49 protein-coding genes and 1 pseudogene (2 of these 50 running past the window's edge) are annotated in these 57671 nt (G+C 69.1%); 24 read left to right on the forward strand and 26 right to left on the reverse strand.

Features of this window, described 5'->3' with window-relative positions; translation table 11 throughout:
- Window positions 1–250, forward strand: the end of a protein-coding gene (locus ACQP2E_RS26980; RefSeq protein ID WP_433825746.1) for a DUF4360 domain-containing protein. 365 nt of this gene lie to the left of the window's left edge; the window shows 250 of its 615 coding nt (coding positions 366–615); its start codon lies off the left edge, out of view; it ends in the stop codon at window positions 248–250.
- A 155-nt stretch (window positions 251–405) separates the two neighbouring features.
- Here the strand turns inward: ACQP2E_RS26980 and ACQP2E_RS26985 are convergent.
- Both ACQP2E_RS26985 and ACQP2E_RS26990 read right to left on the reverse strand, forming a co-directional pair.
- Window positions 406–1038 (reverse strand): annotated as a pseudogene (locus tag ACQP2E_RS26985) (response regulator); the annotation flags it as partial.
- 167 nt (window positions 1039–1205) lie between these two features.
- Window positions 1206–2048, reverse strand: a complete 843-nt coding sequence (locus ACQP2E_RS26990) for a sensor histidine kinase (protein ID WP_433825747.1) — start codon at window positions 2046–2048, stop codon at window positions 1206–1208.
- 98 nt (window positions 2049–2146) lie between these two features.
- Between ACQP2E_RS26990 and ACQP2E_RS26995 the strand changes: the two genes are divergently transcribed.
- From ACQP2E_RS26995 to ACQP2E_RS27005, 3 genes are read left to right on the forward strand one after another with little or no spacing between them, the layout of a single operon-like run.
- Complete coding sequence (locus tag ACQP2E_RS26995) at window positions 2147–2842, forward strand: ABC transporter ATP-binding protein (protein WP_433825748.1); 696 nt, start codon at window positions 2147–2149, stop codon at window positions 2840–2842.
- Between the two features lie 25 nt (window positions 2843–2867).
- The gene (locus tag ACQP2E_RS27000; protein ID WP_433825749.1) at window positions 2868–3620 is read left to right on the forward strand and encodes a hypothetical protein; all 753 of its coding nucleotides are present in this window, start codon (window positions 2868–2870) and stop codon (window positions 3618–3620) included.
- Entirely contained in the window at window positions 3617–4330 is a 714-nt protein-coding gene (locus ACQP2E_RS27005; RefSeq protein WP_433825750.1) for a hypothetical protein, read from the forward strand. The genes ACQP2E_RS27000 and ACQP2E_RS27005 overlap by 4 nt, the downstream gene beginning before the upstream one ends.
- 51 nt (window positions 4331–4381) lie before the next feature.
- Here the strand turns inward: ACQP2E_RS27005 and ACQP2E_RS27010 are convergent, their stop codons facing one another.
- Window positions 4382–5161 carry an ACT domain-containing protein gene (locus tag ACQP2E_RS27010; protein WP_433825751.1) on the reverse strand — a complete coding sequence of 260 codons (780 nt, stop codon included), beginning with the start codon at window positions 5159–5161 and terminating at the stop codon, window positions 4382–4384.
- A gap of 281 nt (window positions 5162–5442) precedes the next feature.
- Here ACQP2E_RS27010 and ACQP2E_RS27015 point away from each other — a divergent pair, with 281 nt between their 5' ends.
- Together ACQP2E_RS27015 and ACQP2E_RS27020 are read left to right on the forward strand one after the other, a co-directional pair.
- Entirely contained in the window at window positions 5443–6345 is a 903-nt protein-coding gene (locus tag ACQP2E_RS27015; RefSeq protein ID WP_433825752.1) for a CDP-alcohol phosphatidyltransferase family protein, read from the forward strand.
- 253 nt (window positions 6346–6598) lie between these two features.
- Window positions 6599–8785: a carbohydrate-binding module family 20 domain-containing protein gene (locus tag ACQP2E_RS27020; RefSeq protein ID WP_433825753.1), complete on the forward strand. Its 2187-nt coding sequence runs from the start codon at window positions 6599–6601 to the stop codon at window positions 8783–8785.
- 42 nt (window positions 8786–8827) lie between these two features.
- Here ACQP2E_RS27020 and ACQP2E_RS27025 read toward each other — a convergent pair whose 3' ends face one another.
- From ACQP2E_RS27025 to ACQP2E_RS27045, 5 genes are all read right to left on the reverse strand, one after another.
- Window positions 8828–9586 (reverse strand): hypothetical protein, encoded by a 759-nt coding sequence (locus ACQP2E_RS27025; protein ID WP_433825754.1) that lies wholly within the window; start codon window positions 9584–9586, stop codon window positions 8828–8830.
- A complete protein-coding gene (locus ACQP2E_RS27030; protein WP_433825755.1) occupies window positions 9583–10041 on the reverse strand; it encodes a hypothetical protein in 459 nt (152 codons plus the stop codon). The genes ACQP2E_RS27025 and ACQP2E_RS27030 overlap by 4 nt, the downstream gene beginning before the upstream one ends.
- Window positions 10042–10860: 819 nt before the next feature.
- Window positions 10861–12567, reverse strand: a complete 1707-nt coding sequence (locus ACQP2E_RS27035; RefSeq protein ID WP_433834066.1) for a glycerol-3-phosphate dehydrogenase/oxidase — start codon at window positions 12565–12567, stop codon at window positions 10861–10863.
- Window positions 12564–14069, reverse strand: coding sequence for a glycerol kinase GlpK (glpK, locus tag ACQP2E_RS27040; RefSeq protein WP_433825756.1), 1506 nt, complete (start codon window positions 14067–14069; stop codon window positions 12564–12566). The genes ACQP2E_RS27035 and glpK (ACQP2E_RS27040) overlap by 4 nt, the downstream gene beginning before the upstream one ends.
- Entirely contained in the window at window positions 14062–14901 is an 840-nt protein-coding gene (locus ACQP2E_RS27045; RefSeq protein ID WP_433825757.1) for an MIP/aquaporin family protein, read from the reverse strand. Before ACQP2E_RS27045 ends, glpK (ACQP2E_RS27040) begins: the two co-directional genes overlap by 8 nt.
- Window positions 14902–15025: 124 nt before the next feature.
- Between ACQP2E_RS27045 and ACQP2E_RS27050 the strand changes: the two genes are divergently transcribed.
- Both ACQP2E_RS27050 and glpK (ACQP2E_RS27055) read left to right on the forward strand, forming a co-directional pair.
- Entirely contained in the window at window positions 15026–15784 is a 759-nt protein-coding gene (locus ACQP2E_RS27050; RefSeq protein ID WP_433825758.1) for an IclR family transcriptional regulator, read from the forward strand.
- On the forward strand, window positions 15781–17286 hold the full coding sequence (gene glpK / locus ACQP2E_RS27055) for a glycerol kinase GlpK (protein WP_433825759.1): 1506 nt from the start codon (window positions 15781–15783) through the stop codon (window positions 17284–17286). Before ACQP2E_RS27050 ends, glpK (ACQP2E_RS27055) begins: the two co-directional genes overlap by 4 nt.
- On the opposite strand, the gene ACQP2E_RS27060 is transcribed toward glpK (ACQP2E_RS27055), so the two are convergent.
- A complete protein-coding gene (locus tag ACQP2E_RS27060; RefSeq protein ID WP_433825760.1) occupies window positions 17283–17513 on the reverse strand; it encodes a zinc-ribbon domain-containing protein in 231 nt (76 codons plus the stop codon). The two genes, glpK (ACQP2E_RS27055) and ACQP2E_RS27060, sit on opposite strands and share 4 nt — an antisense overlap.
- Window positions 17514–17593: 80 nt before the next feature.
- Here ACQP2E_RS27060 and ACQP2E_RS27065 point away from each other — a divergent pair, with 80 nt between their 5' ends.
- The 3 genes from ACQP2E_RS27065 to ACQP2E_RS27075 all read left to right on the forward strand — a co-directional run bounded on the left by ACQP2E_RS27065 (window position 17594) and on the right by ACQP2E_RS27075 (window position 21922).
- Complete coding sequence (locus tag ACQP2E_RS27065) at window positions 17594–19612, forward strand: hypothetical protein (protein WP_433825761.1); 2019 nt, start codon at window positions 17594–17596, stop codon at window positions 19610–19612.
- An 808-nt stretch (window positions 19613–20420) separates the two neighbouring features.
- A complete protein-coding gene (locus tag ACQP2E_RS27070; protein ID WP_433825762.1) occupies window positions 20421–21317 on the forward strand; it encodes an N-acetyltransferase family protein in 897 nt (298 codons plus the stop codon).
- Window positions 21318–21412: 95 nt separating this feature from the next.
- On the forward strand, window positions 21413–21922 hold the full coding sequence (locus ACQP2E_RS27075) for a pyruvoyl-dependent arginine decarboxylase (protein ID WP_111647441.1): 510 nt from the start codon (window positions 21413–21415) through the stop codon (window positions 21920–21922).
- A gap of 390 nt (window positions 21923–22312) precedes the next feature.
- Here the strand turns inward: ACQP2E_RS27075 and ACQP2E_RS27080 are convergent, their stop codons facing one another.
- Complete coding sequence (locus ACQP2E_RS27080; protein ID WP_433825763.1) at window positions 22313–25033, reverse strand: S8 family serine peptidase; 2721 nt, start codon at window positions 25031–25033, stop codon at window positions 22313–22315.
- Window positions 25034–25294: 261 nt separating this feature from the next.
- On the reverse strand, window positions 25295–26311 hold the full coding sequence (locus ACQP2E_RS27085) for a lipid II:glycine glycyltransferase FemX (RefSeq protein WP_433825764.1): 1017 nt from the start codon (window positions 26309–26311) through the stop codon (window positions 25295–25297).
- Between the two features lie 235 nt (window positions 26312–26546).
- On the opposite strand from ACQP2E_RS27085, the gene ACQP2E_RS27090 reads away from it, so the two are divergent.
- From ACQP2E_RS27090 to ACQP2E_RS27135, 10 genes are read left to right on the forward strand one after another with little or no spacing between them, the layout of a single operon-like run.
- Window positions 26547–27317, forward strand: coding sequence for a polysaccharide deacetylase family protein (locus ACQP2E_RS27090; RefSeq protein ID WP_433825765.1), 771 nt, complete (start codon window positions 26547–26549; stop codon window positions 27315–27317).
- Window positions 27310–28434, forward strand: coding sequence for a DegT/DnrJ/EryC1/StrS family aminotransferase (locus ACQP2E_RS27095; RefSeq protein ID WP_433825766.1), 1125 nt, complete (start codon window positions 27310–27312; stop codon window positions 28432–28434). Before ACQP2E_RS27090 ends, ACQP2E_RS27095 begins: the two co-directional genes overlap by 8 nt.
- 2 nt (window positions 28435–28436) lie before the next feature.
- Window positions 28437–29672 (forward strand): glycosyltransferase family 4 protein, encoded by a 1236-nt coding sequence (locus ACQP2E_RS27100; RefSeq protein WP_433825767.1) that lies wholly within the window; start codon window positions 28437–28439, stop codon window positions 29670–29672.
- A gap of 19 nt (window positions 29673–29691) precedes the next feature.
- Window positions 29692–31242 carry a polysaccharide biosynthesis tyrosine autokinase gene (locus ACQP2E_RS27105; RefSeq protein ID WP_433825768.1) on the forward strand — a complete coding sequence of 517 codons (1551 nt, stop codon included), beginning with the start codon at window positions 29692–29694 and terminating at the stop codon, window positions 31240–31242.
- Window positions 31235–32506 (forward strand): lipopolysaccharide biosynthesis protein, encoded by a 1272-nt coding sequence (locus ACQP2E_RS27110; RefSeq protein ID WP_433825769.1) that lies wholly within the window; start codon window positions 31235–31237, stop codon window positions 32504–32506. The genes ACQP2E_RS27105 and ACQP2E_RS27110 overlap by 8 nt, the downstream gene beginning before the upstream one ends.
- The gene (locus tag ACQP2E_RS27115; RefSeq protein WP_433825770.1) at window positions 32503–33729 is read left to right on the forward strand and encodes an O-antigen ligase family protein; all 1227 of its coding nucleotides are present in this window, start codon (window positions 32503–32505) and stop codon (window positions 33727–33729) included. Before ACQP2E_RS27110 ends, ACQP2E_RS27115 begins: the two co-directional genes overlap by 4 nt.
- Window positions 33726–34874: a hypothetical protein gene (locus tag ACQP2E_RS27120; protein WP_433825771.1), complete on the forward strand. Its 1149-nt coding sequence runs from the start codon at window positions 33726–33728 to the stop codon at window positions 34872–34874. Before ACQP2E_RS27115 ends, ACQP2E_RS27120 begins: the two co-directional genes overlap by 4 nt.
- A gap of 18 nt (window positions 34875–34892) precedes the next feature.
- Window positions 34893–35915 carry a GNAT family N-acetyltransferase gene (locus ACQP2E_RS27125; RefSeq protein ID WP_433825772.1) on the forward strand — a complete coding sequence of 341 codons (1023 nt, stop codon included), beginning with the start codon at window positions 34893–34895 and terminating at the stop codon, window positions 35913–35915.
- 10 nt (window positions 35916–35925) lie between these two features.
- Window positions 35926–37155 carry an FAD-dependent monooxygenase gene (locus ACQP2E_RS27130; RefSeq protein WP_433825773.1) on the forward strand — a complete coding sequence of 410 codons (1230 nt, stop codon included), beginning with the start codon at window positions 35926–35928 and terminating at the stop codon, window positions 37153–37155.
- 27 nt (window positions 37156–37182) lie between these two features.
- Window positions 37183–38196: a GNAT family N-acetyltransferase gene (locus ACQP2E_RS27135; protein ID WP_433825774.1), complete on the forward strand. Its 1014-nt coding sequence runs from the start codon at window positions 37183–37185 to the stop codon at window positions 38194–38196.
- On the opposite strand, the gene ACQP2E_RS27140 is transcribed toward ACQP2E_RS27135, so the two are convergent.
- A complete protein-coding gene (locus ACQP2E_RS27140) occupies window positions 38153–38533 on the reverse strand; it encodes a MerR family transcriptional regulator (protein ID WP_433825775.1) in 381 nt (126 codons plus the stop codon). The two genes, ACQP2E_RS27135 and ACQP2E_RS27140, sit on opposite strands and share 44 nt — an antisense overlap.
- 61 nt (window positions 38534–38594) lie before the next feature.
- Here ACQP2E_RS27140 and ACQP2E_RS27145 point away from each other — a divergent pair, with 61 nt between their 5' ends.
- On the forward strand, window positions 38595–39617 hold the full coding sequence (locus ACQP2E_RS27145) for a 12-oxophytodienoate reductase (RefSeq protein WP_433825776.1): 1023 nt from the start codon (window positions 38595–38597) through the stop codon (window positions 39615–39617).
- Between the two features lie 765 nt (window positions 39618–40382).
- Window positions 40383–41174 (forward strand): intradiol ring-cleavage dioxygenase, encoded by a 792-nt coding sequence (locus tag ACQP2E_RS27150; protein ID WP_433825777.1) that lies wholly within the window; start codon window positions 40383–40385, stop codon window positions 41172–41174.
- Window positions 41175–41271: 97 nt separating this feature from the next.
- Here ACQP2E_RS27150 and fdhA read toward each other — a convergent pair whose 3' ends face one another.
- From fdhA to ACQP2E_RS27205, 11 genes are all read right to left on the reverse strand, one after another.
- Window positions 41272–42510 (reverse strand): formaldehyde dehydrogenase, glutathione-independent, encoded by a 1239-nt coding sequence (gene fdhA / locus ACQP2E_RS27155; protein WP_433825778.1) that lies wholly within the window; start codon window positions 42508–42510, stop codon window positions 41272–41274.
- A gap of 167 nt (window positions 42511–42677) precedes the next feature.
- Entirely contained in the window at window positions 42678–43082 is a 405-nt protein-coding gene (locus ACQP2E_RS27160) for a hypothetical protein (protein WP_433825779.1), read from the reverse strand.
- The gene (locus ACQP2E_RS27165; protein WP_433825780.1) at window positions 43079–44425 is read right to left on the reverse strand and encodes an esterase/lipase family protein; all 1347 of its coding nucleotides are present in this window, start codon (window positions 44423–44425) and stop codon (window positions 43079–43081) included. The genes ACQP2E_RS27160 and ACQP2E_RS27165 overlap by 4 nt, the downstream gene beginning before the upstream one ends.
- Window positions 44426–44456: 31 nt before the next feature.
- Entirely contained in the window at window positions 44457–45179 is a 723-nt protein-coding gene (locus ACQP2E_RS27170) for a hypothetical protein (protein ID WP_433825781.1), read from the reverse strand.
- A gap of 142 nt (window positions 45180–45321) precedes the next feature.
- Complete coding sequence (locus ACQP2E_RS27175; protein ID WP_433825782.1) at window positions 45322–45789, reverse strand: hypothetical protein; 468 nt, start codon at window positions 45787–45789, stop codon at window positions 45322–45324.
- A gap of 1015 nt (window positions 45790–46804) precedes the next feature.
- Window positions 46805–47224, reverse strand: coding sequence for a hypothetical protein (locus tag ACQP2E_RS27180; RefSeq protein ID WP_433825783.1), 420 nt, complete (start codon window positions 47222–47224; stop codon window positions 46805–46807).
- Window positions 47225–47361: 137 nt separating this feature from the next.
- On the reverse strand, window positions 47362–48576 hold the full coding sequence (locus ACQP2E_RS27185; RefSeq protein ID WP_433825784.1) for a hypothetical protein: 1215 nt from the start codon (window positions 48574–48576) through the stop codon (window positions 47362–47364).
- A gap of 103 nt (window positions 48577–48679) precedes the next feature.
- Complete coding sequence (locus tag ACQP2E_RS27190; RefSeq protein ID WP_433825785.1) at window positions 48680–49735, reverse strand: hypothetical protein; 1056 nt, start codon at window positions 49733–49735, stop codon at window positions 48680–48682.
- On the reverse strand, window positions 49725–50429 hold the full coding sequence (locus tag ACQP2E_RS27195) for a sugar transferase (RefSeq protein ID WP_433825786.1): 705 nt from the start codon (window positions 50427–50429) through the stop codon (window positions 49725–49727). Before ACQP2E_RS27195 ends, ACQP2E_RS27190 begins: the two co-directional genes overlap by 11 nt.
- A 25-nt stretch (window positions 50430–50454) precedes the next feature.
- The gene (locus ACQP2E_RS27200) at window positions 50455–51711 is read right to left on the reverse strand and encodes a nucleotide sugar dehydrogenase (RefSeq protein ID WP_433825787.1); all 1257 of its coding nucleotides are present in this window, start codon (window positions 51709–51711) and stop codon (window positions 50455–50457) included.
- A gap of 95 nt (window positions 51712–51806) precedes the next feature.
- Window positions 51807–53807, reverse strand: a complete 2001-nt coding sequence (locus tag ACQP2E_RS27205; RefSeq protein ID WP_433825788.1) for an SDR family NAD(P)-dependent oxidoreductase — start codon at window positions 53805–53807, stop codon at window positions 51807–51809.
- A gap of 454 nt (window positions 53808–54261) precedes the next feature.
- Here ACQP2E_RS27205 and ACQP2E_RS27210 point away from each other — a divergent pair, with 454 nt between their 5' ends.
- Complete coding sequence (locus tag ACQP2E_RS27210) at window positions 54262–55506, forward strand: glycosyltransferase (protein ID WP_433825789.1); 1245 nt, start codon at window positions 54262–54264, stop codon at window positions 55504–55506.
- On the opposite strand, the gene ACQP2E_RS27215 is transcribed toward ACQP2E_RS27210, so the two are convergent.
- The 3 genes from ACQP2E_RS27215 to ACQP2E_RS27225 form a co-directional block, all read right to left on the reverse strand.
- On the reverse strand, window positions 55430–55999 hold the full coding sequence (locus tag ACQP2E_RS27215) for a VanZ family protein (protein ID WP_433825790.1): 570 nt from the start codon (window positions 55997–55999) through the stop codon (window positions 55430–55432). The genes ACQP2E_RS27210 and ACQP2E_RS27215 overlap by 77 nt on opposite strands.
- A 43-nt stretch (window positions 56000–56042) precedes the next feature.
- Window positions 56043–56648, reverse strand: a complete 606-nt coding sequence (locus tag ACQP2E_RS27220; protein WP_111647981.1) for a response regulator transcription factor — start codon at window positions 56646–56648, stop codon at window positions 56043–56045.
- Between the two features lie 696 nt (window positions 56649–57344).
- Window positions 57345–57671, reverse strand: the final stretch of a protein-coding gene (locus ACQP2E_RS27225; RefSeq protein WP_433825791.1) for a M14 family zinc carboxypeptidase. 1743 nt of this gene lie beyond the right edge of the window; only the last 327 of its 2070 coding nucleotides appear in the window; the start codon falls outside the window, past its right edge; it ends in the stop codon at window positions 57345–57347.

Consider the following 57671-nt stretch of genomic DNA (forward strand, 5'->3'; position numbering starts at 1 on the left):
CGAGCAGCACACCACGAAGATCAAGCACGATTTCGTGGGTTACTTCGAGGACGAGTGGCAGCGCACCGACCAGGTCGAGATGAGCTCGCTGTCGTTCCTGGACTGCGGCGAGAAGCGGTACCTGAACGTCAATACCGAGCTCAAGGTCAACGCCGCCAACGCGGACAAGAAAGTCACGAACTGGATCACGATGGACTCGACGGACGGCTCTCTGGAGACGATCTATCACGTGGCCTGGATGAAGTGCTGACCTCCTCTGGCCTGGGTTTCGGCCCGGTCTCCGGCTCGACCGGCGTGCGGGCGCGTTTCGGCCCGGTCTCCGGCTCGGCCGGCGTGCGGGCGCGTTTCGGCCCGGTCTTCGCCTCGGCCGGCGTGCGGGCGCGTTTCGGCCCGGTCTTCGCCTCGGCCGGCGTGCGGGCGCGTTTCGGCCCGGTCGGAGCGGGGGCGGACCAGGCCGGCGTTGAAGGCGGCGATGACGAGCTGCGCCCGGTCGCGTGCCCGCAGCTTGGCCAGCAGGTGCGAGATGTGTGATTTCACCGTCTTGATTGAGATGTCCAGGGCGTCCGCCACATCGTCGTTCGACAGCCCTGACCCGATCAGCGCGAGCACATCCACCTCGCGGCGGGTGAGGTGGCGCAGCGACCCGGCACCCCGCTCCGGGCGGGGCGCCGCGACGTAGTGCGCCACCAGCCGCGTGAGGATCGACGGCGCGAAGAGCGACTCACCGCGACGGGTCCGGCGCACCGCGTCGGCAAGCTCCTCCGGGCGGGCATCCTTGAGCAGGAAGCCGGATGCTCCCGCGCGCAGAGCCTCGTAGACGTACTCATCCAGCTCGAACATGCTCAGCACCAGCACCCGGCAGGTGCTCAGCACGGGGTCGGCACAGATGCGCCGGGTGGCCTCGAGCCCGTCGAGGCGGGGCATCCGCACGTCCATCAGCACCACGTCGGGCCGGGTCGCCCGCGCTTGGACCAGCGCCTCAACCCCGTCGCCGGCCTGGCCGACAACGGTCAGATCCGGCTCGTTTTCGATGATCACCGCAAGACTCCGCCGCAACAGGTCCTGATCGTCGACGAGGAGAACCCTCGTCACGGGCGCGGGCACCGGGCCGGTCGTGACGCCGGGATCGGCGCCGGTCTGGAACCCGGCGGCCTCGGCCCTGGGCTCGATTTCGGCACCGGCGCGTGGCCCGGGGTTGGCGCGGGTCATGAGTCTGGGATCCGGGCGGTCAGCTGGAAGCCGGCGCCGGCCGGCTCTGCGGTGAGGGTGCCGCCCAGGCTGCCGATGCGCTCCCGCAGACCGGCCAGCCCGTGCCCGGCGCCGGGCATCGCGTGCCAGCCACCCGCGCCGGGGCCCTCGTCGGCGACGACCACCACGACGAACGGGCCGTCCCGGCACAACCGGACGTCGACTCCGGTCGGGCCGGCATGGCGGGCTGCGTTGCTCAACGCCTCGCGTACCGTCCGGCAGACCGCGACCTGAACGCCCTGAGTGACCTCACCGAGTGGCTCGCTGGAGAGCTGCGGCCGCAGGCCGGCGGCCTCCGCGGCATGGACGATCTCCGGAAGTGTGCCGAGACCCTCCAGCGGAGCGCGCGGACCGGCCTGCGACGGCTCCCGCAGAACCGTCAGCATCCGGCGCAGCTCGGCCGTCGCGTGCCGGCTCGCCTCCTCGATGTCGATGAGCGCCTCCTGGACCTCCGGCGATTTGGGCACGTGACGGGTGGCGGCCGCGCGCACGGTGATCAGGCCGAGCCCGTGCGAGACGAGATCGTGCAGGTCACGGGCGATCCGCAGACGCTCGGCGAGAACCTCCTCGGAGGCCGCCCACTCGGTGAGCCGTCGCTCGTAGGCCGCCCGGTCGGTGCGTCGCCGCCGGATGCCCCAGAGCAGGGCGGCGACCGCGATGCCGCCGATGAGCGACGGGATCACGATGGTGACCGGGCCGGATGTGCCGACAGTGCACAGCGCGAGGATCAGCGCCGTGGCGACGGCGCCGATGATCGGCACGGTCCCGGACCGCCAGGCCGGGCGAGGTTGGGCGAACACCCCGCCGACTGTAGCTCTCAGACCCTGGTCTGAGACCGCGCCGAAAACCGGGATCCTGGTCCGATGTGCTCGGTCGCCGACCCGGCTTGACTAGGGCAATGATCGCCATCGACCATCTGAGCCGCCCGGGCCGGTTGCACGACGTCTCCTTCGAGGCAAGACCCGGCCGGGTCACCGGTTTCCTGGGGCCGAACGGCGGCGGCAAGACCTCCACCCTGCGCCTCCTGCTCGGGTTGGACAGAGCCCGCGGTGGCACCGCCCTGGTCGCCGGCCGAAGATACGCCGACTGGCCGCGCCCGCTGACCGTCGTCGGCGCGCTGCTCGACGGCAGCGGCGCCCACCGCGCCCGGTCCGCCCGCGCCCACCTGCGCTGGATGGCCGCGAGCAACGGCCTGCCACGATCCCGGGTCGGCGAGGTCCTCGACCTGGTGGGCCTGTCGGCCGAGGCGGGCAAGCGGGCCGGCCGGTTCTCGCTCGGCATGAGCCGGCGCCTCGGCCTGGCAGCGGCGCTGCTCGGCGATCCACAGGTGCTGATCCTGGACGAGCCGGTGAACGGTCTCGACCCCGCCGGCATCCGCTGGATGCGGGATTTCCTGCGGTCGAGCGCCGGCGAGGGCCGCACCGTTCTTCTCTCCAGCCACCTGATGGGCGAGCTGGCCGGCGTCGCCGACGACGTGGTGATCATCGATCGCGGCCGGGTCGTCGCCCGCGGCACGGTCGGCGAGGTCACCGCGGGCCACCCGACCTTGGAGGACGCGTTCCTCGCCCTCACCGCAGGAGGCACCACATGGTGAGCCTCATCCACGGCGGAGGTGCCACATGGTGAGCCTGATCCACGCCGAGCTGCGGAAACTTCTTGGCCTGCCGACTGCCTGGATCGGCCTCGTGCTGGGCCTGGTCGCGGCACCCGCGCTCGCCGTGCTGAACGCTCCTGCGGCCCGGCGCGCGGTCGCCGACGGCCTGGTCAGCGACCCGTCCGACCTGGGTTTCCAGGACCTCGGCATCGGGCTCCTCGGCGCGATGATCCTCGGTGTCGTCGCGGTCAGCAGCGAGTTCACCCCGACCGGCGACGACATTCCCGGCGCACGGCAGCTCACCGCGACCCTGCTAGCCGCGCCGCGCCGCACCCGCCTGCTCGCCGCCAAGGCCGCCGCCCTCAGCCTGGTGGTCGCGGCCCAGGGCCTGGGCACGGCGGTCGCGACACTGGTTCTGACCGAGCAGATGCACGGCACCCTTGTCCCGGCGCCGCAGCCGGCCCGGGTGCTGGCGGCAGTCCTTTACTGGACCCTGCTGGGCCTGCTGGCCTGGGCGATCACCCTGCTGGCCCGCAACGGGATGATCACCCTGACCGTGCTGATCGTGAACAGCAGCGTGGTGTCACTGTCCTACCTGCTGACCAAGGTGACCCCGTGGGCTGCCTACCTGCCCGACATCGTCGGAGCCCACATGTTCCTGCGCGGCATTGACGTCCCGGTGCGGATTCCCCCGGTGACCGCGGGCCTGGTGATGACAGCCTGGGTGGCCGCCCTGATCGCCATCGCCACGCTCACCTTCCACCGGCGCGACGCATGACTGCCAAGAGTCGTCTGTCTGCCGCCGGACGCATGCTGCTGGCGGAGATCGGCAAGTTGCTGACCCTGCCGTCGCTGCGGACGACTTTCCTGCTGACCTGCGCGGCGACACTCCTGCTGAGGCTCGTCGACCTGCCCGGCTCGATCCTGGTGCACACGCAGGCCGGCTTCCTGATCTTCGGCGTGCTGGCGGCCGCCCACGAGCACGACCGCGGCAGCCAGATCCACAGCACCCTGCTCGCCATGCCACGCCGTCTACCACTCGCCGCCGTGAAAGCGCTGGCCCTGACCCTGGTGACCGCACCGCTGGCCTTCCTGGTCGCGATCACCGCCGTCGAACCGACCAGCACCGCCACCGCCACCGCCACCGCAGGTGCCACTGTCACTACCACCAGCACCAGCACCAGCACCAGCACCAGCACCAGCACCAGCGAAGGCCACGGCGGCGGTCACGCCGCGGTCCTCGCTGCCGGCTACCTGGTGCTGGCGACGCTGGCAGCCTCCGGCGCCGGGACGCTGCTGCGCAACGACGTGGGCGCTGCAGGCCTGACCCTCACGGCATATCTGCTGGTCACGCCGCTGATTCGCGCACGCCTACCCACCGCCGGGACCTGGCTGCCCGAAGCCCCAAACCCAAGCCTCGCCGCAGCCATCTGGGCGCTGACAGCCCTCAGCGCCGCGGCAGCGACTTTCCACTACCGCGACGCATGAGAGCACCTCATCGGCAAGCTGCCGCCAGCACAGCGGCAAACCCCCGCCGCCTCAGCGGCGCGTCGCCGCCATGTGGGAGCACAAATCAACCAGGGCCTGCGCCCGAGAGATCTCAGTGGGAGTGAGCACAGGTGACGACCGAACCAGATAAAGCGGCACCCCGCCCGGCCCTCGCAACGCGGCCGCGTGCGGATCCGCGTACCCCGCGTCCACCGCCAGCTCAGCGCCCAGCAAACGCCGGACAGCCTCACCAGCGGTGACATTCCCCGCCGCTACCTCCGCAGCGATGCTCAGTGCCCGAGTCGCCGGGTCCACCAGATCGTGCACATCAGCCCGGCTCACCTCGGTCTCCTCGCCCCCGCCGGCCGCCACCGTCGCGACGACGTCCTGGGCGCTGATCTCGCGGGGCACCGCGACCAGCAGTTCATCCACCGCACCCCGCTCACCCGGGTGGATCTGAACAGCGAGGATGTTGATGCCCCGGGCGGCGAGCCTGCTGCTGAGGCCGGCGAGCGTTCCCGGCCGGTCGGGCAGCGTGGTACGCAAACGCATGAGTTCCCGGTCCTTCGCCGGGATCGCAAGCAGGTCGTGCAGGGATGCGTGTCGCTGCGGCGCCGTCTGAGGGCGCCGGTGTCCCGCCCGCCAGCGGCGGCGCAGCAGGGCGCCGGCGAGAAGGATGGCTGCGCTCGCCATCAGCATCATCTCGCCGTGAGCGTGTTCGCCGACCAGCGTGACGAACAGGTGCACCGTGCCGACCGCGAAGAAAACCGCGGCCACCTCGATCAGTTCGGTGGCCCAGTGGGACACCCGGAATCGGTCGAACGGCTTCATGACAGGGATCTTCAACGCCCGACATGTCCTCGCTGATGACTCACTGTATCCAGGATGAAAACACTCCGCTGTTATGTGAAATTGGGATTAATGCCTCTCACCGGCACCACTCGGCCACCGTGCCGCCGATTGTCCGATCTCGGACTGGATACCCACAGCGATCTCATAGATCATGTCTCCCGAGTGCGGGGGTCTCGATATGTCAATGCATCGCTTGATTAGTGTCCAGACTGCCGCCTCCGCCTGTTCACATACCTGCGGACCTACGGTGGAGACACGGCATGGCACAACGACCGACGCTTGCGGTGATACGCGAGCGCACTTACAAACGCAGGGATGCCTGGTGGACCGTCTGGCTGGTTGACCCACTCGCTTCCCGGCTGGTCTGGCTCGTGGCGCCGTGGCGCTGGGTCACCCCGAACCGGCTGACGATCGGCGCGTTCTTCGTCGGCCTCGGTTCGGCGTACTGCTTCTGGCAGCAGGACTACACGTGGCTGGTGGCCGGTGCGATTCTGTACCACCTGAGCTTCGTGCTGGACTGCATGGACGGCAAGATCGCCCGGCTGAACGGCACCGGTTCGCTCTTCGGGACGTGGCTCGACTACGTCTTCGACCGGCTCCGGGTGCTGGCCTGCGCGATCGGCCTCTTCGGCGGGCAGTACCTGCGTACCGAAGAAGTGATCTACCCGCTGCTGGCGACGCTTGTCATCTTCATGGACATGTTCCGGTACCTGAACGCCCTTCAGATGAGCCGGGTCAAGCTCTCGATGAAGGATCGCCTGCTGGAAGCGGCTCAGGCGGCCGGCACGAAGAAGCCGGAGTTCGTCGAGGAGACCGACGAGGAGACGCCCGCATACCCGGACGCCGACCCCACCCAGTCCGCGGTCGACGTGCACGGCGACTTCCGTACCAAATTCAGCCTCTTCGTGCGGATCCGCAACCTGCTGCTGCGTCAGCGGATCCGGGCGCACGTGTTCAGCGGCATCGAGTTCATGATGTTCGTATTCATCGTCGGCCCGATGATCGGGCAGATCGTGGCGACCACCATCGCGTCGTCGGCGCTGCTGCTCGCGTTCGAGGCGCTGCTCGTCTTCAAGCTCTGGACCACGACGAAGACGTACAACCGGCGCCTGAAGAAACTCCAGGCCAAGGCCACGACAGATCAGGCGCCAGCCCTGGTCTGAGCAATAAGAAGAGCCGAGAAGAGCCGAGAAAAGCCGAAGAGAGCCGAGAAGACCCCGGAGAAGACTCGGGCAAGATCGACGAAGTGCCCCGGCGGACATCCCGCCGGGGCACTTTTCTGTCCGCAGAGGACTCTTTACCAGCGCGACACACCTTGGTAACTTGCTGAAACAACCTGCAAGAACTTTCACCACAGACCAGTGTCCTGAAAGAACTTGCGATCCCCGGTTACCGGCCCCAGTAGAAGGCGCCACCATGAGAAGCACGCTCATCGCCGGATCCCTCGCCACCCTCACCGCAGCCGCCGGCATCCTGACCGCCGTATCGCTGCCGACCACGGCCTCCGCCGCCGTGTCCCTCAACGACAGCGACGTCACCGCGAACCTCTGGGAGTGGAACTTCAACTCCGTCGCGGCGGCCTGCACCAATCACCTCGGCCCGGCCGGCTTCGGCGCGGTCCAGGTGGCGCCCCCGCAGGACTCGGTCAGCCTCTCGTCCTCCAGCGATGGCGCGCACCCGTGGTGGGAGGTCTACCAGCCGACGTCGTACGACGTGGCGGGCCGCCTCGGCAACCAGGCCGCCTTCACCGCGATGACCACGGCCTGCCACAACGCCGGCGTACGCGTATACGTCGACGCCGTGATCAACCACATGGCCGGCGCGAACAACACGCAGACCACGACGTACGGCGGCTCGACGTTCACCCCGACCGGATACAGCTACCCGTCGGTGCCGTACGCGTACGGCGACTTCCACCACCCGGGCGACGGTTACTGCAACGACGAAGACGGCGTCATCGACAACTGGAACGACATCAACGAGATCCAGAACTGCGAGCTCCTGTCGCTGTCGGACCTCAAGACCCAGGATTCGAGCGTACGCACGAAGATCGCCGGCTACCTCAACAAACTGATCGGTTTCGGCGTCGACGGTTTCCGGGTGGACGCCGCCAAGCACGTCTCGATCGACGACTTCAGCGCCATCCGCGCCCTGCTGAACCCGACCGTGGCCGAGGGCAAGGCCCCGTACATCGCCCAGGAGATCTTCCCCGGCGGGGTGGCACCGTCGTCCTTCACCGGCAACGGCGACGTGCTCGGCTTCTCCTACGCCTACGGCCTGAAGAGCCAGTTCACCAACGGGACGCTGAACAACCTGTCCGGCATCGGTTCGTGGAGCCTGGACGCGTCGAGCGACCTGACCGCCGCCATGGTCACCAACCATGACCTGGAGCGGGACGGTTCGACCCTGCGCTACCAGGACGGCACGACCTACACCCTGGCGAACTATTTCCTGCTCGCGTACCCGTACGGTCAGCCGTTCGTCTACGACGGTTTCGCCTTCTCCACGTCGGCCACCGGCGCGTCCCCGCCCTCGAACTCCAGCGGTTTCGTCACCGACACCAACTGCTCGAACAGCGCCTGGCAGTGCCTCACCCAGACCACCGGCATCAAGGGCATGGTCGGCTGGCGCAACGCCACCAAGTCGGCCACCACGGTCTCCAACTGGACCAACACGGCCAGCAACGTGATCGGTTTCAGTCGCGGCAGCCTCGGCTGGTTCGGCGTGAACCGATCGAGCAGCGCCTCCACCGCGACGTACACGACAGGCCTCGCGAACGGCGTCTACTGCGACCGCATCACCGGCGGCGTGACCAGCGCGGGCGCCTGCGCCGGCACCTCGGTCACCGTCTCCGGCGGCACCGCGTCGGTCACCCTCCCGGCCAACGGCGCGGTCGCGATCGACGTCAACGCCAAGTCCGGCACCACGTCCTCGCCGACTCCGTCGGCCTCGTCCTCGGTCTCCCCCAGCGCCAGCGCCAGCGTCTCCCCGAGCCCTTCCACCAGCGTGGGTACGGTCGCCGCGACGTTCAACGTCTACGCCACCACGACCACCGGTACCGACCTCTACGTGGTGGGCTCGAATGCCGCGCTCGGCAGCTGGAACACCGCGAACGCGGTGAAGCTGTCGGCCACCGGTTACCCGATCTGGACCTCGACGGTCACGGTCCCGTCCGTCTCGTCCTTCGTGTACAAGTACATCAGGAAGGACGCCGCCGGCACGGTGACCTGGGAGAGCAGCGCCAACCGCGCGGTCACCACAGGCACGACAGCGGTCACGTACACCAACAGCTGGAACGTAGCGACCGCGAACGCCACCACTGTCACCTTCAACGAGACGGCAACGACAAGTACCGGCCAGAACGTCTACGTCCTGGGCTCGATCGACACCCTCGGCGCCTGGAACACGGCCAACGCCATCCCGCTCTCGGCAGCCGGATACCCCACCTGGACCAGGCCGGTCGCGGTCCCGCAGAGCACCGCCTTCCAGTACAAGTACATCAAGAAGGACGCCGCCGGCACCGTGACCTGGGAGTCCGGCACCAACCGCTCGTACACCACCGGCACCGCAACGACGTACACCCTGAACGACACCTGGAAGTGACCTGAACCGGTCGTCCCTCCCACATGGGGAGGGGCGACCGCCTCAGATCGAGGTGTTCCACGCCGACACTCGCAGCGCCCCGCCGCCGTTGGCGATCTCGGTCACCACCAGAGCCACGATCTTCTGCGAGATGCCCTCCTCCGCGGCACGCACGAGAGAAGTGATCAGGCAATAGGTCTCGCCCTTGGCGATCAACCGGATCTTGCCGGGTGGGATCGGATTCCGCCGGATCGCGGTCCGGCACGCTTGTGGAGTAGGTTCCGCCGACCGTGCCACGCCACCGTCCACACCGCTCGGGAGCAGTAGCGCCGCGTCCGCGGACCCACAGGCGGTTCCGATCATCAGGTCCAGCGTGGCCGTCGGTTCCTCCTCGATCCGGGGTCCGTCGAGATCGAGGTAGCTGTTGGCACACGACGCCAACAGCAGGACCCGATCGGTGTAGACGGCACGCCCGGCCCCCTCGACGACCGATCGGGATGTGGTGGGTCCCGGGGTCACGGCTACCGGCTCGGGCTTGACGCCCGGCATCGATGTGACATAGGTACCCACCACCCCGAGCAGCACCGCGAGCCCGGCGATCAGCGGCAGGGGGATCGGCACCCGCCATGATCTGCGGCGCTTCGCCGGGGCCGCGTCGAGTTGCCCGAGGTCCACCAGGGGTCCGGCACCGGGCTCGATTGCGGGTCGCCGCTCGGTCGCCGCGATCGGAAGCCGCCGCAGCGTCACCGAGGCCGCCATCAGGGCGCCTACTGCCGCCAGCGCGATCAGCACCGAGACGGCGGCGAGGACAACGGAGATCATCGGCGCATCCGGGAAAGGCCGACGCAGCACATCCCGGTGATGATCGCGGCGGCGAAAAGCACCAGCGATCCGTTCGCGACGGCGGTTTCGTTGACCTTCTGGCCGCCGGCCTTCAGCGTCGCGGTGCTCGCGAACCACACCGATGCGATGCAGACGAGGATGTAGGCGGCACCGGACAGGAAGATCTGGAACCGGCGCAGCGCCTCGATCGCCTCACCCGAGAGTTCTCCCGCGCCGGAGGCCGCGACGCCGGCCGAGACCAGCAACAGCTCGCCCTGGCCCAGCAGCTGGCCGATGCCGATCTCCCGGCTGCTGGTGACCGCGAGCAGCAGGTTCAGCAACAACGGCAGCGTGGCGAAGGCCACGCCGAACATCAGCCAGCGGATCACCTTCTCCGAGGCCAGCGGTGCGAGCAGGTCCCTCATGCCGGACGCCGCCGGAGGCGCGCTGTCCACATCGATCACCTCAAGGCCGAACGGAGCAACACCAAGGAACGCCGCAAACAGAGCAAAAGCGCCAGCCGCCGAGATTACCCAAAACCTCTTGATCAGGGCATTGGCGCTTCCGGCGGCCTTCAATGCCGGAAAGACCGACCCGGATCGAGGTGACTTGTTTCGCGGCATGTGGAAACGGTGTTGGTGTTGGCAAGATCAAACGCTTACCGGTGCGGATCGAGGGCTGAAACAATTTAGGCATGCAGGGGCAGATGGGTTTGTTCAGCAGGTCCGAATTGATGATTAGGCGCGATCGCACACGGCGGCGCAACTATTCGTCCGAGGTTGAGGAATTCCGCCGCCGGCACGAGCAGGACCGGAAATGGGGCCTGCAGCGCCGCCACGCCGAAAAGCTTCGCCGCCTCCACAAAGCGACCACCGAAAGCCAGGAGCCGACGCCCGGCGAACCCACGGCGACACCCGCTCAACCCGCGGCGACACCCGCCCAGCCTGCGGCGACACCCGCCCAGCCTGCGGCGACACCCGCTCAACCCGCGGCGACACCCGTCGCAACCACGGGAGCGCCCACCTACCCAACTGCGGCAGCAGAGTTCAGAAACGACCAAGAGGAACGCCTGCCGCGAGCCCTGTCGGCCGCCTTTCCGGAAACCGCATTCAGGAAATTACGCCGGTCGCCCCATCGCCTCGATTTTTGCGCGCACTCGCGAGGTCGTCGAGTTAACTTTAGAGAGTTACCGAAAACTGATATAAGTCCACCAACTACCAGTGACAAGCGAACAGCGGCGGCTCACGCGGAGCCGCCGCCGTCACCTTTGTGGGTCAGGAGCCCAGGCGCACCGGGACCACGTCCGGGGCGCCCAGGCGGGCCGCGTCGGCTGTCTCGTCGTCCTGTTGTTCTTGGGAGGCTAGTTCGGCCTCGACTCTCAGCCGGTAATTCTCCACCTCTCGCTCACGTTGTTCGGGTGTCCACCCCAGCACCCGTCCCATCAGCTCGGCCGCGTCCGGGGCTGCCACCACGCCGCGGTCGAAGGTTTCGATGGAGATCCGGGTTCGGCGGGCCAGGACGTCCACCAGGTGGCGGGCGCCTTCGGCTGCTGCCGCATAGACGAACTCGGCTCTCAGATAGTCGTCGGCGCCCTCGATCGGGCGGGCCAGGTCCGGGTCGTCGCGGATCAGGTCGAGCAGTTCGGCGGTGAGGGTGCCGTACCGGCCCAGCAGGTGCTCGACCCGGGCTACGTGCAGGCCGGATTCGGTGGCGAGGATGCCTCGGCGGTTCCAGAGGGCGGCGTAACCTTCGGCGCCGAGCAGGGGAACGTTGTCGGTGACGCAGCGCGGCACCGTGCGGGCCAGGCCGTGCACCGCGGCGTCGACGGCGTCGCGGGCCATCACCCGATATGTCGTGTATTTTCCGCCGCCGACCACCACGAGCCCCGGGACCGGGCTGCCCACCGAGTGTTCTCGGGACAGTTTGGAGGTGGATTCGGACTCCCCGGAGAGCAGCGGGCGCAGGCCGGCGTAAACGCCCTGCACGTCGGCGCGTTCCAGCGGGGTGGACAGCACTTTGTTGACCTCGGCCAGCAGGTAATCGATGTCCTTGCTGGAGGCGGCCGGGTGCGCCTTGTCGAGGTTCCAGTCGGTGTCGGTGGTGCCGACGATCCAGTGCCGGCCCCAGGGGATCACGAAGAGGACACTGGTTCGGGTACGCAGAATCAGCCCTGTCGACGACTGGATCCGATCCCGGGGAACGACGAGGTGGATGCCCTTGGAGGCGCGGACGTGGAATTGTCCACGTTCGCCGACGAGCGACTGTGTGTCATCGGTCCAGACGCCGGTCGCGTTGATCACCTGCTGGGCACGGATCTCGAATGTCCGATCGTGCTCGAGGTCGTGTACGCGTACCCCAGTGACTCTCTCACCCTCGCGCAGGAAGCCGACCACCTCCGTACGCGAAGCGACGTGGGCGCCGTAGGCGGCCGCGGTGCGAGCCAGGAACATGGTGTGCCGGGCGTCGTCGAGCTGTGCGTCGGAATATTGCAACGCGCCGACCAGCGAGTCGCTGCGCAGAGCCGGACAGGCACGCAGCGCGCCGCGCCGGGTCAGGTGGCGGTGCCGGGGCATCGCGTGTGACCAGGCCATCGTGTCGTACAGGGTGACGCCGGCCCCGGCGTAGAGGCGTTCCCAGCCGCGGTGTTTGAGCGGGTACAGGAAACGGACCGGACGGGCCAGGTGCGGTGCGAGGCGCTGGAGGATGAGCCCACGTTCGCGCAGTGCTTCGCGGACCAGCCCGAAGTCCAGCATCTCCAGGTATCGCAGCCCGCCGTGGATCAGTTTGCTGGACCGGCTGGAGGTGCCGGAGGCGAAGTCGCGCGCCTCGACGAGGCCCACGGTCAATCCCCGTGTGACCGCGTCGAGCGCGCAACCCGCCCCCACCACTCCCCCACCGATCACCAGGACGTCGACCTCGGTCGTGGCGAGCGCGGTCAGGGCGGCGTCCCGGTAAGCAGGAGAAAGGTTCGTCATGATCAGTCCACATCCACCCAGTCGAGGGTTCGCTGCACCGCCTTCTTCCACTTCCCGTAGCCCTCTTCGCGCTGGTCCTGCGACCAGCTGGGCTGCCAGCGCTGCGATTCGTTCCAGTTCTCGCGCAGCTCGTCGGTGTTCTTCCAGAACCCGACAGCGAGGCCTGCGGCGTACGCGGCACCGAGGGCGGTTGTCTCGGCCACCACCGGACGGCTGACCGGCACGCCGAGCACGTCGGCCTGGATCTGCATGCAGAGGTTGTTGACCGTGATCCCGCCGTCGACCTTGAGAACATCCAGGGTGACGCCGGAGTCCTGAGCCATCGCGTCGACCACGTCCCGGGTCTGGTAACAGATGGATTCCAGGGTGGCCCGGGCGATGTGCCCGCTGGTGTTGAAGCGGGACAGCCCGACGATGGCGCCGCGGGCGTCGGAACGCCAGTACGGTGCGAACAGCCCGGAGAACGCGGGTACGAAGTAGACCCCGCCGTTGTCCTGCACCGACCGGGCCAGCGACTCGCTCTCCTCGGCCGAGTTGATGATGTGCAGCTGGTCGCGCAGCCACTGCACGGCCGAGCCGGTGACAGCGATCGAGCCTTCCAGGGCGTACACCGGTGCGGCGTCGCCGAACTTGTAGCACACCGTGGTGAGCAGCCCGTTCTCCGAGCGCACCAGGTTCGTCCCGGTGTTCAGGAGCATGAAGTTGCCGGTGCCGTACGTGTTCTTGGCTTCGCCGGGTGCGAAACAGACCTGGCCGACCGTGGCGGCCTGCTGGTCGCCGAGGTCGCCGGTGAGCGGCACGTCGCCGCCGAGCGGACCGTCGATGTGCGCGACGCCGTACCCGGCGGGGTCGGACGACGGCCTGATCTCCGGGAGCATCGACCGCGGGATGTTGAAGAACGACAGCAGCTCGTCGTCCCAGTCCAGGGTTTCCAAGTTCATCAACATGGTTCGGCTGGCGTTTGTCACATCCGTCACATGATTTCCACGGGTGATGTTCCACAGCAGCCAGCTGTCGGTGTTGCCGAAGAGCGCGTCGCCGCGTTCGGCCGCCTCCCGGACCCCGTCGACGTTCTCCAGAATCCACTGGATCTTGCCGCCGGAGAAGTAGGTGGCCGGCGGCAGACCCGCCTTGCGGCGGATGATGTCACCGCGTCCGTCCCGGTCGAGGGCGGAGGCGATCCGGTCGGTACGCGTGTCCTGCCACACGATCGCGTTGTAGTACGGCCGGCCGGTCCGCCGGTCCCACACGACGGTGGTCTCCCGCTGGTTGGTGATGCCGACCGCGGCCAGGTCACGCGCCGAGAGGTTGGCCTTCTGCATGGCGGTACGAACGACCGCGACGGTCCGTTCCCAGATCTCGATCGGGTTGTGCTCGACCCAGCCGGCCTGCGGCAGGATCTGCTCGTGTTCGAGCTGGTGGCGGGCCACCTCGTTACCGCCATGGTCGAAGATCATGAACCGGGTGCTGGTGGTGCCTTGGTCCACGGCACCGACGAAGTCAGCCACGGCGTGCCTCCACGCTCTCGTCACTAGGGGTCGGAACCTCGCCCGGCTCCTGGGGCGCGTCCGACGGCAGGAATCGTCCGATCAAAGTCTGGTAGAGCCCGGCGCCGATCACACCACCAATGATCGGGGCGACGATCGGAATCCAGAAGTAGAGATAGCCTGTCTGATCCCGGAAAGCGCCGCCGTACCCGGTCAGGAAGCTGGCGAGTCGCGGCCCGAAGTCACGAGCCGGGTTGATCGCGTAACCGGCGTTGGTACCCCAGGCCATGCCGATCGCCACCACGAGCAGGCCGACGACGACCGGGCCGAGGTTGGCGGCCGGCGCGGTGTTGGCCATGTCGGTGAGCGCGAGAATGACGAAGAGCAGGATCGCGGTACCGATGATCTGGTCCCGGAACGCCCCCCACTCGCCGACCGGCAGCGAGCCGTTGCCGGGCAGGGTGGAGAAGACACCCTGCGTCTTGATGGTCAGATTGGGGTCTGCGGCGTGCAGGACCTCGGTGTAGTTCCAGCGCACCAGCAGCGCGGCGACGAACGCGCCGAGCGTCTGAGCGAGTGCGTACGGGGCCACTTTCCGCCAGGAGAAGCCCTTGAAGACGGCGAGCGCGATGGTGACGGCCGGGTTGAGGTGTGCCCCGCTGATCCGCGCCGCGACGTAGACGCCGAGGGTGACACCCAGGCCCCAGGCCCAGGCGATGCTGTCGTGGTCCCCGATGCCGGCGGCGGCGACCTGCGCCACCACGCCGACACCGAACAAAATGAGGATCATCGTGCCGGCGAACTCGGCTGCCATCTCGCCGACAAGTCCAGGAGTTCTGTCTCGTAGTGCCATGCTCCCTCCCTCTGTCGATGAACTGGACGCTAGGAACATGGGCGATACGGGGCAATGAACACCGGTCGGCATTGTCGAACATCAATAACAGCGCGTCGTCACACGGTGGCATAGAGTCCGAAACATGCCCGGAACGGTGCAGTCGATCGAACGAGCGGCCGCGATCCTGCGGACGCTCGCCGGTGGGCCGGGCCGGTTGGGGCTCAGCGAGATCGCCCGCACGCTGGACCTCGCGAAAGGCACCACCCACGGCATCCTGCGCACGTTGCAACTGGTCGGCTTCGTCGAACAGGACCGCAACTCCGGCCAATATCAGCTCGGCGGGGCCCTGCTCCACCTCGGCACCAGCTACCTCGACATCAACGAGCTGCGCTCCCGCTCGATCAACTGGGCCGACCCGCTCGCGGCCCGCAGCGGCGAGTCGGTGCGGATCGGCACCGTCCTGGAAGGTCAGGTGCTCGTGGTGCACCACGTCTTCCGGCCCGACGACACCTTCCAGACGCTCGACGTCGGCACACTGCTGCCGCTGCACGCCACCGCACTCGGCAAGGTGCTGCTCGCCTATCGGGCCGGCGGGGCAGGCGTACCCCTGGAGATCGAAAGGTTCACTCGCAAGACCATCACTGATCCCAAACCGCTCGCGGCCGCCCTGGAGGGCGTCCGTGAGGCAGGCTTCGCCATGGAGATCGAGGAGTTGACGCTCGGCCAGGCGGCCATCGCGGCTCCGATCCGGGGGTACGGAGGACTCGTGGTCGGCGCCATCGGGATATCCGGCCCGGTCGAACGGCTCTGCGACAGCCACTACCGCCCGCACCCGCACCTGATCACCAATGTCCGGGACGCGGCCCGCGCCGTGTCACGAGACCTGGGAGCAACCCGATGACCGAGCGATTCGTGGTCTCGATCGACCAGGGCACCACCTCGACACGCTGCATCGTCTTCGACCGGCGTGGGCAGCTCGTCTCGCTGGCCCAGCAGGAACACAAGCAGTTCTTCCCCCGGCCCGGCTGGGTGGAACACGACGCCATGGAGATCTGGCGCAATGTGGAACGGCTCGCGCCCAGGGTGCTGCGCCGGGCCGGGATCGGGCTCGATCAGGTGGCCGCGCTCGGCATCGCCAACCAGCGGGAGACGACAGTGCTCTGGGACGCGAGCACCGGTGTCCCGATCGGGCGGGCGATCATCTGGCAGGACACGCGTACCGACGCCCTGGTCCACGAGTTGTCGGCGCGGCCCGGGGCCAAGGAGGTGGAGGAACGGTCCGGGTTGCCGCTTGCCACGTACTTCTCCGGGCCGCGCCTCATGTGGATCCTGGACCACACGCCGGGCCTGCGCGAACGCGCGGAACGCGGCGAGGTGCTCTGCGGAACCATGGAGACCTGGCTGATCTGGAACCTCACCGGCGGCGTCGACGGGGGACGGCACGTCACCGACGTGACGAACGCGAGCCGGACCATGCTGCTCGACGTGCGGACCCTGCGCTGGTCACCGGAGTCGCTCGACTTCTTCGGCATCCCGGCGGCCATGCTGCCCGAGGTACGCCCGTCGGTCGGTGTCTTCGGCACCGCCGAGGCGGCGTTCCCCGGGGTACGGATCGGCGCGGCCCTCGGTGATCAGCAGGCGGCGCTGTTCGGGCAGACCTGCTTCACACCGGGTGAGGCCAAGTGCACGTACGGCACCGGCAGCTTCCTGCTGCTCAACACCGGCACCGAGCTGGTACCGGCGCAGAACGGGCTGCTCAGCACGGTCGCGTACCAGATCTCCGGCGAGCCGGCGGCGTACGCCCTGGAAGGCTCGATAGCGATCACCGGCTCGCTGGTGCAGTGGTTCCGCGACCAGCTGGAGCTGATCTCCAGCGCCCCGGAGATCGAGACCCTGGCGCGGACCGTCGCCGACAACGGCGGCTGTTACATCGTCCCGGCCTTCTCCGGCCTGTACGCGCCGTACTGGCGCAGCGAGGCCCGCGGCGTGATCGTGGGCCTGACCTCGTACATCACCAAGGGTCATCTGGCCCGGGCGGTGCTGGAGGCGACCGCCTGGCAGACCCGGGAGGTGGTCGACGCCATGAACGCGAACTCCGGGCTGGCCCTGCGTACCCTCAAGGTCGACGGCGGGATGACCGCGGACAACCTGCTCATGCAGATGATCGCGAACGTGCTGGACGTGCCGCTGGTCCGCCCGCTCGCCGTGGAGACGGTGTCGCTGGGTGCGGCGTACGGCGCCGGGCTGGCCGTCGGTTACTGGCCCGACCTGGACGGCCTGCGGCAGAACTGGCACATCGCCGGCCAGTGGATGCCGGCCATGGACCCGGCGGTGCGCGACCACGAGTACGCCAACTGGCGCCGGGCCGTGGAGCGCACCTTCGACTGGATCCAGCCCGCTTAGACGGCGACTCCGATCCGGGCCGGGTCGGTGCGCCGGAAAGCACGGCAGTGCCCGCACACCAGGAAGTACTGCGCGGCCCTCACCGGGAAGAGCGGGATGAAGAACAGGGTGAATTTCGTCGACCGCTTCAGCAGTTGCTGAGGAGCCTGCCAGCCGCAGATCTCGCAGTTCATCAGGTGGGTGCCGACGAGATGGTCTTTCGTGCTGAGACCGAACAACAGGAACATGCCTTCAGTCTTACCCACGACCGCCAGCGCCAGTCCCCGTTGAGACGGGCAACGGAACCAAATCACTGGAGGCGAGAATCGTGGCTGGACCGAGCCTGGTCATCCGGTTCGGTGCCGGGCGGATCACGCTGGCGCTCGACGACGACACGGTGAGCGGCCTGCCGGCCTGCTCGCACCGGGACATCGCGGCGGGCGGCGACATCACGCCGGCCGAGCTGTCCGCCCTCTTCAGCGACCTCCTGCGGGAAGCCGTGCCGACGCCGAACCGGGTCACCGTGATCCATCCGGTGGCCTGGGACGAACGGCACCACACCGCGATGAACCGCGCCGCCGCAGCAGCCGGCCTCTCCGGCCCGTCGTTCCTGATCGGCCCCCTCGCCGTCGCTCACTCGGTCGCCACCGGCCTGCGCCGCCGCCGGGCCGCAGCGGTGGTCACCCTGAGCGGTCCGGTCGCCGAGGTCGCGGTTCTCGTTCGTACGCGTAACGGCTTCAGCATCCTCGGCCAGCCCTCCGAGGTCCTGGTCCCGCACACACCGGAGGGCCGGCGCCGGGTGGTCGGCGAACTGCTCACCACCGTTTCCGGCGCCGGGCTCACCGCCGAACGCCTGGCCGGCGTGTTCGTGGTCGGCGACACCGAGCCGGGCGCACCCCTGGCGGCGGAGATCCAGCGGACTCTCGGGGTGCCGACCTCGGCACGCCGGGAACTGGAGAACGCCGCTGTGGACGGGGCGCTTACCGCGTACCCCAGAAATCGGCGCGGAATGCGCCGCCGCACCCTGGTCGCGGCAGGCGCGGTGATCGCGCTGGTTCTCGCCGCTGTCGGCGGCGCCGGGATCCGTGGCAGCGCCGAACCGGCAGATCCGCGCTTCGTGACCACCGCACCCGCCATGCCGTCGCTCGCGCCGGCGCCGCTCGTGCACGTGCTGGACGCCGACGCGGGGACGCTGACCACGCTGGACACCGCGACCGGCCGGAGTTCTTCGGCATCACCGGTCCCGGCGGGTGAGGCGGACTGGTTCAAGCTCACGCCGGACGGGCGCACCGCGGTGATCGGCAACGTCGACGGGTTGACGCTTGTGGACACGGCAACGCGCAAGGTAGGCAGCCACGTCCCGTTGCCCGGCACCACCGCGAGCGTGATCGGCGATGACGGCCGCACGGTGTACGCGCTGGTCTGGCCCGGTCCGGGCGAGCAGGCGAGGATCGTGCCTGTCGACGTCGTGTCGGGTGTTGCGGGGACGCCGATTCCGGTCGGGCGGCAGGCCGGGCAGCTGGCGGGGCGGGGCCGGGCCTTGTATGTGCTGGAGCCGGCTCAGCGGCCCGCTGTCGCTGGTGGGGCGCGGCTGGACATCGTGGATGCCGGTGCCGGGACCAGTAAGAGTGTGCCGCTGCACGCCAGTTCGCGGGAGATCGCGCTGGCGCCGGACGGGCGGGTTCTGTATGTGGCGGCGGATCGCTGGCTGGGCCCGTATGACACGGTGTCGGGGCAGTTGCGCGCGCCGATCGAGTTGCCCGGAAAAATCGTGTCATTGGTGGTTACGCCAGAGGGGAGGTCGGTGTATGCGCTTTGTCGCGTCGGGCCCAAGGCGAGCGCAGATGCTTCCGCGTCCGCTGGGTCCTCGGCGTCCGCTGGGTCCTCGGCGTCTGCTGGGTCCTCGGCGTCCGCTGGGTCCTCGGCGTCCGTGGATGCCTCCGGGCCCACTGTCGCATCGGCCGGCTCCGGCGCTGGTGGGGGGACGGTCGTGGTCGGGGTTGACGTCGCTTCCGGGCGGATCCGGGCGACGATCCCGCTTGCCGGGGTGGGCAACGCGTGGCGGTTGAGCGCCGCGCCGGGCGGCAAGCGGATCTACGTCTACGGCAGCACCGACGTCCCGGTGATCGGCTGGATCGACGCGATGACCGACCGGGCCGGCCCACCGATCACGGTCGGCGCCCAGCCCTGGGAGATCCTGCACCGCGCCGACGGGTCAGCGGCGTACGTGCTGACCCAGGTCGGTGAGCGGAAGTCTGCCCTGGTCACGGTGAACGCAGCGACGGGCAGGACGGGCCGCGTCTTCCCCCTGCCACCCGGCCCGGTGGTCATCGCCACCCCGGACTGACCACCGAGCCCGCACACGCGGCATAGCGCGGCAGCAGCACCACGCCTCGGGCTCACCGTGTGCCCCCGTCCACCCCAATCCCGGACTCACCGTGTGCCACCGTCCGCCCCACCGTCGTCGAGGCGGCGCGTCACCAAGACCCCCGCAAAACGTCCGAAGTCGACACGCTGCGGCGGTCTTCCCGGAAACTCGTGCGGTTGAGGTCAACCGGACGGCCGAATCGCTCAAGATCCGTGAGGGACGCCGCCTCACCGCGAGAGCCACCACCCCGCACACGCACCGGCGCACCAGCGGGCGGTTTCGTGTTGGATCCGGCCGCGTCGGCACCGAGTCAGAGCCCGGCCGACTACGCCGCAACCCATCGAGCCGTAGCTCATGTAGGTCATCAGCGCGGATGACCTACATGAGCTACGGCCGGTCACGCCCGGCTCCGGCTCCGGCTGGCCACCTCGCTCCGCCCACCCAGCGGAATCCCGGAACGGCCGACCCCGGAACGGCCGACTCCCGGAACGGCCGACTCCCGGAACGGCCGACCCCCGGAACGGCCGACCCCCGGAACGGCCGACCCCCGGAACGGCCGACTCCCGGAACGGCCGACCCCCGGAACGGCCGACCCCCGGAACGGCCGACCCCCGGAACGGCCGACCCCCGGAACGGCCGACCCCCGGAACGGCCGACCCCCGGAACGGCCGACCTCTCCCCGCCCGTTCGTCGCTCCCGAAAAGCACCCTCAGTGGTTCCAAGAACGCAAAACCCGCGCAAGACTTCAAATCCGAAATGTCCGACAGTGGCAGTTGAGGAGCACGGCATGCGGGTCACCGTCGAAACGGTGCTGTCGACGGCCGACGTCGGCCAGTTCCATCCGGCCTACGAAGCGGGCTTCGACGCGCCGCGTACCCGAGCCGCGGCCCGCCACCTGCTGACCGAGGACGAGTTCAACACCGAGATGACCGACCCACGCATCAAGAAGTCGGATAAATCGGAAATGACGGCGGCGACTCTCGCTGAACGCCCGGACCTCGCCGCCCAGGTCCCCGGCCTGCTGGAATCCCGCTGGCCCGCCTTCCTCCTGGCCGGCCGAGCCGCCCACGGCATCAACCTGCCCGAGCTCCTGCTCTCCCACCCCGGACACCAGGTCCTGCTGATCAACGGCGACAACGACCTGATCGGCGCAGCCCTCTCCGTACCGCTGCCCGGTGAGGCGTACCCCACCGGCTGGGACGGCGCGATCCGCGCGGCCGCCGACAACACCGAGGGCCGTACCGACCAGGTCTGTGCCCTGTCCATCACCGTCGCACCCGAAGCAACCCGGAAAGGCCTGGCAGGCCGCCTGGTCCAAGCGCTCAAGCAGTCCGCGACACAGGCAGGCGCCCGCCGCCTGATCCTCCCGGTACGCCCCACCCGCAAAGCCGACTACCCGCTCACCACGATGCCGGCGTACCTGAACTGGCGCACCGAGCACGGCGAGATGTTCGACCCCTGGCTGCGCCTGCACGCCCGGCACGGCGCCGAACTGGTCGGCATCACCGACCCGGCGACGACCTTCACCGGCACTGTCGCCGAGTGGGAGAAGTGGCTGGACATGCCGCTGCCCCAGTCCGGCGAGTACGTGATCCCCGGCGGCCTGGCCCCGCTGACGGTCAACCTGGCCGCGGACGAGGGCGTCTACACCGAGTCCGGCGTCTGGATGCGTTACCGCCTTTAAATCGCCACCGGCAAAAGCTTCAGTCCGCGCGCCCCCGGCCGACAAATAGTCGCGAGAGACAGTCACAGTGCGACTCGAGAGGCCGGTACCTAAACGTGCGTAGCTCCGCGGTGTACGACCAGATCCCCGTAGTCAAGGTCACCGGCCAGGGTTCGACGACCTTGTCCGCGTTCCACGACGCGCTGGTCAACGCCGACCTTGCTGTCTACAACCTGGTGCGGCTCTCCAGCGTGATCCCGCCCGGCACGTCGGTCGACGCGACCGGCAAGGCCCCGGTCCCGGTCGGCGCGTGGGGCGACAAGCTCTACTGCGTCTACGCCGACCAGTACGCCACCCTCCCCGGCGAGCAGGCCTGGGCCGGCATCGGCTGGGTGCAGCGCCTGGACGGCAAGGGCGGCCTGTTCGTCGAGCACGAGGGCACCAGCGAGGGATACGTCACCCAGGCGATCAAGGACAGCCTGCGTGACCTGATCCGCGGCCACGAGGAGGGTTTCACCGACCCCGACTTCGTCGTGCACGGCGTGGTCTGCGAGAGCGACCCGGTCTGCGCCATGGTCATCGCCCCCTACGAGACCGCCACCTGGGCCGGCAACCCCGCCAACTAGAACTAAGACCTTAAAGTACGCACATCGGGCTTCCCAACCGCATCAGCCGCCACCCCATGGCTCGAGGCGACTGACGCCCCTCCCGCCGGCGCGACCCGCCGCCGGCCCCGGCGTCCCCGCACGCCGGCTGCGGCCGCTGCCGCCCGAACACCCCCAGGGCAGTGATGTGGCCCAGCCGGGGCGAACGTGAGCCGATGGGCATACCCAAGAAAAGCGTGACAGACCCGCTCAGCCTCTCGGCGGATGAGGCCGGCGGTGTCGAGGGGCCGCGCGCCCGGTTGGCGGACCGGGCGCGCGGCGGCTTTTCTGTGGCCGGCTCTCAGCGAGCGGCCTGTCAGTGCCCGGGCGTCAGTGCGCGGGCGTCAGTGCGCGGGCTTCAGTGCGCGGGCGTCAGTGGGCGCCGAAGGTGTCGTGGGTGATGTAAACACCCGTCGGCGGGGTCACTGTTGTCCGATTAGCACCATTTTCCCAGGTGATCGTGCCGTCCGGGTTCTTGATCAGGTATTTGAACTCGACAGGGGTGTTCGGGGGCAGGCTGACGCCGCCGGACCAGACCGGATAGGTCGCGGCGGACAGTGGCACCGCGCGTGCCGGATCCCATTCGCCCAGTTCAGCGACGTTGCCGGCGACGAAGATCTGCTGCCCCCAGACGGTCTCGCCGGTGACGTTGAACGTGGCCGCGATCCGCCCGGCCGCAGCCCGGAAACTCACCCCGCCGCCCTCGGTGACCGAGGCGGTGTTCCAGGCGTAGGTGAGACCGTCGTCCCCGGCCGCGTTCTCGATGCCGATCGTGGCGCTGATCCCGGTGGCCCGCGTCCCCGCGAGACCCTGATAGCGATAGGTGACGGCGCCGTCGCGATGCAGGATCGCGCTCACCGAGATCCGCTGCGTGGCGTCCTCGCCGTAGAAGCGGGCGTTGCGCCACTCCACCACGAACGTGTCCGCGTCCGAGGCCACGTAGACACCGGCCTGGTCGTCGATGAACAGGTCGTCCCAGAACGGGTAGAGCGCGTCGTTGGGCGTGGCCGCGGACGGCAGCCCGGTGTTCGCGTACGCGGTCTGCGCGCTCCCGAAGGCGATCAGCCCGTTGGTGCTCACGAAGACCCGGTCGTGGCTGACGCCGTAGGACGACGCCGCGAACGGCAGGCTCACCTCGGCCGCGTTGTCGTCACCGGTCAGATCCAGTCGTTCGCTGCCCGCCCGGTACTCCTCCCCGGCCGGGCCGCAGCGGTGCCCGAACCGGTCCGTCCTCGCGTCCAGGCCGATGTCCACGGTGGTGTCCCCGCGCAGATCGAGATCCCGGGCGGCTGCCGCGAAACATCCGGTTCCCGGGTCGACCGTGAGCCGGTAGCTGCCGAGTGGCGCCGCGAACCGGTATACGCCGTCCGCACCGCTCACGACCGAGACCGGTGTGCCGTCGAGGGAGACCCTGGCACCGGCCACCGGCGACCCGCCGGCGCTGACCGTGCCTGCCACGACGGCTGAGCTGCTCGTCGTGAGCTGAACGTTCTCGGTCAGCGTGCCACCGTCCACGATCCGCACGTCACGCGAAACGGTGTCGTAGCCGAACGCGCTCACCCGCAGCCGGTAATCCCCGGCGACCACCCGGCCGAACCGGTAGGCGCCCGCGTCGTCGCTGCTCACGCTGCGCCCGCCGAGCGAGACAGAAGCGCCCGGAACCGGCACCCCGCCCGAGGTCACGACCCCGCCCAGACTCCCGGCGGGGCTCACCGCGAGGGTGACCGCCGCGTAGGCGTCGAGCCGCCCCTGACCGAAAACGTTGTTGTCACCGGCGGTGCCGCCGCACGAGGTGTCGTCGGCGTCACCGGCCGTCTCGTCGAGGATCTCCCTGGTCGTGGCGATGTCGCGGCGCAGCTGCGGCGCGGCCGCCCAGATCAGCGCGACGGTCGCGGCCGTGTGCGGCGACGCCATCGACGTGCCGCTGTAGGAGGCGTAGGAACCGTCCGGCACGCTGGAGCGCACGTCCACCCCGGGCGCCGCGATGTCCGGTTTGATGGTGCCGTCCTGCCCCGAACCCCGGCTGGAGAAGCTCGCGATCGCGCCGTTCACGTCGAACGCGCCGGAGGCGTACGTGGCCGTGTAGGAGCCGGGGGTGCCGGCCGTGGCGCAGCCGGGTCCGGCGTTGCCGTTGGAGAACGCCGGGAAGATGCCGGCGGCGGTCCAGGCGCGGACCACGTCGGAGTACCACGGGTCGAATCCGGCCGCGCCGCCCCACGAGTTGTTGACGATGTCCGGGGCCTGGTCGGGCCGGGGGTTCTGGCCGTTGGCGTCGGTCGGGGCGAGGATCCACTGGCCGGCCGCGAGCAGCGACGCCGCCGAGCAGGAGTTGGTCTCGCAGCCCTTCGCGGCGATCCAGGTCGCGCCGGGTGCCACGCCGATGCCGCCGGATCCGGCCATCGTGCCCATCGTGTGGGTGCCGTGCCCGTTGTTGTCGCAGGGTGTGGTGCCGGGGCAGGTGTGCGACGGGTCGTACCAGTTGTAGTCGTGCTGGTAGGTGCCGTCGGCCTGCCTGCCGCGGTAGTTCGCCGCGAGCGCCGGGTGGTCGAACTGGACGCCGGTGTCGATGTTCGCGATCACGATGCCGGCGCCGCGGTCGTCGCGGTCGGCCCAGACCCGCGGCGCGCCGATCCGGTCGACGTTCCACTCGACGGCGTCGACGGCGGCCTGGACCGCGCCTTGTGCCGGGGCGGGCAGGATGATCGGGTCGTCCGGCAGGATCGCCTTGACCTCGGGCCGGGCGGCGATCGCCGCGGCGAGGCCGGCGTCACCGGTCACCTTGATCGTGTTGGCGATCCAGAACGGCGTGAAGGCGGCCTTCTTGCTGGTCAGCAGGGTGCGCAGGCCCTTCTGGCTGCGGTCGGCGCCGGCCCGGGCGGTCCGGTAGACGTCGCCGGCCGGACGAGCGTCCACGTCGGTCCGGTCGCGCAGCATCACCCAGAAGCTGGTCTTTCCGTCGTCGAACTCGGCCTGCAGCGAGGGTGAGATCTTGGTGTCGGTCGGTCGCGGCTCGGCCGCGTGGGCCGGAGCGGCGATGGCGACGGCGGCGGCGGACAGCGCCGCCACCAGCCATCGTGTTGCGTGCAACGTCATTGCGTCTCCCCAGATGGCAATGCGGAGATCCGGGCGAGACCCGGATCGGTGCGCATGGCCGGCCGGTCCCATGCACGGGACCGAACGCTATTGACGCAGCCCTATGAATGCAAGAACTTTCATAACTTGCAGCTTGTTTCTAGCTCATAGCGGACTCATGAAACCCCAGCTAGAGACATGATCGTCAGCAACGCGCGGTACGAATGCTGATAACGATGGCACACCCTGTTTCCGCAAGAAGTTGCCGATGTTTCAGGCATTTCACGAATCGGATCGAACCCCGGCCAGCCGCGCGGCCGTCCGCTGCTTCAGCGCGAACCCCTGTTTGGCCGCGTCGCGCAGCCGGGCAACGAGCGGCGAGCGGGACCGCCGCGCCCACGGCACCGGAACCTCGACGGTGCCGTACTTGGTCTTGTACGCGTTCCCGCCCACGAAGTCGAACTCGGTCGCCTCACGGGCCTTGGCCCAGCGCAGCGCGTGCCAGATCAGCGTCTCGTTGGGCCGCAGATGCTGATGCTCGCGGTAACTCGCGCCGCCCCAGAAGTACATCGTGCGGTGGTACCACGGCAGCACCGCGGTGGCGATCGACCGGCCTTCCGGATCGCGCGCGCGTAGCAGCAGGATCCGCCCGGCCGGTTCCAGATGACGGATCAACGACTTAACTCTTTCCACCGAATAGGTGGGAACCAGATTCTGCTTGGCGAATACGTCCCGTAATTGATCGTAGAATTCTTCGGCGAATGCGGGATCGCCGTGCACCTCTTCGATCGTGACACCGGACTTGGCGGCCTTGCGGATGTTGCGCCGGCACGCGCTGGCCATCGCACCGAACAGCGCGTCCTCGTCCGGATTCAAGTCGATCACCGCGGTCGGCGCGGCGTCCCACTGGAACCCGAGGCCACCGAGCTCGTCCTCGGTCAGGCCCCGGTCGCGGATCTCCAGGTGCGCGCATCCGAGATCGTCGAAGGCGAACGGGATCAACGCCTTCATGGCGGCCCGCCGCGACACCCCCGGCCGCAGGCTGAAGCCCTGGTACGACGTGGTCCAGCCGGCCATCGGGCTGCCCAGGATCCGCAGGCCGTACTTCTTGGTGACCAGCCCGGTGAAGTGGCCCATCAGCGCGCCGTCGTCGTGCACCGTGGCGAGCACCGGCTCGGCGCCCTGACACTCGGCGACGAACGCCAGCCACTCGGGAGTGTGGAAGATCAGCCGGTCGTGGTACGTGGCCCGGTCGCTCAGGAGCGCCGCAGCCGGTTCCACCCGTCGCAGTCGAAGCATGGTTTCGGTATCCCCGATCAAAAATAGGCGCCGCGGTCGGATGGTGCCCACCCTCGCACCTATTCCACAATGACCCGTTCGGACCAATTCCCATTCACGTGAATAATACTCGCGTTCCTTATGACAATTGCTACTGCCGTTGCCCGTACGCATTTGCCATCGTGGGTGAAGAGCCGCGGGGCGCACAGCGTCGTGGCCCTTCGTGGTCGAGACCAAACGAGGCCAAAGGGGGACCATGCACCCGCCCACGGCGCTGAAGAAGCGTCTGAACGAGCTCGGGCTGCGGAGCCGGCTGCGGGCGCATCCCCGGGCCCAGGGCCGGATCCTGGCGCCCGCCGGACTCCTTCGCCGCCTGCCCAGCGCACCGGGCCTCTACTTCCCGTTCTACCACGACGTCCTCCCGGCGTACGCCGGTGACCTGCGCCGCCATCTGCGCACCCTGAAACAGCACGGCCCGATGATCGCGTGGGACGAGGCCCTCGCCGTGCTGGCCGGCGACAAACCGCTGACCGGCCCGATGTTCTGCCTCTCCTTCGACGACGCGCACCTGAGCTGGCGCGACGTGGCCGCCCCGATCCTGCTGGAGATGAAGGTCCCGGCGATGTTCTTCCTGACCTCCGGCATGGTCGGCCAGCAGGGCAACCTGACCTGGTCGGACTGCCGGCAGCTGTCGGCGGCCGGGTTCCAGTTCGGATCGCACACGGTGACCCACCACCGCCTCGCCGACCAGGACGACGAGGCAGCGGCCCGGGAGATCCGCGACTCGAAACGGGAGATCGAGGACGAGCTCGGCATCGAGGTCACCGACTTCGCCGCCCCGTACGGACATCCCGCCGTCGATTTCCGCGAGCGTGACGTCCGTGTGGCGCGCGACGCGGGTTACCGCAGTTTCGCCACGACGCTGCGCCCGGCCATGCATCCGGGCGATTCGCCGATGTGGATCCGACGCCAGGGCCTGCACCCCGCCTGGCCGATCATGGCGGTGAGGACCCGGGTTCATGACTGACGCGCGCATCTTCCTCTCTCCACCGGACGTCAGCGACCTGGAGCGCAAGCTGCTGCTCAAGGCGTTCGACTCGAACTGGGTGGCCCCGGTCGGCCCCGACCTGGACGCCTTCGAGGACCAGGTCGCCGAGCTGGTCGGCGTGCGGCACGCGGTCGCGTTGAGCAGCGGCACCGCGGCGCTGCACCTGGCCCTGATCGCGGCCGGGGTGCGGCGCGGCGACACCGTTCTGGTGCCGTCGTTCACGTTCGCCGCCAGTGCCAACGCGGTGATGTACCTGGGCGCCCGCCCGGTCTTCGTGGACAGCACCCCGGACAGCTGGAACGTCGACCCCGATCTGATCGCCGACGAGCTGGCGTCCCGGGCGGAGCGCGGCCAGCTGCCCCGCGCGGTGATCGCCGTGGACATGTACGGCCAGTGCGCCGACTACGAACCACTGCTGACCGCCTGCGACAGGTACGGCGTCCCGCTCATCGAGGACTCCGCCGAGGCGCTCGGCGCGACGTACCAGGGCCGGGCCGCCGGCTCGTTCGGGCTGGCCGGTGTCCTGTCGTTCAACGGCAACAAGATCATCACCACCGGTGGCGGCGGGATGCTGGTCACCGACGACGGCCGGATCGCCAAGCAGGCCCGGCACCTCGCCACCCAGGCCCGCGAGCCGGTGGCGCACTACGAGCACCGCAGCGTCGGCTACAACTACCGGCTCAGCAACCTGCTCGCCGCCGTCGGCCGGGGGCAGGTGCAGCGCCTCGACCAGATGATCGCCGCCCGGCGCGCGACGTTCCAGTTCTACCGGCAGGCGCTCGGCGACCTGCCCGGCATGACGTTCATGCCGATCGCCGATTACGGGACACCGAACTACTGGCTCACCTGCCTGCTGGTCGACGAGGGCCGCGACCGGATCATCGCCGAGCTGGCCCGGCACGACATCGAGGCCCGGCCCGCGTGGAAACCGATGCACCTGCAGCCGGTCTTCCAGGACTGCGTGATGCGTGGTGGCGGCGTCAGCGCCGACCTGTTCCATCGCGGGCTCTGCCTGCCCAGCGGTTCCGCGCTCACCGCGCGCGACCGGGAGCGCGTCGCCGACGTGGTCCGCTCGACAAGCAAACGGGGTGGCTGAGGGTGCACATCGTCTACATCCACCAGTACTACTGCAATCCGCGGATGGCCGGCGGCATCCGCTCGTACGAGCAGGCGCGCCGGCTGGTCGCCCGGGGCCACACCGTCGACGTGATCACCACGGACATCACGCCGGGCGACCGGGAGCTGGGCTGGAAGGTGACCGAGGACGACGGGGTGCGGGTGCACTGGTTCCGGATCCCGTACTCGAACAACATGTCCTATGCCCGGCGGCTGCGCGCCTTCGCCGAGTTCATGGTGCTCGCGGCGGCGCGAGCCGCCCGGCTGAAAGCCGATCTGGTCTTCGCCACCAGCACGCCGCTGACCGTTGCCGTGCCCGGGGTGATCGCCGCGAAACTGCGCCGGGTGCCGTTCGTCTTCGAGGTCCGCGACCTGTGGCCGGAGGTGCCGATCGAGATGGGCGCGCTGCGCAACCCGGTGGCCCGCGGCCTGGCCGGCGCCCTGGCGAACTTCGCGTACCGCAACGCGTCCGAGGTCATCGCCCTGTCCCCCGGGATGGCCGCCGGCGTCACCGCGCGCCGGCCGAAGACCCGTACCACGGTCATCCCGAACGCCGCCGACCTCGATCTGTTCCAGGTCTCGGAGGAGGCGGTGAAAACCTTCCGGGCCCGGCACGACTGGCTCGGCGACCGCCCGCTGCTGGTCTACACGGGTGCTCTCGGCGCGGTGAACGGCGTGGACTACATCGTGCGCGCCGCCTCCCGGATGGTCGAGATCGATCCGGACATCCGGGTGCTGATCGTCGGGCACGGCAAGGAGTGGGAGCCGACCAAGGAGCTGGCCGCCGACCACGGCCTGCTCGGCAACGTCGTGCACATGTGGGAGAAGGTGCCGAAATCCGAGCTCCCGGTGATCCTCGGCGCGGCCACCATGTCGACAAGTTTCGTACGCCCGATCCGCGGGCTCTGGGACAACTCGGCGAACAAGTTCTTCGACGCGCTGGCGGCGTCGCGGCCGATCGCCATCAACTACGGCGGCTGGCAGGCCGACCTGCTGCGCGAGACCGGCGCCGGGCTGGTGCTCGACCCGGTGAACACCGAGGAGGCGGCGTCGCAGCTGGTGCGGCACCTGCGCGACGAGTCATGGCTGAAACGGGCGCGGGGGGCCGCGCACCAGCTGGCCGTCGAGCGGTTCTCCCGGGACCTGCTCTTCGACCGTTTCGAGGAAGTACTCCACCGGTCGGCGGCGAAACGTCCGGTCCTCTCCGAGCAGTCCTGACGAAGCGGGGGAAGTCAGCGTGGAACTGCGTGCGTACATCAGGGCCTGCCGGCGTCGATGGCTCTGGCTGCTGGTGCCGGTGCTCGTCGCGATCGGTGTCGCGGCGGGCCTGACGCTGACCGGACCGCCCGTCCACAAGTCCACCATGATCGTTTTCGTGACCGGCGGGAACGGTGACCCGGATGCCGACGCCCGCCGGCTGAACTCCTACATCGCGCTGCTGACCGGTCCGCGAGTGGCCAACGGCGTGGTCGACCGGCTCGGCCCGGACGTGACCGCCGATCAGGTGCAGAAGAGCCTGTCCGCGCAGGTCAAGGAGGGCACCGACCTGCTGCAGATCTCGGCGACCGACACCGAGGCCGAGAGCAGCCGGCAGATCGTCACCACGGCCGCGTCGGTGCTGGTCAGTCTGGCCCGGCAGATCGGCACCACCGGTGACAGCGACGCGCCGGCGCCGGCCATCTCGATCGTGCAGGACGCGGTCACCGTCGAGGAGCCGACAAACATGCTGCGCAACGCGGGTTTCGCCGCCGTGCTCGGCCTGCTGATCGGGGCGATCGCGGTGGCGATCCGGGAGGCGACCGCGAAGACGGTGGCCGAGGAGGACGACCTGCGCCGGCTCGGGCTCGGCACGGTCGGGATCATCTCGCTCGGTAATCGGCGTACCGGCGATCCGGACCAGGCCCTGGCCGAGGCGTTCCGGCGGCTGCGCAGCCTGCTCCCGGAGTTCGCCGACGCGAACAAGACCGCCGGACGCGGCCGTTCGGTGCTGCTCACCGGCTCCAGCCGCCGGGAGGGCACCACCGCGGTGACCTGCGGGCTGGCGATCGCGATGGCCGAGACCGGCGCCCGGGTCGCGGTGGTCGACGCCAACCTGCGTACGCCCGGACTCGGCCGATACCTCGACCTGGAGTCGTCCCGCGGGCTGGCCGAGGTGCTCACCGGCGACGCCAAGATGCCCGACGTGCTGCAGACCTCGCTCGGCGGCCGGGTGACCGTGCTGCCGTCCGGAGAGAACGTGCCCGACCCCGGCGAGATCCTCGCGTCGCCGCGGCTGGGCGCCACCATGCGTACCCTCACCGAACGTTTCGACATCGTGCTCGTCGACTCCCCCGCGCTGCACGGTGTCGCCGACGCCGCGGTGCTCAGCCAGGTCACCGACAGCGCGCTGCTGGTGGTCCGGGCGAACCGCACCCGCGCCGCCGAGGTGGAGAAGTCGATGGACCTGCTCCAGCGGGTCGGCGCGCGGGTCTCCGGCGCGGTGCTCAACGCGCTGCCCCGCAAGCTGCCGACCGGCAAGGACTGGCACGAGGTGGTCGCCGAGGTGCAGCCCGGCCCGGACCGCGCCGGCCTGGACAACATCGGTCTTCTTCCCGACCCGGTGACCCCGACCTGGCACCGGATGGAGGACACGTTCGTCTCGCTGCCGCCGGTCGGCCCGGCCCGGGGCCGGGCCAGCGTGGTGCAGGCCGCCATCGAACCCGAGGTGCCCGCCCAGCGAGAACCGGAGAAGCCGGACGAGGAGAACCAGGAAGAGGACCAGAAAGAGGAGCAGCAGAAAGGTGAGTGAGCTGCAGCTACGACAGACCCCGAGCAAACGCGGCGACCCGTTCCCCTGGCTGCTGCGCATGCTGCGGGAGCCGTACATCCAGCTGCTCGCCTCGCAGGTGCTCACCGGGGTGGTCGCGCTGGCCGCGAACATCCTGATGGTCCGCTCGCTCACCCCCACCCACCGCGGCGAGGTCGCCCTGATGCTGCAGGTGGTCTACCTCGCCACCCAGGTGCTGCTGCTCGGCACCGAACGCAGCTTCGTGGCCAGTTATCACAACGTCTCGCCGGCGCCGGCGGTCCGCGCGTACGCGCGCCTGCTGGCCGTACCCGCTCTGCTGTTCCTCGGCGGCGCGGTGCTCTACGCGCTGGTCGCGCCGCAGCGGTACACCCCGGGCGCGCTGATCATCGGGATGCTCGCCTGGTACGCGCTGATCGAGGCGGCCGGGCTGGCCACCCGGTCGATCGCGATCGCGGTGGGCCGGGTCCGTGACTTCCTGTTCTGCCGGGTCATCGAGGCGGTGCTGCTGCTCGGCGGGCTGGTCGTGCTCTACGTGGCCGGCGCCGCGCACCCGGAGACGTGGTTCCTCGCCTACCTGGTGGCCGGGGCCGCGCCGACCATCGTGTACCTGGTGATCTGGCTGCGGCTGCCGGTCCTGGACACCGACAGCCCGATCACCGCGGCGCAGAACCGCCTGGTCCGGCGCGAGGGCCTGTCGCTGTTCCCGGCGGCGCTGTCGAACATGGCGATGCTGCGGGTGGACCGGCTGGTCATCCCGGCGCTCGCCTCGACGGCGGCGCTGGGCCTCTACGCCTCGGTCGCCACGATGACCGAGCTGCTGGCGTGGCCGCTGCGCGCGTACGCCGACTCGCGCCTGGGCCGCTGGCGTGCCTCCTACCGGGACGGCACCCTGCAAGCCAAGAAGATCGTGGTGGCCGCCGCCGTCTACGTGCTGGTGGTGGTCCCGTTCGCGGCCGGCGGGCTGTACCTGCTGATCGAGCCGCTGTTCGGCCACCACTACGCGCCGGCAAAGGTGATCGTGCTGCCGCTGGTGGTCGCGGCAGGCCTCTACGCGGTGTCCCGGGTCAGCCTGGGCCTGCTGATCGCCAAGGGCCACGGCGGTCTCGTCTCAGCCGCCGAGATCACCGGTTTCGTGGTCAGCTTCACGGCGTACGTCCTGCTCATCCCCAAAATCGGCATCCTCGGCGCGGCCTGGGGCTCGCTGCTCGGTTACGGCGCCTGCCTGATCTTCGCGCTCATCGCCAGCCGGGTCGTCAAGAAGTGACCAAGCGGGCCTTCTTCGCCCCAGGACTGGTACTGGTCCTGGTGACGATCGGCGGCCGATACACCCTCGACCGGGCCGGTTTCCTCGAACTGGCCTGGGTGGACCTGCGCGTCATCGGCCTGATCATCGCGCTGGTCCTGCTCGCCGTCGACCTGGCCCGCCGCCCCGCGTTGCAGCAAGCGCCGACCCGCCGGGAAGGCTGGCTGCTCGTCGCGGTCCTCTTCTTCCTCTTCCAGATCGGCTCGGCGCTCTGGGCGCCTCCCGCGTCGCGGATCGGCCCGCAAACCCTCGACCTGGTCCTTCTCGGCGTCCTGGTCCTGGCTTTCTATGGGTACGCGGTAAGCGACCCCGAACCGGTCATCCGCACCACGTTCGTGCTGATGTTCGGCGCCGCGATCGTGTTCGCCCTGCAGGCCCTGCTGATCAGCGGGCCGGGCGAGCAGGGCCGGTACTCCGCGTTCGGCGGCGGCCCGAACGTCTTCGTCCGCATCCAGCTGCTCGGTGTGATCGCCGCGGTGGCGTTGTACCTGTTCACCGGCAAGCTGCTGCCGTTGCTGGTGACCCCGTTGTTCCTGCTCGCCGCGGTGCTCTCCGGTTCCCGGGCCGGTCTGCTGGCCGGCGCCGCGGTCGGCGGTTACGCGCTGCTCAAGGTGCGCCGCCGGCTGAAAGCCGGTCCGATCGCCGCGGCCGTGGTGTTCCTGCTCGTGGTGGTCGGCGCGCTGTGGGTGTTCTCGCCGCCGGAGTTCACCAGCCTGTTCCAGGAGCGGTTCGTCGAGCAGACCGTCCAGGAGCAATACCTGTCGGACCGCACGTCGATCTGGGCAGCCGCCTGGAACCTGTTCCTGACCCATCCGATCGTCGGCGCCGGCCTGGACGGCTTCTTCGGTGAGATCGGCGTGAACCAGATGGTCGAGTACCCGCACAACTACCTGCTCGCCGTCGCCGCCGAGGATGGCCTGGCCGGTCTGGCGCTGCTGACCACCTCGATCGTGCTCTGGACCCGTCTGGTCCACCGGGGCGGCGCCCGTCCTCAGCTGACCGGCCTCTGCGTCTCCGCTGCCGTGTTCGTGGCGCTGAGCAGCCTGTTCTCCGGCGACTACTACGACTCCCGGCTCGCCTGGATCTTCGCGGCGCTCGCCGCCGCGGCCGCCCTGCCCCATGCCGGGACCCCGTCCCGCGAAGTTGTACCGGTCATGAGAGACCGAGAGCCGGTGCCCCGATGAGATCCCTGAACAGGCGCAACCTCCTCCTGCTGGGCGCCGGTGTCCTGGCCGCGGCCGGAACCGCGGCGGCGCACACGGCGGTCAGCGACAACGACGTGCCGGAGATCCGTGACCCGATGCCGGCGGCGGCCCCGTCGAAACAGGACCGGCTGAAGGTGAAACCGGTGTCGCACTGGACCGCCGTATTCCAGAAGAGCTGGGACTACCAGTACCAGCACGGCCTGCCGCTGAGCCGGTCCACCGACAGCCGCGACCACTACGACCTCTCCTACGACGTGGACTCCTGCGTGGCCATGTTCCGGGCCACCGACCAGCGTCGATACCTCGACCGGGCGCTGACCTTCACGGAGAACGTGGTGGCGTCGGCGAAACCGTCGGCGGCGCTGCCGAAGAGCGGCTTCTCCGATCGGTACCGGGGCTGGGCGTCGAGCAAGTCCGGTGAGCACGGCGACGAGGTGCCGCTCTACGAGAGTTACTTCTGGCGCTACGCCACCACGCTGCTCACCACGATGCGCGAGAACCCGGGTGTCTTCGCCGACGCCGGTTACCGGGCGCGCTACGACAGGCTGCTGGCCTTCGCCGAGGTGGACATCTTCGAGAAGTGGTACTCCCGGGGCGCCGACGACACGATCTACCGGGAGCGCACGCACATGGCGGCGCACTGGGCGCTGATCGCGCTGAACCTGTCCCGGCTCACCGGTGACGCCGGGCGCAAATCCCGGTACGCCACGGTGGCGGACACGATCGCGACCCGGCTGCGGGGACAGCTGCGCCGCAATCCGGCCGACGCGCGGGCCTATTTCTGGAGCGATGTCTGGGAGTCGGCGAAACGACCGGGTCAGGACGTCGGCCACGGCAACGGCGTCATGGCGTACATCGTGGAAGCGCGCGACCGCGGCAGTTTCTGGACCGACGCGGACATGGCGGCTTTCGCCGCCCTGCTGGTCGGCGTGGCCTGGCCCGGCGGGACGACCTATCGCGCTTTCGTCGACGGCACCGGCAGCGACAACGGCTGGTTCGCGGACGGCTGGGTGAAGCTGGGCCGCTACGACCCGGCCGTGCAACTGCGGCTGGAGAAACACCAGGTGGTGAACGATCAGTTCGCCGCGAACATGGCGCTCAACGCCCGCTTGCTGCGCGGCTGAGACGCGGAAGGAGACACCATGACGGCATGCCTGCTGGAACCATCGGCTCGCGAGTGGAAGGAGACCCTCCAGCACGTCGGGCACGACATGTACCACGTGCCGGAGTACGTCGTGCTCGACGCCCGGCTCTACGGCGGCGCGCCTGCCGCGTTCTGGTTCGAGCGGGACGGGCGTCGGCTGCTGATCCCGCTGATCGTGCGGTCGATCCCGGGGTCGGAGCTGCGGGACGCGATCTCGCCCTACGGTTATCCGGGTCCGGTCAGTGACGCGGCGCCGGGGGACGCCGGGTTCTGGGAGCAGGCGTGTGCCGCGTTCGTGGAGACGATGCGCGGGGAGGGCATCGTCTCCGCCTTCATCCGGATGCATCCGCTGCTGGGTGCACCGGTGCCGGCGATGCGGCAGGCCGGCGCGGTCGTCCATCACGGCGAGACGGTGTCGATGGATCTGACGGTGAGCCTCGACGAGATGTGGTCGCAGACCCGCAGCGACCATCGCAACCACATCAACCGGGCCAAGCGGGCCGGCACCCAGGTGGTCTTCGACGACTGGGACCGGCTCGGCGAATGGGTCGAGGTCTACCACGACAACATGCGCCGGGTCGGCGCGACCGACTACTACTTCTTCACCCGGGAGCATCTGGCCGCGCTGCACGACGCGGTCGGCGACCGGATGCATCTGGCGGTCGCGCTGGAGGACGGCGAGGTGGTCGGCGGCAACACCTTCTTCGAGTACGACGGCATCGCCACCGGTTACGTCTCGTCGACCCGGCGGGCGCCGAAACGCTACGCCGACGAGATGCTCTACGACGAAGTGCGGCGCTGGTGCAAGAACCGTGGCGACGAGGTGTTCCACCTGGGCGGCGGCAAGGGCGGGGCGAACGACTCGCTGTTCTCGTACAAGGCGGGGTTCTCGCCGAGCCGGCACGCCTTCCACACCTGGCGGGTGATCGCCGACCCGGATCGATATCGCGCGCTGGTGGGTGGGCTACGCCCCGGCGCCGACCCGGACGACCTGACCGCCACCTTCCCCGCCTACCGATAAGGAGCTCGCCATGCGGATCACCTGCGTCGGTGGCGGACCCGCCGGACTGTACTTCTCGGTGCTGGCGAAACTCGCCGACCCGAACCACGAGATCACCGTGCTGGAACGCAACCCGGCCGGCGTGACCTGGGGCTGGGGCGTGGTGTTCTGGGACGACCTGCTCGACGACCTGTTCGCCTACGACAAGGTCAGCGCCGAGCGGATCTGGGAGTCGGCCCGCAAATGGGACGAGTACCAGGTCCGGGCCACCGGCAAACCGGTCACCCACCTGGCCGGGTACGGCTTCAGCCTGGGCCGGCACCGCCTGCTGGAGATCCTCGCCGAGCGTGCTCTCGAACTCGGCGTGACGATCAGTTACCAGGACGAGCTGAGCGACATCGACGCGCTGCCGCCCGCCGACCTGGTGGTGGCATGCGACGGCGCCCGCAGCCGGATCCGGGACTCCGCCGCCGAACATTTCGGCGCCGAGGTGGAGGTCGCGTCGAACAAGTACATCTGGCTCGGTACGCCGCACGTCTTCGACACGTTCACGTTCGGTTTCGAGAAGACTCCGGCCGGGTGGATCTGGTTCCACGCGTACCCGTTCAACTCCTCGACCAGCACGTTCATCGTGGAGTGCCAGCCGTCGACGTGGGCCGGGCTGGGTTTCGACTCCCTTGACGCGCGCGCCGGCACCGCCAAGCTGCAGGAGATCTTCGCGAAGCACCTGGACGGTCAGCAGCTCGTCGACCATCGTGCCGAGGTGGGCGGGACCGGCTGGCTGAACTTCCGCCGGGTCACCGCGCAGCGCTGGGACCACGGCAACGTGGTGCTGATGGGCGACTCGGCGCACACCACGCACTTCGCGATCGGCTCCGGGACGAAGCTGGCGATGCAGGACGCGATGGCCCTGGCGGACGCGGTCGCCTCCCTGTCGTCAGGAGAGAATCTCCCGGTGGCCCTCGAACGGTACGAACACCGCCGCAAGGCGGCGCTCGCGCCGCTGCAGAAAGCCGCGCGGGCCAGCAGCGCCTGGTTCGAGCGGTTCGAACAGTACGCGGACCTGCCCGCGAAACGGTTCTCCTACGCGCTGTCCAACCGGCGCGGGGAGTACGCGACCTGGCGATACCTGCTACACATGTCGACACAGACCCGGCTGTTACGGACCATGCTGCGCTGGACGTTGAGCGCCCGCCGGTGGCGCCGTGCCCGCAGACGGCCGGTGACGCCCGGCCGCCCGATGCTCACCAACACCGCCTGACAGGTGACCACCGCGAAGGGATGACCGATGGCCGAAGGCGCCCTACTGGAACCCGGCGACACGGCGTGGGCGGATGCGCTCGCCCAGGCCCGCCACGACGTGTACCACCTCCCCGACTACGTCGCGCTGGACGCGCAACTGGCCGGCGGCACACCCGCCGCGTTCCGATACGACGAAGCCGACCACGTCATGCTGGTCCCGCTGGTGCTGCGAACCATCCCCGGCACCGGCCTGCGTGACGCCGTCTCCCCGTACGGATACCCAGGCCCGGTCAGCGATGTGTCCCCGGCGAACACCGCGTTCTGGGCGCGCGCCGCACGGGCCATGGCCGAGCTGCTGCGCTGCCACGACGCGATCACCGCCTTCGTCCGGTTGCACCCGCTGCTGCCGGCGCCGACCGTGTCGCTGGAACGGGTCGGCACGGTGGTCCGGCACGGCGAGACGGTCGCCATCGACCTGACGCTCTCCGAGGACCAGCTGTGGAGCGAGACGCACCGCACCCACCGCAACCAGATCAACAAGTCGAAGCGAGCCGGGGTCCGGATCGCGTTCGACGACTGGTCGCTGCTGGACCAGTGGATCTCGACGTATCACGCGACGATGCGGCGGGTCGGCGCGACCGACTTCTACTTCTTCGACCGCGCACACTTCCATCGGCTGCGCGACGCGCTCGGCGACAACCTGCATCTGGCGGTGGCGCTCTGCGGTGACGAGGTGCTCGGCGGCAACCTGTTCTTCTCCCACGGCGGGTTGATGCACACCCATCTGCAGTCCACCCGCGACGGTCAGATCTGGTGGGCGGACAAACTGCTCTATCACGAAGTGCGGCTCTGGGGACGCGAGCGCGGCAACCAGGTCTTCCACATCGGTGGCGGGCTGGGCGGCTCGGACGACTCGCTGTTCCGTTACAAGGCCGCGTTCGGCTCGCTGCGCCAGGACTTCCACACCTGGCGGGTGATCACCGACCCGATCGCGTACGAGAAACTGGCCGGCCCGCTCACACCGGCGTCGTTGACGGGACGGTTTCCGCCGTACCGTTGATCTTGTAATTTTCCACCAGCTCGGCCAGGACGTCCCGGGTGCGGTGCAGGTCGGCGATCTGCCCCTCCACCCGGGCCAGTTCGTCACCCAGCCGGGCGGCGAGCCACGGCGTGCGGATCGACTCGTCCGTCACGCACGGCAGCACGTCCCGGATGGTGGCGCTGGTCAGCCCGGCCGCGAGCAGCGACCGGATCAGCCCGACCCGCTCGACCGCGGCGTGCGGATAACCACGCTGGCCGCCGGGGCTGCGCTCGCTGGCGAGCAGGCCCTGCTCCTCGTAGTAACGCAGCGACCGGGCGCTGGCACCCGTCGCCGCCGCGAGGTCACCGATGCGCATGCTGTCTCCTCGGTCACATTCGGTGGAACTTCACATCCATGTCAAGTTTTAGCGTGAGCGCATGACGACGACAAGCCTGCCGCTGGACCTGCTCACCACCCCGGTCACGCTGGCCGGGCTGACCGTGCCGAACCGGTTCGTGATGGCGCCGATGACCCGGTTCCGCTCCCCCGGCGGCGTGCCCACGGCTGAGGTGGCGGCCTATTACCGCCGCCGCGCCGCCGGCGGTGTCGGCATGCTCGTCACCGAAGGAACCCTGGTCGGGCACCCGAGCGCGAGCCATGAGACCACGGTTCCCCGGATGGTCGCGGGAGCACCTTCTCAGGGCTGGCGGCAGGTGACCGACGCGGTCCACTCGGCCGGTGGCCGGATCGCCGCCCAGCTGTGGCACCTCGGCAGCGAGCGAATGCCTCCGTTTTTCACGCCGTCGAACATGTCCGTGTCCGATATCGACACCATCATCGAAGCGTTCGCCGAGTCCGCCCGGGTGGCGGTCAGCGCCGGCTTCGACGCCGTGGAGATCCACGCGGCACACGGGTACCTGCTCGACGAGTTCCTCTGGCCGGCCACCAACCACCGCACCGACGCGTTCGGCGGCACCCCGGCCCGCCGCGCGGCCTTCCCGGCCGCGGTGGTGGCCGCGGTCCGCGCGCAACTCCCGCCGTCAACCCCGCTGATCGTACGATTCTCGCAGTTCAAAGAGCGCGACTACGCCGCCTCGATCGCGTACTCACCGGCCGAGCTCGCCGCCCTGCTGGAGCCGCTCGTGGCGGCAGGCGCCGACGTGCTGCACGCCTCCCAGCGCCGCTTCTGGGAGCCGGCCTTCGACGGCTCACCGCTCAACCTGGCCGGCTGGGCCCGCCACCTCACCGGCCTGCCGACCATCACCGTCGGCTCGGTGGCCCTGGACCGCGACATCACCCACCAGGACCGCCTGCTGACCGGTCTGGATCAGGGCGAGTTCGACCTGGTAGCCCTCGGCCGCATCCTGCTCGCCAACCCGTCCTGGGTCCGCCACACCCTGACTGGCCGCCCCGGCGAGATCCACCCCTACGAGAAGTCCCACGAGGACACCTACTTCTAACTCGAAAATCGACTTGAACCGGGAGCGGTAGCGGTAGCGGGTTCGTGGTGGCGTGGCGGTTTCTCGGTTGGAAGTGCCGCTCGGAGATCTTGTGCGATTTGGCCGGCGCGATCGACCCCGAGTGCACGAGTTTGCATGACGGCCACCCGTGGGGTGTCGGTTTCGGGTGGTGAGCGTTGTGGTCATGCTCCGCCACCACAGCGGTGGACGTGCCGAATCCAGGAGACTCGCGGGTGCCCACTGGTCTCCAAGATCCGGCCAACGCGGTGTTTCACAGTCTCAGCTGGCGAACGCGGAGATTCACAGCTCCGGCGTGGCGAGCGCGGTGCTTCACGGGTTCGACGTGGTGAATGTGGAGCTTCACGGGTTCGACCTGGTGACGCGATGCTTCGCAGTTCCGACGTGGCGAGCGTGCTGCTTCGCCGATCTTGTGGAGTTCGGCGAACCGTTTGCGCGTAACTCCGCAAGATCGGCCAGGCTTTTTCGATCTTGTGGAGTTGTGCGGACACGTCTGCGGAAAAGTCCACAAGATCCAGACCGAGCAGGGCGGCGCGGGCGGCGGCCGGCGGCGCTGGCGGCGGCCGGCGGCGCTGGCGGCGGCCGGCGAGTGGTGGGCGGCGGCCGGCGAGTGGTGGGCGGTCACTGAGGGCTGGTGGGTGGTGGCGGCTATGACTCAAGCGATATGGCGGGGTGTAGATCAACCACAGGTCATTCATAGGCTTCGATGTTTCGATTCGGTTTCCCCAACGGCAGAAGGGAGAAATCATGCAGGACAACGAGGCCTTCGTGCGGGAGGTGCACGACAAGGGTCTGGCGTACGACCTGCCCGTCATGTCGCGCCGGCGGATGCTTGCCGGTGTTGGTGGCGTGGCGATTCTGGGCGCGCCGCTGCTCAGCGGTGCCGCCTCGGATGCGGCGGTCGCGGCGTGTGCGGCGGAGGTTGATTCGGAGACGGCCGGGCCTTATCCGGCCGACGGCTCCAACGGGCCGAATGTGCGGGTGCAGTCCGGGATCGTGCGCAGTGACATCCGGCCGTCGTTCGGTACGTCGACGACGGTCGCGCCGGGTGTGCCGCTTCAGTTCTCGCTCACCGTGCTGAACTCGGCGTGCACGCCCACCGTGGGCGCGGCCATCTACGCCTGGCACTGTGACCGGGCCGGCCGGTACTCGCTGTACTCCTCCGGCGTGACCACCGAGAACTACCTGCGCGGCATCCAGGTGACGAGCGCATCCGGCACTGTGACGTTCACCAGCATCTATCCTGGCTGCTACGCGGGCCGCTGGCCGCACATCCACTTCGAGGTGTACGCGTCACTCGCCGCCGCCACCAGCGGTTCCGGCCCGATCCGCAAGACGTCGCAGATCGCGCTGCCGCAGAACGTGTCGCAGACGGTCTACACGTCGGCCACCGGATATTCGCAGAGCGTCACCAACCTGTCGCGGATCACCCTGGCCCGCGACATGGTGTTCGGCGATGACCTGGCCGCCACCCAGATGGCCAGTGTCACCGGCTCGGTGTCCGCCGGTTACGTGGCGAACCTGACCATCACGGTCTGACCCCGGGGGTGCCGGTCGTGTCGCCAGCTGCGCGGCACGACCGGCGCTGCTTCCCGCGTACCCAAGAAGCGCGTACCCAAGAAGGGACCGCAAGCGATCAACGGCGGATGAGCCCATGGGGGTCGAGGACGTATTTGCGGGCCGCGCCCTGGTCGAACTCCTGGTAGCCCTGCGGGGCCTCGTCCAGCGAGATGGCCTTGGCGTTGACGTTCTTCGCGATCTGCACGCGGTCGTGCAGGATCGCCATCATCAGGCCGTGGTTGTACTTCATGACCGGGCACTGGCCGGTCACGAAGGAGTGCGATTTCGCCCAGCCCAGGCCGAGGCGCAGCGAGAGTGAGCCGACCTTGGCGTTCTCGTCGACGCCGCCCGGGTCGCCGGTGACATAGAGGCCGGGTACGCCGATCGCGCCGCCCGCGCGGGTGACGTCCATGAGCGAGTTGAGCACGGTGGCCGGTTTCTCCACCTGCGCGTCCCGGCCGTGGCCGCGCGCTTCGAATCCGACCGCGTCGACGGCCGAGTCGACAAGGGGCTGGCCGATCGCCGGGGCGGAGCGGCCGAGGATCTGCTGGACCTGCTCGGCCGGATCGCCGTTGGCCACGTTGATGGTCTCGCAGCCGAAGCTGCGGGCCTGGGCGAGGCGTTCCTCGTTGAGGTCGCCGACGATCACGACGGCGGCGCCGAGCAGGAACGCCGACGTGGCCGCGGCCAGGCCGACCGGTCCGGCACCGGCGATGTAGACAGTGGATCCGGTGGTCACGCCGGCGCTGACGCAGCCGTGGTAGCCGGTCGGGAAGATGTCGCTGAGCATCGCCAGGTCGAGGGCCTTCTCCAGCGCCTGGTCGCGGTCCGGGAATCGCAGCAGGTTCCAGTCGGCGTACGGAACCATCACGTACTCGGCCTGTCCGCCGACCCAGCCGCCCATGTCGACGTACCCATAGGCCGAGCCGGGCCGGTCCGGGTTGACGTTGAGGCAGACGCCGGTTTTGCGTTCCTTGCAGTTGCGGCACCTCCCGCAGCTGATGTTGAACGGCACCGAGACGATGTCGCCGACCCTGATGAACTCGACGTCCGGGCCGACGTCGATCACCTCGCCGGTGATCTCGTGGCCGAGGACGAGGCCCTCCGGCGCGGTGGTACGCCCGCGGACCATGTGCTGGTCGCTGCCGCAGATGTTGCTGGCGACCGTCTTGAGGATCGCGCCGTGGGGTGTCCTGCGCCCGACGTTCATCTTGTTGACGCCGGGGCCGTCCTTGACCTCATAGGTCGGATAGTCGAGATCGGCGATCTCGACCCGGCCGGGACCCTGGTAGACAACCGCTCTGTTGCCTGACATGGTGCGCCTCCAGTTTGTTACGTCGTTGTCACCGCCATGTTTCTCGATGTGTGACCGGAGCAGAACCGTCAGTAGTTGCGGATGACGAATACGTCCGTGGACGGATGTGGTTCGGCCCGGCGAGGCACCCGACGGCCGCGCAGCTGGTGGTATTCGGGGCTGGCGGTCTAAACCGGTCGTTTGCCGTGCTCGCTCTCCAGCTTCTGTTTCGTGGCAGGGTCCTCGAACTGGAGCTGGCGCACGTCGCTGCGCTTGTTGTCGGTGACGTCCCAGACGCTGATGTTCACCCCGTTGAGCGGGGTGAGCGTGCTGGTCCAGAGCAGCCGGACCACCTCGTCGGCGATCGGCTCCGGGTCGGAACCCTCGGTGACCTCGACGTTCGCGGCAGCGGTGGCCGCCGCGTCCAGACTGTTCTGGTACGTGATCTTCGCGTCCACGACCTCCGGGCGCGCGGCGAGGATGTCGGTGAGGCTGTCGGTGGTCGCGTCGTAGCGCTGCTGATCGTTGCCGCAGCCCGCTGCCAGGCCGGCCAGGATTCCTGCCAGCGCGATGATCACTATCAGTCGTCTCATGGCACTCTCGTCAGCTCGTAGACGCGGTTCTCCACCTGATCCCCGCTGAGGTATTTTTCGGCGCTTTCCCGGAATGCCACGATCGACGGGTCGGTGCTGGCGTCCAGATCCCGCGCGGCCGGCAGGTAGGAGACGCTCGTCGAATGCTCCTCGCCGATCGTGCCGTGCTGGTTCGCGAACTCCACCGTCGTCCAGTTCTCCCGGTCCGGGTTCGCGGCCGCGTCCAGGTGCGGAACGATGTCGTGTTTGTTCTCCAGCGAGAGAACCTGCACGTCACCCGGCACCTCGATGCGGCCCACCGGGGAACCGGCGGTCACCACGTGCGTCACGTTGAAGTCGAACGTACCGTTGCCGTGGTCGTGCGCGGCCTGCGCCGCCACCATGCCGCCCTGCGAGTGCCCGATCAGCATGACCGGATCGGTGCTGGACGCGCCCGCCTGCCGCAGCGCCTCGGCGATCGCGTGCTCCCGGGTGCTCACGTCACCGGCGAGAACGTGCAGGTTGGTGCCGAGATCGTTCAGCTCCGGATTGTGCTCCAGAGGGCCGTTCCAGTCCTTCGTGCCGGGGATGTCGACGACGAACGACCGGGTCCCGTCCGCCGCGGTGATCACCCGCACGTCGATCTGGTCCGGTTCGCCTCCGCTCACCTCACCATTGCGGTGGTCCAGGCCGTCGATCAGGTCACCGATCCCGGCCGGAGGTTCTCCGGTACGCGGATTCGCGTCCACACCCACATCGGTGACCGTGTGCCGCCCGTCCGGATAGAGGTTCGCGATCAGGTCGGCCGCACCCGGCACGTCGGTGACGCCGACCCCCGGCAGCCAGCTGATCAATCCCGGTCCGGCGCCGACCACGGCGTCCACAGTCCCCGGATGGTTCGTGAGCAGTTTCTGGATGTCCGGCGGGTTCATCACCAGGGACACCACCGCCTCCGGGTGGGTGACCGCGAACAGCCCGGCCCCGGCGATCGCCACCGGCAACGCCACCGGCGCGGCCAGCCCCGAGGCGAACCGCACCGCGTCGATCATCGCGGCCTGCGCCCGGTCGGTCGCCTCATAGGTCGCCACCGCGGTACGCAGCCCGAGCGCCCGCACCCCGAACACGGCGGCCTGCGCGGTCAGCCCGTCCGGTCCGTCGAGGGCGGCGAGCAGCGCGCCGGTGAACCGGGCCGCCGAGACCGGAGCGAGCGCCGCCGAGGCCAGCAGGTCCGGGTCGGCGGCGACGGCGTGGCACTCACCGCTGATCCGGCCGAGGGCGAAGGCCAGGTCGTCGCTGCTGTCCGCGAGAGTGAACATGTCGTCGTAGTCGGCGTCGACTCCGCCCGCGCCGCCGGTGACCTTCATGTCAGAAGGGGCTTTTTCCGGTAGCGCTTTTTCAGGAGGCACTGCCGGCCTCCAGTACTGCGGTGAGGTGCGGCGCGACCCAGGTCGGGAAGTCGGCGCGGTCCACCGGCTCGAGCTTGACCTGCCGGGTGCCGTCGTCGTCCGGTATCGGCCGCAGTCCCGTCCACCGGGTGCCGGTGAGCAGCCAGGCCACCTGCCCCGCGAGCACCCCGCCGTCCGGAGCACGGCCGGTGATCAGCGCGGACAGGCTGCCCCGGGTCTGCGTTCGGGCACGGTCAGCGAGTTCGTCACCGCGCTGCGGCATCCAGGGATGCCATTCGAGATCGGCCAGGTCGACGGTCCCGGTCAGCGGCTCGCTCCTGCCAGGATTCAGGGCAAACTGTACGGAGTTCTCGCCGATGTCGGCCGGCTCGGGTACGGCCCGGAGCAGCTCACGCCCGAGGTCGATGGCGCTGAAGAGGGACAGCTCGACGGCCTCCCCGGCGAGCGGGAAGAGGCTCGCGCCAAAATTGCCGGAAACGCTGAACAGTCCACGCAGGACCCGCCCGCGCACCGCGGTCTCGATGCGGACCGCGGCGACGGGCTTCGCGAGGACGGCAAGATTGACGGCAAGTGCCTGTTCTTCCTCGGGAGTCCACTCCCGCTCTTTCAGAGCGGCGTCCTCCGGAACCAGCCCCGGCGGCAGCGTCACACCGGCCCGCTCCACAAGAGCCGCCATCTCCCCGTGACTGAGCACCAGCCGCCGCGCGGTCACAACGCACTCCTCGCCTTCATAATTCGCCCACCTGCCGCATAACCCTGCCTGTTTGTCATCCGCCCGGTGGTCACAGCGCCCTGCCGATTTGTCATCCGCCCGGTGGTCACAGCACGGTGCCTGTTTGTCATCCGCCCGGTGGTCACAGCGCGCCCTGCCCATTCATCTGGCGGCCGATTTCGAGCCAGCGGACGTCGCCGGGCCCGGGAAGGTCGTCGGACCAGTCCACCACCCGGCGCAGCGCTCCTCCGGCGGCGTCGGCGACCTTGTCGGCAGCCGAGTCGATCGTGTCCATCAAGGATCGGCGCTGGTCGGACACCCAGTCGGTGACCTGCTTCTCGATCCGGGCGATGGCGGCGAGGGTCTCGCGTACCTCATCAGCGTGCGCGGCGAGCAGCGCCGCCGCGTGCTCGATCTCCCCGGCCCGGCGCTCGGTCTCCGCACGGTCCCGGGACAGCTGCTCACGATAAGCCGCAGCAGCGTCGGAAACCCACCGGGCCGTGCGGCCGCGTGCTTCATGCTCGGCCGCGTCGTTCCGGATGCGGGCGGCCTTGGCCCGCAGCTCGGCAGCAAGCCGATCCAACTCGTCCGGGTCGCCGTAGAAAGCCATAGCCCCCGCCTTCCAGTCTCTTCCCTGGGGTCTACGCCGTCCACAGTGCGTCCGTTCAGTCCCGCCCAGTACCCGACATGCCAACGCCAAAGACATCCTAGGAACCTAGCCCAAAGGGTGCAGCCCTTCGCGCGCAAGAACAGCCACCGCAGCGAACGAGCACAAGTCCACAAGATCGACGGCCGCCACAGCACCTGCCGATCTTGTGGACTTCCCCGCAGACGTCTCAGCACAAATCCCCAAGATCGAACAGGCTTAGCCGATCTTGCTGAGTTACACGCAAACGGTTCACCGAACTCCACAAGATCGGCGAAACACCACGTACGCCACGCCGAAACCGTCAAGCACCGCGCTCCCCACGCCGAGACCGTCAAGCACCGCGCTCCCCACGCCGAAACCGCGAAGCACCACGTCGGCCGAACCTGGGAAACCTGCGGGGCATAGAACACCTGCATAGAACACTCACGAGTCTCCAAAATTCGGCACTGTCCACCCGCTGTCGTGGCGGAACGGCACCACAAAGCACCTAAACCAGCCGAAGCCGACATGCCGCGCACGGCCGCCCCGCAAACTCGCGCACTTGTGGTCAATCAACCGGCCAACCCGCACAAGATCTGAGCGGCACCTCGCATCGAGAAACCGCCACGCTGCCAAGCCGCCCCGAACCCGCTGCCGCTCCACACATGGCGAACCCGAGGCCGGCTCAACTCCACAAAGCCGAACGGGCCTGGCCGATCTTGTGGAGTTCACCGCAAACGGGTCAGCTCAACTCAACAAGATCGGCGAACAGCGAGCGCAAACGGTCAGCGACAAACGGTCAGCGACAAACGGCAAACGGCAAACGGTGAACAACGAGCCACAAGCGGTGGGCGGCAAGCGGCGAGCAGCAAACGGTGAGCGGCAAACGGTGAACAACGAGCCACAAGCGGTGGGCGGCAAGCGGTGAGCAGCGAACGGCAAGCGGCAGGCGGCGAGCACGCGGCGGTTGACGAGCAGCGGTTAACGAGCCGCCCTCTCAGATGGTGGTGCCGCCGGTTGTCGGGGCCGGTGCGCTGACCGCCAACACCACCCGTTGCCGCACCGGCTCCTCCGGGATCGGGGCTGCGCCGGCTCCCGCCTGCGGGCGAGGGCGTCGCGGCAAGGCGCGCCCCGAACTGCCGCCCCGGCCCGGATAGATCAGCAGGCCGTTGATCGGGTCGGGGACTGCGTCGAGGGCTGCGCGGACCGCCGGGAGGTCGCGGAAGGACGTCCACCGGTCATCGCTACGGAAGCTGACCTCGAAGATCAGGCCCCAGGACTGGCGATGCCACGTCCACTCGTAAGCCCCGTGGCTGATGGCTGCCTCGACCAGGACGTTGGCATAGGAGTCCTGCCAGCGCGCCGCGGAGTGGTGCGCGCCGTCCAGAACTTCGATTGTCCACCAGTGGAGTTCCATGGTGACCCGATGCTAACGCCGACCACCAAGCACAGTCATCGATCCACGAAAACTCGGCACAAAAGCAAACCCGGCACATAGCAAACTCGGCACGAACCAAAACCCGGCACACCTCGAAACGAAGGCACAACGCGCGATCAGGCGGCCGACGAACGCCCCGACGGCAGCGCGTGCCGCCTGCGCACCGCCCGGTGCGCCGCCCGCCGGATCGCCGGGCGGGCGCCGTCGGCGTCGTCACGCGGCTGCGAATCCGGTAGCTGCGGACCGGCCCAGGCCGGCAACGAGCCCGGCACGTTGAGCGAGCGGTCCGGCGGAACCCACAATGGCTGCGGGGTGGTCGGTGATCCCCACCAGAGCACCGTGCCGTAACCACGGACCAACGGTGGCTGCAACGCCGGCCAGTGCGCTTCGGGTGGGATCGCGAGGCGCCAGGCCTCGGCGGGGAGCAGGGCCAGAGCGGACTGCGGTGGCGACGCGAGGGACGTGCCGGCCGGGACCGAGGAGCCGGCCGGGGCGGCGACCTGTGCGGTCGCGGCGGGTGTGGAGGCGAGCACCACGGCGGCGCCGACGGTGATGATGCCGGCGAGCAGTGCGGCCGGTTCCCAGCCGGGGCGTACCGTGTCGCCGAGCAGGGTCAGCGCGATCACCGAGGGGCCGACGACCTCACCGGTCCAGTGCACGGCGGTGACCCGGCCGACGTCGCCTTTCTGCAGCGCGTTCGCGTACAGGATCATGCCGTTGATCGGGAAGATCAAGAGTGCCCAGACCAGGGGTTCGGTGGCGATGGCGACGACCGCCGTGCCGAAGGTGTCCATCGAACCGGGCGGGAGGGTCAGTGCCCGGCCGGTGAGGGCGGCGCCGCCGAGGGACAGGCCGCCGACCCCGGCGATCAGGCCGGGGATGCCGATGCGGGTCGCGGCCCAGCCGAGGAGCACGATGCCGGCGGCGGCACAGCAGAACGAGATCCGCACCGTCCAGGTCGGAACCATCTCGTGCTGCGAGCCCGCCGACATGGCCAGCGTGGTCAGGGCGGCGCCGGTGCAGATGATCGCGAGCACGTCGACCTGGCGCAGTCTGGACTGCAGGAACATCCAGGCCAGCACGGCGGTGACGGCGAGCGAGCCGGCCAGCACCGACTCGACCACGTAGACCGCGAGGTGCTGCAGGGCGAACATCGCCGCGATCCAGGCGGAGATGTCGAGGGCGATGCCGACCAGGTAGAGCGGGTGTCCGAGAGTGCTCACCGTGTTGTGGCTGCGCTGCGCGCCGACGGCCTGCAGGATCGATCCCACCGCGTAACTCAGAGCGCCGTAAAGTGCCAGTCCGAGCGACATCCAGTGCGCGGTGGTCATGTGGTCACCGCCCTTGATCACGCTGCGTTGATCGACATATCACGCAATGATGATATGCCGATCCGCCGATCTCGCGCGACCCTCGCCGTCCGGCGAAAAAGCCCTAGGCTGCCAGCGCAGGCGCGAAGAAGCGCACCACCTCCGCCATTCGCGACAAATCCCCTGGTCCGCACCGGTGATCGGCCGGCAGCGTGAGCATCCGGTCGGCCAGCTCAGCGGCCTCGTGGTCACCGCTCCAGAGCCGGTTGCGGTCCTGCCGCCAGTGCACCGGCGCGTAGATCCGATTGCCTGCCAGATGCGCCTGCAGCGCATCCCGCGCCTCCATCGAGGCGCACTCCAGCTGCAGGCGGAACGGGCCGTCTCCCACGATCTTCAATCCCTGGGTACGCGTAAACAACAGCCCCGCAAGCTCCCGGGCATTACGCGCACTCGCCTCCCGTAGACCCGCCACGTCGAGCAGTGGCAGCGCCGCCCGGGTGAAAGCGCAGGCCGGCCCGGAGCTGCCCCGCAGATCGTGCTCGCCCTGCTGCTGCAACGCCCGGAAATGCTCCTTGTCGATCGGCCGCCCCTCCAGCCAGGCCGCCTTGATCAGCATGGCCGCGAGCTTGAGGTGCGAGCCACTGCTCTCCGGCCCGCTCGGCCGCGGCAGCGAGAGTCCCTGCGGCGACCAGAGCAGACCACCGTCGGGCAGCGGCAGCGTCTTGCGCAGCGAGGCGATCGCGTACGCCGCTTCGCTGTTCTGTGCCCAGTCGCTGAACGGGTCGTGCGAGTGGTCCTCGATCACCGGGATACCGGGGTGTGCCCGGATCCACGCGCCCCACGACCCGCCGTTCTCCCGGCCGAACAGGTTCTGGGCGAGCACCACGTCACCATCGGCGACCCGCAGCGTCTCCCAGCGCGGTCCCCGGCCGTCCGGCAGATGCCGGTACCAGGTGATCGGGATCCGTTCGGAGAGCGCCTCGGCGACACCCATGCAGAAGTACGACGGCACGTGCAGCCGCCCGGCCGGTGCGAGCAGGCGCAGCAGTTCGCTGAGCGCGCCGCATCCGGTGGCGAAGAGCGAGCGCTGCGCCGGCAGCCACCCGGGCGGGCCGCCCTGCTCGGCGCTGAGCAGGACGGCCGGGTCCCAGTGGAATTCCGATCCGATCTCAAGCGACACGGGATACGTCCTGAACTGCCGGCTTCTGATCCATCACGATCTTCGAGTCGAGGGTGGCAGCAGGTGTCTGCTGCCGGGCGATGTTGAGGGTGTCGACGTGCACCGGCGGCTCGCCGCGCTGGAGCGTCACCGCGGTCTCCCAGAGGATCTTGAGGTCGAGGGCCGGCGACCAGTTGTCGACGTACCAGCGGTCCAGGATGAACCGCTGCGGCCAGTCGATGTCGTCGCGGCCGTTGACCTGGGCCCAGCCGGTGATGCCGGGTTTCACCTCGAGGCGGCGGGCGTCCTCCGCGGAGTAGTTCGCCACCTGCGGCAGCACGTCGGGGCGCGGGCCGACCAGGTTCATCTGGCCGAGCATCACGTTGATCAGCTGGGGCAGCTCGTCGAGGCTGGTCCGGCGCAGGAAGCTGCCGCACCGGGTGATCCGGGGGTCGTTCTCGACCAGTCCGAACGGGTCGTCGATGCCGAGCTGGGCGCTGAGCGCGACCGAGTTGTGCACCATCGATCGGAACTTGAGCATCCGGAACGGGGTGCCGTTCACACCGGCCCGGTCCTGGACGAACAGGACTCCCCGGCCGTCGGCGATCCGGATCCACGCCGCGATCGTGAGGATCACCGGGGTGAGCAGGAGCAGCATGACGGCGGCGACCAGGCGTTGCAGGCCGTTCCAGAAAAGGCGTACGACGGGGTCCACGATTACCTCCGCAGAGATTTCAGGTTCACAGCGACTCGACGTTGGGTCCGGTGAGGCGATGGCGGGTGTCCAGCACATAGGCGGCGTGCTGGACGACGAGGTCCAGGTCGAAGTCGTCGTGGTCGGCGAGCAGGATCACCGCGTCGGCGGCGGCGATCTGCTCGGGCGTCAGCGCGACCCGGGCGACCCGGCTGTCGACGTGGGCGTCCTCGACGACGTGCGGGTCGGCGGCGCGTACCTCGGCGCCCATGCCCAGCAGCAGCGCGGCGACCCGCCGAGCGGGCGACTCGCGCGCGTCGCCGCTGTTCTTCTTGTACGCGAGACCGAGCAGCAGAACCGTCGAACCGTTCACCGCTTTGCGCCGGGTGTTCAGGGCGGCGACCAGCCGGCGGGCGACGTAGTCCGGCATGTGGTTGTTGATGTCGTTGGCCAGCTCGACGAACCGGAAACTCTGCCCGAGGGTCCGCTGCACCCGCCAGGACAGGTACGACGGGTCGATCGGCAGGCAGTGCCCGCCGACGCCGGGGCCGGGCACGAAGCGCATGTATCCGAACGGCTTCGAGCTGGCCGCGTCGATCGCCTCCCAGACGTCGATGCCGAGCTCGTTGGCGTACACCGCGAGTTCGTTGACCAGCGCGATGTTGACGTGCCGGAAGGTGTTCTCGAGCAGCTTGGCGAGCTCGGCGACCTTGGTGTCGCCGACCGGGACGCATCTGTCGACGACCGAGTCGTAGAAGGCCCGCACGTGTTCCAGCGAGGCCGGGTTGATGCCGGAGACGACCTTCGGCGTGGTGGTGAGGTTCCACTCGCGGTTGCCCGGGTCGATGCGCTCGGGGCTGTAACCCAGGTGGAAGTCGACGCCGGCGATCAGGCCGGAGCCCTCCTCCAGCAGCGGCGCGACCAGTTCGGTGGTGGTGCCCGGGTAGGTGGTCGACTCCAGGGCGACGGTCGCGCCGGGACGCAGGTACCGCGCCAGGGTGCGGGCGGACTCCTCGATGAAGCGCAGGTCGGGAGTGCCCTCGCGGAGCGGCGTCGGCACCGCGATCACGGCGACGTCGAACCCGGCGCAGGAGCGCGGGTCGGACGACGGAGTGAATCGGCCGGTGGCGAGGATGTCGCGCAGATCGTCGGAGGAGACGTCGTCGACGTAGGACTCACCGGCGGCGAGTCGTTTGATCCGGTCGTCGTCGACGTCGAAGCCGACGACTGTGTGGCCGACCTGGGCGGCGCGGACCGCGAGCGGCAGTCCGACGTACCCCTGGCCGGCGATGACGACCCGCATGGGTGTTATCTCCTTCGTCTGCGATGTCTTCTTCCGGGCCGCCTGCTTCAGTGGCGGGCGGACCGCCCGCGAACGGGCGGTCTTGGGACGCTTGATCACGGGTGCCGGGCCTGCGGTACCGATGCGGTCTCCGGTTGCCTCTGCTTGCTGCGCGGCGCAGGGCGGTGCCATCCGCCCGCCGACGCGGTGGTCGCTGCCGGAGAGGTCTGGAGTACGGCCGGAAGCGCGGGACTCTCGGAGAGCCAGTGCAGGACGGCGATCAGGTCCGCCCGGGGCGCCGCCGGGTCGAGCAGGGACAGCACCGCGCCGTCGAGCGGGGGCACCGGGGCCTGCGAGATGAGCGGGTGGTTGGGCCGGTGGTCGGGCTCGTTCGGCCCGAGCAGGACCTCGGCGATCTTCTCGCCCGGGCGCAGTCCGGTGTAGACGATCTGGATGTGCTGGTCGGCGGCGTCGGCGATGCGCTTGGCGACGTCCGCGATGCGGACCGGCTCGCCCATGTCGAGGACCATCACCTCGGCGTCGCTGTCCAGGGCGCCGGCCTGGATCACCAGGCGGACCGCTTCCTGCACGGTCATGAAGTACCTGTTCACGTCGGGGTGGGTGACGGTGATCGGGCCACCCGCCTCGACCTGGGCGGCGAACGCGGTGAGCACCGATCCGCGGCTGCCGAGCACGTTGCCGAACCGGACGCTGCAGTAGGTGCCGGCCGTCGATGCGTCGGCCGCGGCGGTGAGCCGTTCGGTGATCCGCTTGGAGTACCCGAGGACGCTGCACGGGTCGGCGGCCTTGTCGGTGGAGATGTTGACCAGCCGGTCGACCTTGTGCCGCAGCGCGGTCTGCAGGATCTGGTACGTGCCGATGATGTTGGTCTTGAGCGCCTCGGAGGGGTGCATCTCCAGCAGCGGCAGGTGCTTGAGGGCGGCGGCGTGGAAGACCACGTGCGGCTTGTGCTCGGCGAAGACCTCGTCGAGGCGCTGCTGGTCGCGGATGTCGGCGACGACCAGGTTGCGGTCGTCGAGCATGCCGCGGCCGTCGATGGAGAGCTGCACGGCGTGCAGGCCGGACTCGTCGCGGTCCAGCATCACCAGCTTGGCCGGGTTGAACCGGGCCAGCTGGCGGCACAGCTCGGAGCCGATCGAGCCGCCGGCGCCGGTGACCAGCACCCGCCGGCCCTCCAGATAGCCGGCGACGGCGGCCAGGTCGATGCCGATCTCGCGGCGCCCGAGCAGGTCCTCGTGGCTGACCGGCCGGATGTCCTCGACCCGGACGGTACGGCCGAACAGCTCGACGACCGGCGGCACCACCTTGAGGTCGACGTTGAGTGGCTGGGCCAGGTCGGTGAGCGCGCGGATCAGGTCGGCGCCGGCGCTGGGGATGGCGATGACCACGGCCTCGGCGTCGAAGCGGCGGACCACCTCGGCCATCGCGCCGCGGTTGCCGGCCACCGGCACACCCATGATCCGGAAGGTGCGTTTGGCGGGGTCGTCGTCGAGCAGGGCGACCGGCACGTACGGGCTGCGGGGGCTGCGCAGCATGGCCCGGATGACCTGGGTGGCGCCCTCGCCGGCGCCCATCACGACGACCCGGATGCCGTGCTCGGGTGAGGGCCGCAGCCGGCTGTCGCGCAGCAGCCGCGTCGTGTATCGCACCCCGGCCGCGAGGACCAGGGCGAACAGGCCGGCCGCGATGATGGCCGAGCGGGGTACGAGCCGGCCGAGCAGGGTGTCGAGCAGGAACAGCGCGGGTGTCACCACCGCGGCGGTACGCACCAGCGCGGCGATCTCCTCGAAGCATCCGTACGCCCAGCGTCCGGTGTAGAGGCCGAAGTGGATGCCGGCCAGGGTGTGCACGATCGCGGCGACGCCGGAGAGCAGGATGACGCCGCGGAAGTCGGTCTCACCGACGTGACCGTCGTGCCGCAGCAGCGTGGCGATCAGCAGCGCTGCCGCCAGGGCCAGCGCATCGGTGCCGGCGCGGGCGGCCCGGCCGGGTAACACGGAAGCGAACCAGGGCGCCGGATCCAGTCTCCGGCCGCGCCACTCACCGGCTGAGACGCCGGCCTCGCCATCGCCGGTCGCTGATCGCCGTACCTGCATGGAATCCCCCTCGTACGATGCCGGCGTCACCGGCCGCGGACCATCAGCTCGACAAGACCCGTTTTTTCCGCGCGACAATAAATGCGAGCGGCGGAATGCATTTCCGGACGCCGGAAATGCCTCACGATCCACTCGCCCCGGATGACCCTTTCAGCCTTTCGCAAAATTAGAGTTGCAGTCAGGAAGGGCCGATTACAGTAGCAATTGTCATGGCCTACGTGAGGATCACTCACGTTCCCCGTTTCAGCGAGAACGCGCCCTTGATCGGCGTTTCGATCGGAGCCGTTCGGGGCATCGGATCGGCCATTCGGACGATGATGTCATGCTGACAGTGAGAAGCTCTCGCTTTATGCATGACATCTGCGACTTACGCGGAGACCACTTCTTCGGGCAGCGTCTTTTGGCGCGGGTGTCGCAAGCGTTCTGTCGTCAATGCGACCGGGGGTCACGAAAGATGAGGGTGCTCCACGTCATCAGCACGCCGGGGCCGGGCGGAGCCGGTCACCAGCTGCGGTTGCTGGTGCGCAGGCTGCCTCACGACAACGAGGTCGTCATGCTGGCGCCGGCTTCACGCGTACCCGGGAAGCTCGAAGATCTGCCAGGCACGGAGCCGGCGGCGGATGGCATCGCCGACGCGCTGCGTGCGGAGGGCGCGAGGGTGCATCGGCTGACCGCGACGTGCGATCGGGATCCCGGTGCGATCGCGCGGCTGCGGCGGCTGATGCTCGACGGGCGGTACGACGTGGTGCACACCCACCTGTACCGGGCGTCGGTGCAGGGGCGGATCGCGGCGCGGCTGGCCGGGGTGCCGCACGTGGTGACCACCGAGCATCACCTCGGCGCCGAGGTTCTCGAAGGGCGGCGGGTCTCCCCCGCGGTACGCGCGCTCTACCTGGCCGGGGAGCGGCTCGGGCAGATCACCATCGCGGCGTCACCGGCGATCGCCGGGCGGCTGCGCGAGTGGGGCGTGCCGGACGAGCGGATCGCGATGATCCCCAAGGCGATCGACCCGGCGGAGTTCCGGTTCGACCGGCGGCTGCGGGCGGCCACCCGGGCCCGGCTCGGTGTGGAGCCCGGTGTCCCGCTGGTCGGCGGGGTCGGCCGGCTCGAACCGGACAAGCGGTTCGACCTGCTGATCCGGGCGATCGCCGAGGTGCCGGAGGCGTGTCTGCTGCTCGTCGGCGACGGACCGGCGCGGGCCTCGCTGGAGCGGCTCGCGGTGATCGAGGGGGTCGCCGACCGGGTGTTGTTCGCCGGGGCGGTGCCGCACACCCGGGAGATGCTCTGCGCCATGGACGTGTTCGCCTCGCCGGACTCGCAGACGTTCGGTCTCGCCATCCTGGAGGCGGTCGCGGCGGGGCTGCCGGCGGTCTACGCGGCCTGTCCGCCGCTGGAGGAGCGGATCGCCGCGCGGGCGGCGGTGCGTGGCACCCATCGGCTGTCGTCACGCGATCGGGAGTCGCTCCCGCGGGCGTTGCGTACCGAGCTGTTGTGCCTGGCCGAGCGCGGGGGCGCGCGGTTGCCGGGGCGTGCGGTGAGTTCCCGGTACGACGCGGATCACCTGGCCGCGGCGGTCGGGCGGCTTTACGAACGGATCGCGGACCGGCCTCGCCGGCGGCAGATCATCGCACCGTTGCTGGCGTACCGGGGGCGGTCCGGACGCTTTCCACTGCCCGGCGGAAATGTGCGAAACGCATGAGCCGCTGGAACAGCAGGTAACCCAGGTATGCCCCGAGCGTGTTCGACATCAGGTCGTTCACATCGGCCCACCTGCTGCCGTGCAGGGTCAGCAGCAGGAATCCCTGTGTCACCTCGATGGCGGCGCTGAGCGCGAACCCGGTCAGCACCACCCGGCGCTGGTCGCGGACACCGAAGACGGTGTGCAGGATCGCGGCCAGCGGCAGCGTCATCACCGTGTTGAGCACGAAGTCCATCGGGCGCATCTCCAGGACGGGCACCAGGATGAACCGGTAGAGCTGGGCGTCGCCGGCGCCGGGACCCCAGGCCAGGTGCATCGGCAGCATGGTCGCGCCGAGCACCGCGCAGGTGTAGAAGACGGCGAACCAGGTGGCGGCGAGTCTGGGAATGGTCAGGGTGCCGCTGCGGCGCAGCAGCACCCACGACACGACCATCAGTGTGGCGCCCAGGGGCAGCAGCACGGGCAGGGCCGGGATGTCGAGATGGGTTGCCATCGGTTCCCACGTTACGCCGCAGCGCTGGGAGAGCCCTGGTAGATCAGCGGAGCCAGCCTTCTTTACGGGCGATCCGGATGGCGTCGAGGCGGTTGCGGGCACCGGTCTTGGAGATGATCGCGGACAGGTAGTTGCGCACGGTGCCGCCGGACAGGTAGAGCCGGCCGGCGATCTCCTTCACGGACTCGCCCTCCGCCGCGAGCCCGAGGACTTCCAGTTCCCGGGTGCTCAGGCCGCGGTCGGTGTTGAGCGAGGCGGCCTGCAGCATCGGCGAGACCACCCGTTCACCACGGGCGAGCCGGCGCACCGCGTCCGCGAGGGTGGTCGGCGAGGAGTCCTTGATCAGGAAGTTCAGCCCGCCGTTCCACCGGCGTGGTGGCAGCATGCCGCGTTTCGACGGGTCGCAGAGCAGCAGCATGGAACAGGACGGGATCGCGGTGTGCAGTTCGACGGCGATCGGCAGCACCTGGCTCACCATGTACTCCGTGTCGATCACCACGACGCCCGGCCAGAGCTGGGCGGCGCGCTGCGCCAGGTCGCTGCCGATGGGCAGGGTGTCGACATAGTGCATGTCCGGTTCGGTCTCGAGGAACGTCCGCACCGGGACACCGAAGTATCCCTCGTCTCTGACAACGACGACCCGGATCATTCACACCACCCTCGTCGATCGACGCCGGCGAGAGGCCTTGGCGTCGGCATGGCAGGAACGCTGGATGCACTTACCTTTCTATCGCCCCGTGTCCATTCGGCAGACCCCGGGGCGACAGATCTTTTATTGATCTCGATGAACGCGAGTTGTGCCAGGTCATGACAGATCCGTGCCAGCGGCGCGGCCGCTGGACACCTACTTAACGTAACGGTCGGAGGCACTCTTCGCACAGAGCCATAGCCGATCGACTGACTGAGGTTTACCGGATCTACGAAATCAGTGCAGGAAATCCGGGAGATATCGATCAGTTACACTGCAGAAATCAGGGACGAGTCCTGACTTTTCCGGACTAATCGGGCACAAAAGTGATCAGAATTCGTCATTGTGATCACCTGAAAGTGATAATGGTTCCGGGTCCGCAATCATTCCGTTATTTGATCAATTCATGATCGGCCACGACCGAAAGGGATCACTCTCTCCCGGGGCGGCGCGGTGGTACCCCGGACGTGGTCCGGTCTGCGTCGCACGCATGACCCGTGCCCGTGACCCTCTGCCGTGAGCGCGACCCGTCGCCGGAGGCGGCGGCGGGTCGCGCCGGGGCGTGGACGGCAGACGCCTCGGGCTGACTCGGGCTTTGCGGTTACGCGTATCGAAGGGTGGGCGCGGCTGAGGAACGCAGCGCGCCCACCGTCGGGGTCAGCGCAGGTCGGACTGGTCGCGGGCGATGCGGACGAGTTCGATGAGGCCGCCGGCGTATTCCTGGGATTCGGCGTGGGCCTCGTCGAACGGGGGCTGGAAGCCGACGCCTTCCCACTGCTGGGTGGTTTCGTTCCAGCGGTCGTTGCCTACTTCGAAGTTCCAGGCGGTGATGCCGAGATCGTAGTAGAGGTGGTCGGCGGAGTTGCCGGCCGCGGAGTAGAGGACGTCGGCGACCGGGCCGGTGTAGGCCGGCCAGGTGACCGTGCCGCGTTCGGCGGCGATGGCGCCGACGATGCGTTTCGCGCTGCTCAGGAAGAAGGCGGC

It is taken from the genome of Actinoplanes sp. CA-015351, assembly GCF_050955685.1.
Lineage (GTDB): Bacteria > Actinomycetota > Actinomycetes > Mycobacteriales > Micromonosporaceae > Actinoplanes.

What these genes read in the sequence shown, in the direction of transcription:
- ACQP2E_RS27060 (WP_433825760.1), bottom strand. Translation starts at nt 17,513, where the DNA reads ATGTTCCTGTTGTTCGGTCTCAGCACGAAAGACCATCTCGTCGGCACC.
- fdhA (WP_433825778.1), bottom strand. Translation starts at nt 42,510, where the DNA reads ATGTCAGGCAACAGAGCGGTTGTCTACCAGGGTCCCGGCCGGGTCGAG.
- ACQP2E_RS27180 (WP_433825783.1), bottom strand. Translation starts at nt 47,224, where the DNA reads ATGGAACTCCACTGGTGGACAATCGAAGTTCTGGACGGCGCGCACCAC.
- ACQP2E_RS27215 (WP_433825790.1), bottom strand. Translation starts at nt 55,999, where the DNA reads ATGGCAACCCATCTCGACATCCCGGCCCTGCCCGTGCTGCTGCCCCTG.
- ACQP2E_RS27130 (WP_433825773.1), top strand. Translation starts at nt 35,926, where the DNA reads ATGCGGATCACCTGCGTCGGTGGCGGACCCGCCGGACTGTACTTCTCG.
- ACQP2E_RS27175 (WP_433825782.1), bottom strand. Translation starts at nt 45,789, where the DNA reads ATGGCTTTCTACGGCGACCCGGACGAGTTGGATCGGCTTGCTGCCGAG.
- ACQP2E_RS27070 (WP_433825762.1), top strand. Translation starts at nt 20,421, where the DNA reads ATGCGGGTCACCGTCGAAACGGTGCTGTCGACGGCCGACGTCGGCCAG.
- ACQP2E_RS27145 (WP_433825776.1), top strand. Translation starts at nt 38,595, where the DNA reads ATGACGACGACAAGCCTGCCGCTGGACCTGCTCACCACCCCGGTCACG.
- ACQP2E_RS27095 (WP_433825766.1), top strand. Translation starts at nt 27,310, where the DNA reads ATGACTGACGCGCGCATCTTCCTCTCTCCACCGGACGTCAGCGACCTG.
- glpK (WP_433825759.1), top strand. Translation starts at nt 15,781, where the DNA reads ATGACCGAGCGATTCGTGGTCTCGATCGACCAGGGCACCACCTCGACA.
- ACQP2E_RS27140 (WP_433825775.1), bottom strand. Translation starts at nt 38,533, where the DNA reads ATGCGCATCGGTGACCTCGCGGCGGCGACGGGTGCCAGCGCCCGGTCG.
- ACQP2E_RS27210 (WP_433825789.1), top strand. Translation starts at nt 54,262, where the DNA reads ATGAGGGTGCTCCACGTCATCAGCACGCCGGGGCCGGGCGGAGCCGGT.
- ACQP2E_RS27045 (WP_433825757.1), bottom strand. Translation starts at nt 14,901, where the DNA reads ATGGCACTACGAGACAGAACTCCTGGACTTGTCGGCGAGATGGCAGCC.
- ACQP2E_RS27165 (WP_433825780.1), bottom strand. Translation starts at nt 44,425, where the DNA reads ATGAAGGTCACCGGCGGCGCGGGCGGAGTCGACGCCGACTACGACGAC.
- ACQP2E_RS27185 (WP_433825784.1), bottom strand. Translation starts at nt 48,576, where the DNA reads ATGACCACCGCGCACTGGATGTCGCTCGGACTGGCACTTTACGGCGCT.
- ACQP2E_RS27025 (WP_433825754.1), bottom strand. Translation starts at nt 9,586, where the DNA reads ATGATCTCCGTTGTCCTCGCCGCCGTCTCGGTGCTGATCGCGCTGGCG.
- ACQP2E_RS27120 (WP_433825771.1), top strand. Translation starts at nt 33,726, where the DNA reads ATGAGATCCCTGAACAGGCGCAACCTCCTCCTGCTGGGCGCCGGTGTC.
- ACQP2E_RS27085 (WP_433825764.1), bottom strand. Translation starts at nt 26,311, where the DNA reads ATGCTTCGACTGCGACGGGTGGAACCGGCTGCGGCGCTCCTGAGCGAC.
- ACQP2E_RS27205 (WP_433825788.1), bottom strand. Translation starts at nt 53,807, where the DNA reads ATGCAGGTACGGCGATCAGCGACCGGCGATGGCGAGGCCGGCGTCTCA.
- ACQP2E_RS27150 (WP_433825777.1), top strand. Translation starts at nt 40,383, where the DNA reads ATGCAGGACAACGAGGCCTTCGTGCGGGAGGTGCACGACAAGGGTCTG.
- ACQP2E_RS27020 (WP_433825753.1), top strand. Translation starts at nt 6,599, where the DNA reads ATGAGAAGCACGCTCATCGCCGGATCCCTCGCCACCCTCACCGCAGCC.
- ACQP2E_RS27135 (WP_433825774.1), top strand. Translation starts at nt 37,183, where the DNA reads ATGGCCGAAGGCGCCCTACTGGAACCCGGCGACACGGCGTGGGCGGAT.
- ACQP2E_RS27005 (WP_433825750.1), top strand. Translation starts at nt 3,617, where the DNA reads ATGACTGCCAAGAGTCGTCTGTCTGCCGCCGGACGCATGCTGCTGGCG.
- ACQP2E_RS27090 (WP_433825765.1), top strand. Translation starts at nt 26,547, where the DNA reads ATGCACCCGCCCACGGCGCTGAAGAAGCGTCTGAACGAGCTCGGGCTG.
- ACQP2E_RS26995 (WP_433825748.1), top strand. Translation starts at nt 2,147, where the DNA reads ATGATCGCCATCGACCATCTGAGCCGCCCGGGCCGGTTGCACGACGTC.
- ACQP2E_RS27080 (WP_433825763.1), bottom strand. Translation starts at nt 25,033, where the DNA reads ATGACGTTGCACGCAACACGATGGCTGGTGGCGGCGCTGTCCGCCGCC.
- ACQP2E_RS27160 (WP_433825779.1), bottom strand. Translation starts at nt 43,082, where the DNA reads ATGAGACGACTGATAGTGATCATCGCGCTGGCAGGAATCCTGGCCGGC.
- ACQP2E_RS27200 (WP_433825787.1), bottom strand. Translation starts at nt 51,711, where the DNA reads ATGCGGGTCGTCATCGCCGGCCAGGGGTACGTCGGACTGCCGCTCGCG.
- ACQP2E_RS27010 (WP_433825751.1), bottom strand. Translation starts at nt 5,161, where the DNA reads ATGAAGCCGTTCGACCGATTCCGGGTGTCCCACTGGGCCACCGAACTG.
- ACQP2E_RS27220 (WP_111647981.1), bottom strand. Translation starts at nt 56,648, where the DNA reads ATGATCCGGGTCGTCGTTGTCAGAGACGAGGGATACTTCGGTGTCCCG.
- ACQP2E_RS27000 (WP_433825749.1), top strand. Translation starts at nt 2,868, where the DNA reads ATGGTGAGCCTGATCCACGCCGAGCTGCGGAAACTTCTTGGCCTGCCG.
- ACQP2E_RS27015 (WP_433825752.1), top strand. Translation starts at nt 5,443, where the DNA reads ATGGCACAACGACCGACGCTTGCGGTGATACGCGAGCGCACTTACAAA.
- ACQP2E_RS27050 (WP_433825758.1), top strand. Translation starts at nt 15,026, where the DNA reads ATGCCCGGAACGGTGCAGTCGATCGAACGAGCGGCCGCGATCCTGCGG.
- ACQP2E_RS27125 (WP_433825772.1), top strand. Translation starts at nt 34,893, where the DNA reads ATGACGGCATGCCTGCTGGAACCATCGGCTCGCGAGTGGAAGGAGACC.